Origin of the sequence: Burkholderia sp. Bp8963 (genome assembly GCF_003854275.1) — a bacterium.
Taxonomy (GTDB): Bacteria; Pseudomonadota; Gammaproteobacteria; order Burkholderiales; family Burkholderiaceae; genus Burkholderia.
Genome location: NZ_QTQP01000031.1, coordinates 1 through 56966 on the forward strand (window position 1 = coordinate 1; position 56966 = coordinate 56966).

At 63.9% G+C, this 56966-nt stretch carries 51 protein-coding genes (1 of these 51 running past the window's edge); 29 read left to right on the forward strand and 22 right to left on the reverse strand.

Features of this window, described 5'->3' with window-relative positions:
- The 5 genes from DID96_RS23820 to DID96_RS23840 all read left to right on the forward strand — a co-directional run.
- Positions 1 to 704: acyl-CoA dehydrogenase (locus tag DID96_RS23820; RefSeq protein WP_148094512.1), on the forward strand; the 704-nt coding region annotated here is incomplete at its 5' end.
- A gap of 30 nt (positions 705 to 734) precedes the next feature.
- On the forward strand, positions 735 to 2408 hold the full coding sequence (locus tag DID96_RS23825) for an electron transfer flavoprotein-ubiquinone oxidoreductase (RefSeq protein WP_124601716.1): 1674 nt from the start codon (positions 735 to 737) through the stop codon (positions 2406 to 2408).
- Between the two features lie 41 nt (positions 2409 to 2449).
- Positions 2450 to 3646 carry a beta-ketothiolase BktB gene (gene bktB / locus DID96_RS23830; RefSeq protein ID WP_124601717.1) on the forward strand — a complete coding sequence of 399 codons (1197 nt, stop codon included), beginning with the start codon at positions 2450 to 2452 and terminating at the stop codon, positions 3644 to 3646.
- A gap of 33 nt (positions 3647 to 3679) precedes the next feature.
- Positions 3680 to 4534 (forward strand): 3-hydroxybutyryl-CoA dehydrogenase, encoded by an 855-nt coding sequence (locus tag DID96_RS23835; RefSeq protein ID WP_124601718.1) that lies wholly within the window; start codon positions 3680 to 3682, stop codon positions 4532 to 4534.
- Between the two features lie 377 nt (positions 4535 to 4911).
- Complete coding sequence (locus DID96_RS23840) at positions 4912 to 6057, forward strand: branched-chain amino acid ABC transporter substrate-binding protein (RefSeq protein WP_124601719.1); 1146 nt, start codon at positions 4912 to 4914, stop codon at positions 6055 to 6057.
- 230 nt (positions 6058 to 6287) lie between these two features.
- Here DID96_RS23840 and DID96_RS23845 read toward each other — a convergent pair whose 3' ends face one another.
- The 3 genes from DID96_RS23845 to DID96_RS23855 all read right to left on the reverse strand — a co-directional run bounded on the left by DID96_RS23845 (position 6288) and on the right by DID96_RS23855 (position 9036).
- Positions 6288 to 7175: a VOC family protein gene (locus DID96_RS23845; protein WP_124601720.1), complete on the reverse strand. Its 888-nt coding sequence runs from the start codon at positions 7173 to 7175 to the stop codon at positions 6288 to 6290.
- 10 nt (positions 7176 to 7185) lie between these two features.
- Positions 7186 to 7959: a serine O-acetyltransferase EpsC gene (gene epsC, locus DID96_RS23850; RefSeq protein ID WP_124601787.1), complete on the reverse strand. Its 774-nt coding sequence runs from the start codon at positions 7957 to 7959 to the stop codon at positions 7186 to 7188.
- 165 nt (positions 7960 to 8124) lie between these two features.
- The gene (locus DID96_RS23855; protein ID WP_124601788.1) at positions 8125 to 9036 is read right to left on the reverse strand and encodes a LysR family transcriptional regulator; all 912 of its coding nucleotides are present in this window, start codon (positions 9034 to 9036) and stop codon (positions 8125 to 8127) included.
- A gap of 147 nt (positions 9037 to 9183) precedes the next feature.
- On the opposite strand from DID96_RS23855, the gene DID96_RS23860 reads away from it, so the two are divergent.
- The 5 genes from DID96_RS23860 to DID96_RS23880 all read left to right on the forward strand — a co-directional run bounded on the left by DID96_RS23860 (position 9184) and on the right by DID96_RS23880 (position 15061).
- A complete protein-coding gene (locus tag DID96_RS23860) occupies positions 9184 to 10053 on the forward strand; it encodes an NAD(P)-dependent oxidoreductase (protein WP_124601721.1) in 870 nt (289 codons plus the stop codon).
- A gap of 20 nt (positions 10054 to 10073) precedes the next feature.
- Entirely contained in the window at positions 10074 to 11585 is a 1512-nt protein-coding gene (locus DID96_RS23865) for an aldehyde dehydrogenase (RefSeq protein WP_124601722.1), read from the forward strand.
- Positions 11586 to 11638: 53 nt separating this feature from the next.
- A complete protein-coding gene (locus tag DID96_RS23870; RefSeq protein ID WP_124601723.1) occupies positions 11639 to 12982 on the forward strand; it encodes a DUF3100 domain-containing protein in 1344 nt (447 codons plus the stop codon).
- A gap of 184 nt (positions 12983 to 13166) precedes the next feature.
- Positions 13167 to 14459: a D-amino acid dehydrogenase gene (locus tag DID96_RS23875; protein WP_124601724.1), complete on the forward strand. Its 1293-nt coding sequence runs from the start codon at positions 13167 to 13169 to the stop codon at positions 14457 to 14459.
- Positions 14460 to 14575: 116 nt separating this feature from the next.
- Positions 14576 to 15061: a DUF1772 domain-containing protein gene (locus tag DID96_RS23880; protein WP_124601725.1), complete on the forward strand. Its 486-nt coding sequence runs from the start codon at positions 14576 to 14578 to the stop codon at positions 15059 to 15061.
- Between the two features lie 14 nt (positions 15062 to 15075).
- Here DID96_RS23880 and DID96_RS23885 read toward each other — a convergent pair whose 3' ends face one another.
- Positions 15076 to 16143: an AraC family transcriptional regulator gene (locus tag DID96_RS23885; protein ID WP_409333807.1), complete on the reverse strand. Its 1068-nt coding sequence runs from the start codon at positions 16141 to 16143 to the stop codon at positions 15076 to 15078.
- Between the two features lie 126 nt (positions 16144 to 16269).
- Here DID96_RS23885 and DID96_RS23890 point away from each other — a divergent pair, with 126 nt between their 5' ends.
- Genes DID96_RS23890 through DID96_RS23900 form a run of 3 tightly spaced genes read left to right on the forward strand, consistent with a single transcriptional unit; the run spans position 16270 to position 19929 of the window.
- Positions 16270 to 17937, forward strand: a complete 1668-nt coding sequence (locus tag DID96_RS23890; protein WP_124601726.1) for an acyl-CoA synthetase — start codon at positions 16270 to 16272, stop codon at positions 17935 to 17937.
- Positions 17938 to 17951: 14 nt separating this feature from the next.
- On the forward strand, positions 17952 to 18719 hold the full coding sequence (locus DID96_RS23895) for a 3-hydroxyacyl-CoA dehydrogenase (RefSeq protein WP_124601727.1): 768 nt from the start codon (positions 17952 to 17954) through the stop codon (positions 18717 to 18719).
- A gap of 19 nt (positions 18720 to 18738) precedes the next feature.
- Positions 18739 to 19929, forward strand: a complete 1191-nt coding sequence (locus DID96_RS23900; RefSeq protein WP_124601728.1) for an acetyl-CoA C-acyltransferase — start codon at positions 18739 to 18741, stop codon at positions 19927 to 19929.
- A 105-nt stretch (positions 19930 to 20034) separates the two neighbouring features.
- Here DID96_RS23900 and DID96_RS23905 read toward each other — a convergent pair whose 3' ends face one another.
- A complete protein-coding gene (locus tag DID96_RS23905; protein ID WP_185732343.1) occupies positions 20035 to 20595 on the reverse strand; it encodes a TetR/AcrR family transcriptional regulator in 561 nt (186 codons plus the stop codon).
- Between the two features lie 292 nt (positions 20596 to 20887).
- On the opposite strand from DID96_RS23905, the gene DID96_RS23910 reads away from it, so the two are divergent.
- Genes DID96_RS23910 through DID96_RS23930 form a run of 5 tightly spaced genes read left to right on the forward strand, consistent with a single transcriptional unit; the run spans position 20888 to position 26345 of the window.
- Entirely contained in the window at positions 20888 to 23104 is a 2217-nt protein-coding gene (locus DID96_RS23910) for a TerB family tellurite resistance protein (RefSeq protein ID WP_124601730.1), read from the forward strand.
- An 8-nt stretch (positions 23105 to 23112) separates the two neighbouring features.
- Positions 23113 to 24054, forward strand: coding sequence for a phosphate acetyltransferase (locus DID96_RS23915; protein ID WP_124601731.1), 942 nt, complete (start codon positions 23113 to 23115; stop codon positions 24052 to 24054).
- Between the two features lie 11 nt (positions 24055 to 24065).
- The gene (locus DID96_RS23920) at positions 24066 to 25244 is read left to right on the forward strand and encodes an acetate/propionate family kinase (RefSeq protein ID WP_124601732.1); all 1179 of its coding nucleotides are present in this window, start codon (positions 24066 to 24068) and stop codon (positions 25242 to 25244) included.
- A 12-nt stretch (positions 25245 to 25256) separates the two neighbouring features.
- Entirely contained in the window at positions 25257 to 26036 is a 780-nt protein-coding gene (gene fabI / locus DID96_RS23925) for an enoyl-ACP reductase FabI (protein ID WP_124601733.1), read from the forward strand.
- A gap of 60 nt (positions 26037 to 26096) precedes the next feature.
- Positions 26097 to 26345, forward strand: coding sequence for an RNA-binding protein (locus tag DID96_RS23930; RefSeq protein WP_185732344.1), 249 nt, complete (start codon positions 26097 to 26099; stop codon positions 26343 to 26345).
- 20 nt (positions 26346 to 26365) lie between these two features.
- Here DID96_RS23930 and DID96_RS23935 read toward each other — a convergent pair whose 3' ends face one another.
- Entirely contained in the window at positions 26366 to 27664 is a 1299-nt protein-coding gene (locus DID96_RS23935) for a citrate synthase family protein (protein WP_124601735.1), read from the reverse strand.
- A gap of 100 nt (positions 27665 to 27764) precedes the next feature.
- Here DID96_RS23935 and DID96_RS23940 point away from each other — a divergent pair, with 100 nt between their 5' ends.
- Both DID96_RS23940 and DID96_RS23945 read left to right on the forward strand, forming a co-directional pair.
- Positions 27765 to 29201 carry a CoA transferase gene (locus DID96_RS23940; RefSeq protein ID WP_124601736.1) on the forward strand — a complete coding sequence of 479 codons (1437 nt, stop codon included), beginning with the start codon at positions 27765 to 27767 and terminating at the stop codon, positions 29199 to 29201.
- Between the two features lies 1 nt (position 29202).
- A complete protein-coding gene (locus tag DID96_RS23945; protein ID WP_124601737.1) occupies positions 29203 to 29973 on the forward strand; it encodes an SDR family NAD(P)-dependent oxidoreductase in 771 nt (256 codons plus the stop codon).
- Positions 29974 to 30063: 90 nt separating this feature from the next.
- On the opposite strand, the gene DID96_RS23950 is transcribed toward DID96_RS23945, so the two are convergent.
- The 5 genes from DID96_RS23950 to DID96_RS23970 all read right to left on the reverse strand — a co-directional run bounded on the left by DID96_RS23950 (position 30064) and on the right by DID96_RS23970 (position 33801).
- Positions 30064 to 30456: a nuclear transport factor 2 family protein gene (locus DID96_RS23950; RefSeq protein ID WP_124601738.1), complete on the reverse strand. Its 393-nt coding sequence runs from the start codon at positions 30454 to 30456 to the stop codon at positions 30064 to 30066.
- 94 nt (positions 30457 to 30550) lie between these two features.
- Positions 30551 to 30877 carry an antibiotic biosynthesis monooxygenase gene (locus tag DID96_RS23955; RefSeq protein ID WP_124601739.1) on the reverse strand — a complete coding sequence of 109 codons (327 nt, stop codon included), beginning with the start codon at positions 30875 to 30877 and terminating at the stop codon, positions 30551 to 30553.
- Positions 30878 to 30930: 53 nt separating this feature from the next.
- Complete coding sequence (locus tag DID96_RS23960; protein ID WP_124601740.1) at positions 30931 to 32049, reverse strand: polyamine ABC transporter substrate-binding protein; 1119 nt, start codon at positions 32047 to 32049, stop codon at positions 30931 to 30933.
- 193 nt (positions 32050 to 32242) lie between these two features.
- The gene (locus DID96_RS39025) at positions 32243 to 32446 is read right to left on the reverse strand and encodes a hypothetical protein (protein WP_124601790.1); all 204 of its coding nucleotides are present in this window, start codon (positions 32444 to 32446) and stop codon (positions 32243 to 32245) included.
- A gap of 365 nt (positions 32447 to 32811) precedes the next feature.
- Positions 32812 to 33801, reverse strand: coding sequence for a LysR family transcriptional regulator (locus tag DID96_RS23970; RefSeq protein ID WP_409333808.1), 990 nt, complete (start codon positions 33799 to 33801; stop codon positions 32812 to 32814).
- Positions 33802 to 33825: 24 nt separating this feature from the next.
- On the opposite strand from DID96_RS23970, the gene DID96_RS23975 reads away from it, so the two are divergent.
- Together DID96_RS23975 and DID96_RS23980 are read left to right on the forward strand one after the other, a co-directional pair.
- Positions 33826 to 34272 (forward strand): DMT family transporter, encoded by a 447-nt coding sequence (locus DID96_RS23975; RefSeq protein ID WP_124601741.1) that lies wholly within the window; start codon positions 33826 to 33828, stop codon positions 34270 to 34272.
- Positions 34273 to 34311: 39 nt separating this feature from the next.
- Positions 34312 to 35172, forward strand: coding sequence for a D-amino-acid transaminase (locus DID96_RS23980; RefSeq protein WP_124601742.1), 861 nt, complete (start codon positions 34312 to 34314; stop codon positions 35170 to 35172).
- 178 nt (positions 35173 to 35350) lie between these two features.
- Here the strand turns inward: DID96_RS23980 and DID96_RS23985 are convergent, their stop codons facing one another.
- Positions 35351 to 35890 (reverse strand): hypothetical protein, encoded by a 540-nt coding sequence (locus DID96_RS23985; RefSeq protein ID WP_124601743.1) that lies wholly within the window; start codon positions 35888 to 35890, stop codon positions 35351 to 35353.
- Positions 35887 to 36222: a hypothetical protein gene (locus DID96_RS23990; RefSeq protein ID WP_124601744.1), complete on the reverse strand. Its 336-nt coding sequence runs from the start codon at positions 36220 to 36222 to the stop codon at positions 35887 to 35889. Before DID96_RS23990 ends, DID96_RS23985 begins: the two co-directional genes overlap by 4 nt.
- 331 nt (positions 36223 to 36553) lie before the next feature.
- Between DID96_RS23990 and DID96_RS23995 the strand changes: the two genes are divergently transcribed.
- A complete protein-coding gene (locus DID96_RS23995; protein ID WP_124601745.1) occupies positions 36554 to 37084 on the forward strand; it encodes a hypothetical protein in 531 nt (176 codons plus the stop codon).
- A 127-nt stretch (positions 37085 to 37211) separates the two neighbouring features.
- On the opposite strand, the gene DID96_RS24000 is transcribed toward DID96_RS23995, so the two are convergent.
- Both DID96_RS24000 and DID96_RS24005 read right to left on the reverse strand, forming a co-directional pair.
- Positions 37212 to 38372, reverse strand: coding sequence for a porin (locus DID96_RS24000; RefSeq protein ID WP_124601746.1), 1161 nt, complete (start codon positions 38370 to 38372; stop codon positions 37212 to 37214).
- A 569-nt stretch (positions 38373 to 38941) separates the two neighbouring features.
- Positions 38942 to 39895: a LysR family transcriptional regulator gene (locus tag DID96_RS24005; RefSeq protein ID WP_124601747.1), complete on the reverse strand. Its 954-nt coding sequence runs from the start codon at positions 39893 to 39895 to the stop codon at positions 38942 to 38944.
- 108 nt (positions 39896 to 40003) lie between these two features.
- Between DID96_RS24005 and DID96_RS24010 the strand changes: the two genes are divergently transcribed.
- The 4 genes from DID96_RS24010 to DID96_RS24025 all read left to right on the forward strand — a co-directional run bounded on the left by DID96_RS24010 (position 40004) and on the right by DID96_RS24025 (position 45754).
- Positions 40004 to 41515, forward strand: a complete 1512-nt coding sequence (locus DID96_RS24010; RefSeq protein ID WP_124601748.1) for a CoA-acylating methylmalonate-semialdehyde dehydrogenase — start codon at positions 40004 to 40006, stop codon at positions 41513 to 41515.
- A gap of 197 nt (positions 41516 to 41712) precedes the next feature.
- Positions 41713 to 42513 carry an NAD(P)-binding protein gene (locus DID96_RS24015; protein ID WP_124601749.1) on the forward strand — a complete coding sequence of 267 codons (801 nt, stop codon included), beginning with the start codon at positions 41713 to 41715 and terminating at the stop codon, positions 42511 to 42513.
- Positions 42510 to 44243 (forward strand): SulP family inorganic anion transporter, encoded by a 1734-nt coding sequence (locus DID96_RS24020; RefSeq protein ID WP_124601750.1) that lies wholly within the window; start codon positions 42510 to 42512, stop codon positions 44241 to 44243. Before DID96_RS24015 ends, DID96_RS24020 begins: the two co-directional genes overlap by 4 nt.
- A gap of 56 nt (positions 44244 to 44299) precedes the next feature.
- Complete coding sequence (locus tag DID96_RS24025; protein ID WP_124601751.1) at positions 44300 to 45754, forward strand: DUF2252 domain-containing protein; 1455 nt, start codon at positions 44300 to 44302, stop codon at positions 45752 to 45754.
- 119 nt (positions 45755 to 45873) lie between these two features.
- Here the strand turns inward: DID96_RS24025 and DID96_RS24030 are convergent, their stop codons facing one another.
- Positions 45874 to 46677: a hypothetical protein gene (locus DID96_RS24030; protein WP_124601752.1), complete on the reverse strand. Its 804-nt coding sequence runs from the start codon at positions 46675 to 46677 to the stop codon at positions 45874 to 45876.
- Between the two features lie 295 nt (positions 46678 to 46972).
- The gene (locus DID96_RS24035; RefSeq protein ID WP_124601753.1) at positions 46973 to 47581 is read right to left on the reverse strand and encodes an alpha/beta hydrolase; all 609 of its coding nucleotides are present in this window, start codon (positions 47579 to 47581) and stop codon (positions 46973 to 46975) included.
- A 459-nt stretch (positions 47582 to 48040) separates the two neighbouring features.
- On the opposite strand from DID96_RS24035, the gene DID96_RS24040 reads away from it, so the two are divergent.
- Positions 48041 to 49348 carry an MFS transporter gene (locus DID96_RS24040; RefSeq protein WP_124601754.1) on the forward strand — a complete coding sequence of 436 codons (1308 nt, stop codon included), beginning with the start codon at positions 48041 to 48043 and terminating at the stop codon, positions 49346 to 49348.
- Between the two features lie 28 nt (positions 49349 to 49376).
- Here DID96_RS24040 and DID96_RS24045 read toward each other — a convergent pair whose 3' ends face one another.
- The 5 genes from DID96_RS24045 to DID96_RS24065 all read right to left on the reverse strand — a co-directional run bounded on the left by DID96_RS24045 (position 49377) and on the right by DID96_RS24065 (position 55684).
- Positions 49377 to 50399: a helix-turn-helix domain-containing protein gene (locus tag DID96_RS24045; protein WP_124601755.1), complete on the reverse strand. Its 1023-nt coding sequence runs from the start codon at positions 50397 to 50399 to the stop codon at positions 49377 to 49379.
- Positions 50400 to 50658: 259 nt separating this feature from the next.
- Positions 50659 to 52197, reverse strand: coding sequence for an efflux transporter outer membrane subunit (locus tag DID96_RS24050; RefSeq protein ID WP_124601756.1), 1539 nt, complete (start codon positions 52195 to 52197; stop codon positions 50659 to 50661).
- Complete coding sequence (locus DID96_RS24055) at positions 52194 to 53270, reverse strand: HlyD family secretion protein (protein ID WP_124601757.1); 1077 nt, start codon at positions 53268 to 53270, stop codon at positions 52194 to 52196. The genes DID96_RS24050 and DID96_RS24055 overlap by 4 nt, the downstream gene beginning before the upstream one ends.
- Before the next feature lie 11 nt (positions 53271 to 53281).
- Positions 53282 to 54820: an MFS transporter gene (locus DID96_RS24060; RefSeq protein WP_409333809.1), complete on the reverse strand. Its 1539-nt coding sequence runs from the start codon at positions 54818 to 54820 to the stop codon at positions 53282 to 53284.
- Between the two features lie 189 nt (positions 54821 to 55009).
- A complete protein-coding gene (locus tag DID96_RS24065; protein ID WP_124601759.1) occupies positions 55010 to 55684 on the reverse strand; it encodes an antibiotic biosynthesis monooxygenase in 675 nt (224 codons plus the stop codon).
- A gap of 428 nt (positions 55685 to 56112) precedes the next feature.
- On the opposite strand from DID96_RS24065, the gene DID96_RS24070 reads away from it, so the two are divergent.
- On the forward strand, positions 56113 to 56966 hold the 5' portion of the coding sequence (locus tag DID96_RS24070; protein ID WP_124601760.1) for a LysR family transcriptional regulator. The gene runs 79 nt beyond the window's last position; only the first 854 of its 933 coding nucleotides appear in the window; it begins with the start codon at positions 56113 to 56115; its stop codon lies beyond the right edge, outside the window.

Genomic DNA, 56966 nt, shown 5'->3' on the forward strand with positions numbered 1-56966 from the left:
ATGTCGCGGCCGCGCACAGCGACATTGCCCACCGCCATTCGGACGAGGCGACGCGTGCGCATCATCAGGCAATCTACGAGTATCTGGTGCCGGTCGTGAAGGGCTGGAGCACCGAGATGGTGAACGACGTCGCGAGCCTCGGCGTGCAGGTGCACGGCGGGATGGGCTTCATCGAGGAGACGGGCGCCGCGCAGTACTACCGTGACGCGCGGATCCTGGCGATCTACGAAGGCACGACGGCGATCCAGGCGAACGACCTGGTCGGCCGCAAGACGGTGCGCGACGGCGGTGCGGTCGCGAAGGCGCTGATCGGCGAGATCGGGCAGACGGTCGACGCGCTGGGCAAGCTCGACGGCGCAGCGGCGGCGTCGATGAAGGCGCAGCTCGAGCAGGGCGCGCGTGCGCTGTCGGCGGTGGTCGATTACGTGGTCGCGAACACGAAGCAGGACCCGAACGCGGTGTTCGCGGGCAGCGTGCCGTACCTGAAGCTGGCGGGCGTGGTGCTGTGCGGGTGGCAGATGGCGCGCGCGCTGGTGGCGGCACACGCGAACCGCGCGAGCGATCCGGCGTTCTATGATGCGAAGATCGCGATCGCGCAGTTCTACGCGGAACACATCCTCGTGCAGGCGGGCGGGCTCGAAGCGTCGATCGTCAGCGCGAAGGGCGGCGCGGGCGTGCTCGCGTTGACCGAAGACCAGTTCTGATCTGGAACTGCAGCAGGAGGAGACCCAGCTTTGACTAAAGATGATCTGATCGCGCAATACGGTCCGCGCGAATCGATGGAATACGACGTCGTGATCGTCGGCGGCGGCCCTGCCGGGCTGTCCGCGGCGATCCGGCTCAAGCAGCTCGCCGCCGAGAAAGGCGCCGAGATCGGCGTGTGCGTGCTCGAGAAGGGTTCCGAGATCGGCGCGCACATCCTGTCGGGCGCGGTGATGGACCCGCGCGCGATCACCGAGCTGTTCCCCGACTGGAAGGAGCAAGGCGCACCGCTGACCGTCGAGGTGACGGAAGACCGCTTCCTGTTCCTGTCCGAGAAGAGCGCGGTCACGACGCCGAACTGGGCGCTGCCCGACAACTTCAAGAACCACGGCAACTACGTCATTTCGCTGGGCAACGTCACGCGCTGGCTCGGCCAGCAGGCCGAGGCGCTCGGCGTCGAGATCTTCCCGGGCTTCCCGGCCGCCGAGATCCTGTACAACGACGACGGCTCGGTGAAGGGCGTCGCGACCGGCAACATGGGCGTCGGCAAGGACAGCGAGCCGACCGAGAACTTCCAGCTCGGCATGGAGCTGCACGCGAAGTACACGCTGTTCGCCGAAGGCTGCCGCGGCCACCTGGGCCGCCAGCTGATCTCGAAGTTCAAGCTGGACGCGAACGCCGATCCGCAGGCCTACGGGATCGGCATCAAGGAGCTGTGGGAAATCGACCCGGCCAAGCACAAGCCGGGCCTCGTGATCCACACCGCCGGCTGGCCGCTGAAGTCGGACACCTACGGCGGCTCGTTCCTGTACCACATGGACAACAACCAGGTCGTGGTCGGCTTCGTGGTCGGCCTTGGCTACACGAACCCGTACCTGTCGCCGTTCGAGGAATTCCAGCGCTACAAGACGCACCCGTCGATCCGCGCATTCCTCGAAGGCGGCAAACGCGTGTCGTACGGTGCGCGCGCGATCACCGCGGGCGGGCTGCTGTCGCTGCCGAAGACGGTGTTCCCGGGCGGCGCGCTGATCGGCGACGATGCGGGCTTCCTGAACGCGTCGCGCATCAAGGGCAGCCACGCGGCGATCAAGACCGGCATGCTGGCGGCGGACGCCGCGTTCGACGCGGTGCAGGCCGGCCGCCAGAGCGACGAGCTCAACGCGTACCCGGATGCGTTCAAGCAATCGTGGCTGCACACGGAGTTGCACCGCGCGCGCAACTTCAAGCAGTGGATGGCGAAGGGGCTGTACCTCGGCACGCTGATGGTCGGGCTGGAGCAGAAAGTGATGGGCGGCAACGTGCCGTGGACGCTGCATCACAAGCACGCGGACCACGAGATGCTGAAGCCGGCGTCGCAATGCCAGCCGATCGAGTATCCGAAGCCGGACGGCAAGCTGACGTTCGACCGGCTGTCGTCGGTGTTCATCTCGAACACGAACCACGAGGAGAACCAGCCGGCGCACCTGACACTGAAGGATGCGAACGTGCCGGTGAACGTGAACCTGCGCACGTACGCGGGGCCCGAAGGCCGGTTCTGCCCGGCGGCCGTCTATGAATTCGTGAAGAACGACGACGGCAGCGATCGCCTGGTGATCAACGCGCAGAACTGCGTGCACTGCAAGACCTGCGACATCAAGGACCCGACGCAGAACATCGTGTGGGTCACGCCGGAAGGCGGTGGCGGGCCGAATTACCCGAACATGTAATGCGGACGCGCACTGACGCGCGGACGAACAGGAGCGAGACGATGAGCAATGCAGCGAAAGAAGTCGTGGTGGTGAGCGGTGTCCGTACCGCAATTGGCGATTTCGGCGGAAGCCTGAAGGATTTCGCGCCGACCGAACTGGGTGCGAAGGTCGTGCGCGAAGTGCTGGCGCGTGCGAACGTGCCCGGCGAAGCGGTCGGCCATGTCGTGTTCGGCCACGTTGTGAACACCGAACCGAAGGACATGTATCTGTCGCGCGTCGCGGCGATCGACGGCGGCGTCGCGCAGCACACGCCCGCGCTGAACGTGAACCGGCTGTGCGGCTCGGGCCTGCAGGCGATCGTGTCGGCCGCGCAGACGATCCTGCTCGGCGACGCCGACGTCGCGATCGGCGGCGGCGCGGAGAACATGAGCCGCGCGCCGTACACGGTGCCGGCCGCGCGCTTCGGCCAGCGGATGGGTGACGGCAAGCTCGTCGACATGATGCTCGGCGCGCTGCACGACCCGTTCCAGACGATCCACATGGGCGTGACCGCCGAAAACGTCGCGCGCAAGTACGGCATCACGCGCGACGAACAGGACGCACTCGCGCTCGAATCGCATCGTCGCGCGGCGCGCGCGATCGCGGAAGGGCGCTTCAAGGACCAGATCCTGCCGATCGCGATCCGCACGCGCAAGGGCGAAGTGCAGTTCGATACCGACGAGCACGTGCGCAACGACGCGAGCGCTGACGATTTCACGAAGCTCAAGCCGGTGTTCGCGAAGGAAAACGGCACGGTGACGGCCGGCAATGCGTCGGGCATCAACGACGCAGCGGCAGCCGTGCTGATGATGAGCGCAGACGCGGCACGCGCGCAGGGCGTGAAGCCGCTCGCGCGGCTCGTGGCGTATGCGCACGCGGGCGTCGATCCGGCGTACATGGGCATCGGCCCCGTGCCGGCCACACAGAAGGCGCTCGAGCGCGCGGGGCTGACGATCGCCGATCTCGACGTGATCGAGGCGAATGAAGCGTTTGCCGCGCAGGCGTGCGCGGTCACGAAGGAACTTGGTCTCGATCCGGCGAAGGTGAACCCGAACGGCTCGGGCATCTCGCTCGGCCACCCGATCGGCGCGACGGGCGCATTGATCACGGTCAAGGCGCTGTACGAGCTGAAGCGCATCGGCGGCCGCTACGCGCTCGTGACGATGTGTATCGGCGGCGGGCAGGGGATTGCGGCGATCTTCGAAAACCTTCAATAATCGACCGCTCAGCACCCGACCACAGGAATCGTCATGGCAATCGAAACCGTAGGCGTCGTAGGCGCCGGAACCATGGGCAACGGCATTGCGCAGACCGCCGCCGTTGCAGGACTCAACGTCGTGATGATCGACGTCAACGACGCGGCGCTCGCGAAGGGCGTCGCGACGCTGAAGGGCAGCCTCGACCGGCTCGTGTCGAAGGACAAGCTCGACGCTGCGACGCGCGACGCCGCGCTCGCGCGCATCGAGACGTCGACCGACTACGAGCGTCTCGCGACGGCCGACATCGTGATCGAAGCGGCGACCGAGAACGTCGAGCTGAAGGCACGCATCCTGAAGCAGATCGAAGCGGTCGTGCGCGCGGACGCGATCATCGCGACGAATACGTCGTCGATCTCGATCACCGCGCTCGCTGCGCCGCTCGCCGATCCGTCGCGCTTCGTCGGCATGCACTTCTTCAATCCGGTGCCGCTGATGCCGCTCGTCGAGATCATCCGCGGGCTGCAGACGAGCGACGCGGCGGCTACCGCGGTACGCGAGCTGACCGAGCGCTTCGGCAAGTCGCCGATCGGCGTGCGCAACTCGCCGGGCTTCGTCGTCAACCGCATCCTGGTGCCGATGATCAACGAGGCGTTCTTCCTGCTCGCCGAAGGCGTTGCGTCGGCCGAGGAGATTGACCAGGGGATGAAGCTGGGTGCGAACCATCCGATCGGGCCGCTCGCGCTCGCGGATCTGGTCGGGCTCGACGTGTGCGTCGCGGTGATGGACGTGTTCCTGAAGGACTTCGGGGATCCGAAGTACCGTGCGTGCCCGCTGCTGCGCGAGATGGTGTCGGCCGGGCGCCTTGGGCGCAAGACGGGCCGCGGCGTTTACGACTACAGCGCTTAACTTGCGGGAATGCGCGGGAACGCGGGCGCGTTCGGCGCGCCCGCGATTTCAGCGGAATGAGACGGCTGCCACTCGGCAGCCGTTTTTGCATTTCAGGTTCGTCACGAATATCGCTCGTCAGTTCTATGGCAGAGACGGCCTGCATTTGGAGCGTTCTCAAAAACAGAACACTCTCGACGAGTCGATGCTATTGGCGGGCAAATTTGGCGCGTGGACACTGAATTTGCGCGCCGGGATATGCGATCGGGATCTGCCGGGATCATATCCGTCGGGGGAGTAGATCAATTTCGACTGGACGCGCTCGGTCCGGAATCTTTTGAATATGGATTCCTCACTATAAAAACCTTCGCATTACACGTTTCGGTTGGAGAGAGGCAATGAATCTTTCGAAATCGGTTGCATTGATCGGCGGCGCCGTCCTTGCCTGCGCGTCCGGCGTCGCGAGCGCCCAGGAGGACACGGTGAAGCTCGGGTTTGCCGGCCCGCTGACTGGCCAGAATGCGAACCTCGGCAAGGATGTCGAACGTGGTGCGCGAATGGCCGTTGACGATCTGAACGCCAATCCGCCGGTGATCGGCGGCAGGAAGGTCAGGATCGAGCTTCAGGTGGAAGATGATGGCGGCGATCCGCGGCAGGCCACCCAGGTCGCGCAGCGGCTCGTCGACGCGAAGGTCAGGGGTGTGGTCGGGCACTTCAACTCCGGTGCGACGATTCCGGCTTCGAAGATCTACTTTGACGCGCATGTTCCGGAGATCTCGCAGTCGTCAACCAACCCGAAGTACACGCAGCAAGGCTTCGATACGGCCTTTCGGCTGGTCGCGAACGATGGCCAGCTCGGCTCGGTCCTGGGCAAGTACGCGGTGCAGAAATGGAACGCGAAATCCGTGGCGGTCATCGACGATCGGACAGCGTATGGACAAGGCATTGCCGACGAATTTCTGAAGGCGGCAACGGCCGCGGGCGCGAAACTGGTCTCACGGCAATACACGACCGACAAGGCAACCGATTTTCGTGGTGTGTTGACTGCGGTGAAAGGCGAAAATCCCGATATCGTCTTCTATGGCGGCATGGATGCGCAGGGCGGCCCGATGATCAAGCAGATGCAGCAGCTCGGCATGGCGTCGAAGTTCATGGGCGGCGACGGCATCTGTACCGGCGAGTTGCCGAACCTCGCCGGTGCGGCGCTCAACGGCCGGCAGGTCATATGTGCGGAAGCGGGCGGCATCACACAGGAGTATGAGCCGGGGATGGAGAACTTCAGGGCGCGCTTCAAGCAGAAATACGGTCAGGACGTGGTGATCTATGCGCCGTATGCGTACGACGCCATCATGATTCTGGTCGACGCGATGAAGCGCGCCGGTTCGTCCGATCCTGCGAAGTATCTGCCATATCTGAAGAAGACGGACTACAAGGGCGTGATCGGCGAGACGCGTTTCGATCCGAAGGGCGATCTGCAGAACGCAACGCTGACCCTGTATACGTTCAAGGACGGCAAGCGCGAAAGCCTCGGCGTTCAACACTGAGGACGGGGCGCGACGAGCATCGTGCTTGTCGCGCGCCGCCTCCTTTCATGCAATCAGTGCGCTTGCGTCCTCGCCTTCGCTATCAAGACAACGGCGAGGACGCATGTCTTTGAGCGTGTGCCTGATCGAAGCAGAAGCGGATCTCGCCCTTCGTGCCAGGCTCACGAACCGACGAACCGGATTGCGAAAGCGTCCGGCGTTCTGTCCTCAGCCGAACGTCTCGAACGCTACTACTGCACGAATTCGATGATCGTATTGCCTGCCGAATCAGGCGACACGGCAATGCCTTTCGACGTTCTTCCGAATTCGACCGCGTTCTCCGCCAGAACCTTCCCGGTGTGTTCGATATCCCGCACACGGAGCTGCAGCGCAATACCGTGAGGTTTATCGGTGTAGCTGATCGGCAGACCGACCGCGGCAAAGCGATCTTCAGCCTGCGCTGGCGTAAGCGCAACCACGCGCCCGCAGCCGGTATCGGCTTCGACGTGACCGTCTTTACGCGACGTACGGTCAGTACCGAAAAGTCTGGACCACCGTTCTTCGAGGAGACCGAGCTCAGGCGTCACGTACACCACCTCATCAACGGCAATCGCGCCATTCGCGTGGTTTTGCCAATCCTTCCGCCAGATGAACTCCGGGCGATGTTGCTGGCAGAGGAAGTTGGACGCGTCGCCCAGTTCCGTATCCATCACCATGCCGAGCGACACAACCGCTTCGTCCGGCTTGCCGTCCGGCGTCGTGATCTTGCGGCGAAACTCGACGCGTTGCTGAACCGGCAGCCCCGTTGCCTTGATCGCCGCAAAATCGGCATCGATATCCTTGCTGTGCAGCGCGAGCAGCCCGAGGCCTTCCGACCGGTCGAGGAATTCACCGAGCGTGCGGCCGTAGCAGAACCCGTTGACCTCGCCCGTGCCGAATTTCGACCGGTCGTCAATCCCGATCACCTCGATGAAGTTGTTCTCGAACATCATCAGCGTGAGAACCGAGCCCCACGGATGATAGGAAATCGGGCTCGGCGAAAAGCCGAGGCGCTTGTACTTTTCCACCGCCTGTGGGTGATTTCTCACCGAGACGACAGGGTGGTCGATGCCGAGGCGATGCTGGTTCGGAGGAAGCATCCACATACCTCTAGTTGTCTGACGGAGCAGCAATCGCAGCGTACGTGGCGGCGACCGGTTTGATGACCTTGGCCGGCACACCCGCGGCAACCATGTTCGCCGGAATCGATTGCCGTACGACGCTGCCGGCGGCGATGACCGCGTTCTCGCCGATTTCGATATTGCCGAGGATCAGCGCATGAGCGGCGAGCGTCGCGCCGCGCCGGACTTTCGGATGCCGGTCGCCCGATTCGCTGAACGTGCTGCCCAGCGTAACGCCGTGCCAGATGCTGACGTCGTCTTCGATCACGGCCGTCTCGCCGATCACGATGCCCATCGCGTGATCCACGAACAGGCCCTTGCCGATCCGCGCGGCCGGGTGGATGTCGACGTTGTAGATCCGGGCGCCCCAGTTCTGCAGCAGCACGGCGAACGTGCGCTCGCCATTGCCCCAGTACGCGTGCGCGATGCGATGGAGCTGGACGGCGAGGATGCCGCGGAAGGCCAGGAACGCGGACAGCGCATTCGGGCACGCGGGATTCGCACTTGCAATCTTGTGGATGTCCGCGGCCGCCTGTTCGCTGATCGCAGCCGACGCGATCGTCCGTTCGAACTCGGCCGAGAAGTCCGGAAGCGAACTGTCCATCGTCACGAGTTCGGATGCAAGCAACGTGGCCAACGCCTGACAAAGCGACTCGTGGCGGAGAACGGTTTTCCGGTAGTACGCGCGCATCGCCGGCCGGGCGGTTGCCTCCCGCTCGGCTTCGAGCAGGATCGTCCGCCAGACGGCGTCGTCATTGAACATGTCCAAAGTCGCTCTCCTTTAGCGCAAGTGTGGGCGTGTCAAAAACGATCGCAAATGCCGCGGATGCGCATCTTTGTTCTAAAAATCAGATCGCAGCGGCCTGCGGGATCGTCGTGTGCTGGTCGGCTCGGCTCGGCTCGGCGCGCATGCCGCCGGCGTGCCGCATTACCGGAACGCGCGCATTTGAGCGTTCATCAGCTGAAGCATCTTGTTCGACGCAACGGACAGCTTCCGCCCGACGCGCGTCACCAGATGCGCTTCGGCATTGGCCAGGATCGGATGATCGATCGGGATTGCAAACAGCTCACCGGCATCGATTTCGGTCGAAACGGCGAATGCGGGAAGGCAGACGATGCCCAGCCCGGATTTCACGAACTGCTTGAGGATCGTGATGGAGTTCGTCGTCACGACCGGATCGAAGCGGATTTTCTCGGCGAATTCGACCGCTTCCAGCATTTGCCGCGTGCCGTACGACGCGTGGGTCGCGGCAAGCGGATAGGACGCCAGCTCTGCGACCGTCATCGCTTTGCCCCGGCCTCGCAGCGGGAAATCCGGCCCGACGATGGCCATCATCGGCTGCAACTTCGACGCTCTCGACACGATCTTCGCATCGGGCGGCGGATTGTAGACGAGCCCGATTTCGCCTTCGTCCTCGGTGACCTTGCGCACCACTTCGTTGGTGCCCGCGAGATCGAGGTTGATATGGATTCCCGGATATTGCTTGCAGAAGGTCTGCATCGGGCCTGCGAGCATGTCCGACACGAAGCCTTCACCGAGGACGATATTGACGTGGCCGGTTCGCAGCCCCCTCAATTCCTGCAGCCGTGACAGCAGGTCGTCCTTGTGCGCCAACTGCTCGCGGAAGTACTCGATCACACACTGGCCGGCCTCGGTCGGCGTGACCCCTCGCGCGTGACGCTCGATCAGCACGGCGCCGAGTTCCCCTTCGAGCAGGCCGATCTGTCTGCTGACCGCGGACGGCGCGACGTTCAGCCAGTCGGCGGCGGCACGGATGGTGCCGCACCGCACGGCCTCGAAGAAGTACACGATCCTGCTGTCCGTCAGATTCTCGACCATATGTCCCCGTTCTAATTTTTGGAACACTTTTGATATTGGAGTGGATTGATTATAGGTCTCCAAAAGTCCAGTATGGAACCCCGAACAGTCACGGCGCGAGGCACTTCCCGGTGCGCGGGCTGCAAAACCAAATACGGAGCACAGCATATGAAGACGGTGGGTGTGATCGGTCTGGGCAACATGGGACGCGGCATGGCGTTGTCGCTCAAGCGTGGCGGGTACGACGTCCTCGGGTTCGATGCGTCACCGGGCGTGGTCGGTGCGCTGCAAGCCGAAGGCGTGAACGCATGCGAATCGATCGCCCACATCACGCGCCGCTCGGATGTCCTCATTCTGTCGCTGCCGACCTCCGACATCGTCGAAAAGGTCGTGCTGGGCGAAGGTGGCGTTGCCGCGAATGCACGGCCGGGCCTGATCGTCGTCGACACCACGACGGCCGATCCGGCCAGCACGCGGAAAGTGGCCGCAGCGCTCGCTGAGATGAAAGTCGGGCTGGTCGATGGCCCCGTCAGCGGCGGTCCTAAAGGCGCGGCGACCGCGACGATGACGATGGTGCTCGGCGGCTCGGATGCCGATGTCGCTGCGGTCGAACCGGTGCTTGCGGTGATGAGCGCGAAGCGCGTGCATGTCGGCCCCGTTGGCGCGGGGCATGTGACGAAGATCATCAACAACCTGCTGACCGGTGTGCATCTGCTCGCGACCAGCGAAGCCGTGCGCGCGGCCGAGGCCGCGGGCGTGAACCCGGAGAAGCTCGTCGACGCACTGAACGGCGGCTCGGGCCGCAACAGCGCGACGCTGACGAACTATCCGACATGGATCTTCAACGGCAAGTTCGACTCGGGGTTCACGATGAAGCTGATGCGCAAGGACGTGCGCCTCGCGATGGACCTGCTGCGCAACCTCGGCGTTGGCGCGCCGATGGCGGCCGAAGCCGGACGCCTGTGGGCCGCGAGCGTCGAATCGATCGGCGATCAGGAAGACTTCAACCGGATCGTGCAATTTACCGAGAAGCACTGACTGAATACAGGAGCATGGAAATGGACAACCAGGCAGCACACGAGCTTCTGGCAGCTTTCGCGCATTTTTTCCCGAATGCACGGACCATCGGTTCGTACGTCGGTGGCCAGCTGGTTGAAGGCGCCGGCGAACCGGTTCAGCTGTACGATGCGGCGACCGGCAAGCCGAGCCTCGCGTACAACGATGGCGGCGCGGCCGTCGTCGAGCTGGCCGCCCAGGCCGCCGCCATCGCGCAGAAGCAGTGGTGGTCGCTGACGCACGCGGCGCGCGGCCGCGTGATGTTCGACATCGCCCGCGAGTTGCGCAAGGAGGCCGAGCCCATTGCGCGCCTCGAATCGCTTGGCTCCGGCAAGCCGATTCGCGATTGCCGCGGCGAGGTGGCGAAGGTCGCCGAGATGTTCGAATACTACGGCGGCTGGGCCGACAAGTTCTACGGCGATGTCATTCCCGTGCCGACCTCGCATCTGAACTACACGCGTCGCGAGCCTGCGGGCACGGTCTTGCAGATCACGCCGTGGAATGCGCCGGTGTTCACCTGCGGATGGCAGGTCGCGCCGGCCATCGCGATGGGCAACGCGGTGTTGCTCAAACCGTCCGAGCTGACGCCGTTCACGTCGCTGGTCGTGGGCTTCATCGCCGAGCGAGCAGGCGCGCCGAAAGGCCTGATCAACGTGCTGTCGGGCTACGGGCATACCGTTGCGCAAGCGGCCATCGCGCATAAGGTCGTCAAGAAGGTGGTGTTCGTCGGCTCGCCGGCCACCGGTGCGAGGATCGCGGAATCGGCCGCGAAGCGTGTGCTGCCGTGTGTGCTCGAACTGGGCGGCAAGTCCGCGAACATCGTGTTCGGCGACTCGGACCTGAAGCGCGCGGCACTGACGGCGCAGGCGGCGATTTTTGCGGGCGCGGGTCAAAGCTGCGTCGCCGGTTCGCGTTTGCTCGTCCAGCGTTCGATCTATGAGGAGTTCGTGTCGATGGTCGCGACCGGTGCGAAGAAGATCAAGGTCGGCAACCCGCTCGACGACAGCACCGAGGTCGGCCCCATCAACAACCGCAAGCAGTACGAGCATGTGATGTCGATGATCGCACGTGGCGTCGAAGCCGGGGCGACGCTCGCCGCGGGATCGACCGACGTGTCGGACGGCGGTTACTTCGTTTCCCCGACCGTTCTCGCCAACGTCACCAACGAAATGGACGTCGCGCGGACCGAAATTTTCGGCCCGGTCGTGGCGGCCATTCCGTTCGATACGGAAGACGAAGCGATTGCGATCGCCAACGATACCGAGTTCGGTCTCGCCGGCGCCGTGTGGACGACCGATGTCGGCCGTGCGCACCGGGTGGCGGCGCAGGTGAACGCCGGTACGTTCTGGGTGAACGGATACAAGACGATCAGCGTCGCGTCTCCGTTCGGCGGGTACGGCCAGAGCGGCTATGGACGATCCAGTGGCGTCGAGGCGCTGTACGAGTACACGCAGACGAAGAGCGTATGGGTGGAAACGGCCAGCGAGCCGTCGACCGCATTCGGTTATCTGTAACGCGGAATCGGCTCCGTCCCGATCGGGCCGGAGACAGCGGGGAGGAAGGAGACATGGAAACGGTGTTCAATACGCGCGAACAACAGGGTACGGCGCAAATCGCGGTCAAGCTGTTCATTTACGCGGCGGTGATCGTGGTCATCGCCGAAGCGATCGGTTCGTTTGCGTTCAGGATCGGTCCCGGCAAGGTCGTTCTGTTGCCGATGATCTGGGCGCTGTTGATGGGAGCCGCACTTGGCCTGCTGAGTCAACGCTCGAGAAGCGGCGTCGCCCTCGATGTTCCGACGCAATTCCGTGCAGCCGCGATCCTGCAACCGGCGCTTCTGCTTTTCATTGCCAAGCTCGGCCTGATGATCGGGAGTGCGCTTCCGAAGCTCGCTTCGGCGGGCTGGGCGCTTGTGTTTCAGGAGTTCGGCCATTTTGTCGGCACGATTCTGCTCGGCCTGCCGCTGGCGCTGGTGCTCGGCATCAAGCGCGAGGCCATCGGCGCGACATTTTCGGTCGGGCGCGAGCCCAGCCTGGCGATCATCGGCGAGAAATACGGGATGGATTCGGCCGAGGGGCGCGGGGTGCTCGCCGAGTATCTGACCGGTACGATCTTCGGCGCGGTGTTCATTGCGATTTTCGCGGGTTTCATCGCGAGCCTGAACATCTTCGATCCGCTCGCGCTTGCGATGGGATCGGGTGTCGGCTCCGGCAGCATGATGGCCGCGGCGTCGGGCGCGATCGCCGCGCAGCAGTCGCCGGAGGTCGCGAAGTCGGTCCTGACGTTCGCTGCGGCGAGCAACCTGATCACGACGACGGTCGGAACCTACTTCACGCTGTTCATTTCGTTGCCGATGGCGGTCTGGGGATATCGTCTGTTCGAACCGGTGATCGGTCGGACGACTCGCGCTTCCAGCACGTCCGACGCGTCGACGGATGCGCGCCCGAAGCTTGGCGACGTGGAAACCGAAGCGCCGACGCTGCACTACGGCGGCAAGGCATTGGCATGGGGCGTCACTGCCGTGCTGTCGCTGGTCTGCGACTGGATCGCGCATGGCACGACGCCGGCCGAAGGCTTGCCCGGCATGGCACTGATGATCGTGGCGGTGGTGGCCGGCGACGCGTTGTGTACGCTGACCCGTCGCAAGATTCCCGCCGTGTGCTGGGTATCGTTCATCGCGATGTTCTTGACGTCGCCGTGGTGCCCGCTTGGCGCGCATTTCGCCGAGCTGAGCGCGAAGAACGATTTTCTCGGTGTGACCACGCCGATGCTGACGTTTGCCGGACTGTCGATTGCGAAAGACGTTCCCGCGTTCCGCCGCCTTGGCTGGCGCATCGTGCTCGTGTCGTTCGTCGCAAACGCCGGGACGTTCCTGGGCGCGACGCTGGTGGCGCAGCTCTTTCATATCTGACACGTCGTGCAGGATGCCTGACCCGAGTTCAGTTGACGCTGAATAAATTCAGCCGATAATCGACGGAAAACAATAAATAAAACTGCGGTGAGTTGATTAGTATCGGCGGTTGAACCGGAAGCTGCGGCACCACGCACAGCGCCGGCGCAGCGTGAATGTGCTTCTGGGCGCGAGGAGAAACAGCATGCGAGTCGTTGTGTTGGGAAGCGGCGTCGTTGGCGTGACTTGTGCCTACTATCTGGCACGCGCGGGTCACGAGGTGACCGTGATCGATCGCGAAACCGGTCCAGCGCTCGAAACCAGCTTTGCAAACGCGGGCCAGATTTCTCCCGGCTACGCTGCGCCATGGGCTGCACCCGGCGTGCCGCTCAAAGCGGTCAAATGGATGTTCCAGAAGCATGCGCCGCTTGCGATCCGGCCTGACGACGCGGACAAGCAGTTCCAGCTGCAGTGGATGTGGCAGATGCTGCAGAACTGCACGGCCGAACGCTACGCGGTGAACAAGGCCCGCATGGTGCGCCTCGCCGAGTACAGCCGCGACTGTTTGCAGGCGCTGCGCGCCGACACCGGGATCGAATACGAAGGCCGCACCGGCGGGACGCTGCAGTTGTTCCGCACGCAGCAGCAGCTCGAAGGCGCCGCGAAGGACATCGCGGTGCTGAAAGAAGCGAACGTCGCCTATGAGCTTTTGATGCCGGCGGATCTCGCGCGGGTCGAACCGGCGCTTGCCGCGACGTCGCACAAGCTGACCGGCGGGCTGCGCCTGCCGGGAGACGAAACCGGCGACTGCCAGCTGTTCACGACCCGTCTTGCCGCGCTGGCGGAACAGCTCGGCGTGACGTTCCGCTACAACACCGTGATCGATGGCCTGGTCGTCGAAGGCGGCCGTGTGATCGGCGCGCGGCATGGCGGCAAGCTCGTGCATGCCGATGCGTTCGTGGTTGCGTTCGGTTCGTACTCGACGAAATTCCTGGCGGATATCGTGAAGATTCCCGTGTACCCGCTCAAGGGCTACTCGATCACCGCGCCGATCGTGAACGAAGCGGCCGCGCCGGTGTCGACCGTGCTCGACGAGACGTACAAGATCGCGATCACGCGATTCGAGAAACGCATCCGTGTCGGCGGCATGGCCGAAATCGTCGGTTTCGACAAGAAGCTGCGCGAGGCCCGTCGCGAGACGCTCGAGATGTGCGTGAACGATCTGTTTCCCGGTGGTGGTGACACGTCGAAAGCGACGTTCTGGACGGGCCTGCGCCCGATGACGCCGGACGGCACGCCGATCGTCGGCCGGACAGCGATGCCGAACCTGTTCCTCAACACGGGCCACGGCACGCTCGGCTGGACGATGTCGTGCGGCTCGGGGCAACTGCTCGCCGATCTCGTGTCCGGCAAGCGGCCGGCCATCCAGCACGACGATCTCGATGTGTTCCGCTACGCGGACGAGCCTGCAGCGCCGGCCGACTTCGAACTCAGTTGAAGCCGTGCTCGACGGGCACCGCGTATGACGTCGACGAAGCGCTCGGCCGGCCCGCGCGCGATTTTACGGACCATGCGCGCGCGGCTGCCGCGGCCTGCGCGTGGGGAGGCTGAGCGATGCGACCACTCGTCATGGCGATCCTGCTGTGGTTTTCCGCAATCGGTTGCGGTGTGCTGGCCGGCGTCTACTTCGCGTTCTCGGCGTTCGTGATGACGTCGCTCGGCCGCATCGCACCGGCTGCCGGCGTCGCCGCAATGAACGCGATCAACGTCGATATCGTCCGGTCGCTGTTCATGCCGGCGTTCCTCGGCACGACGCTGACGTCGCTCGCGCTCGCGATCCTCGTGCTGTTTCATCGCGATGAACCGGGCGTGGTCTGGATCGTCGCGGCAGGCGCGATCTACGTGCTCGGCATGTTCGTCGTCACGATGATCTTCAACGTGCCGCTCAACGATGCGCTCGCTACGACCGATCCGGCGACGGCCGACGGGACGGCGTTCTGGACGCGCTACCTGCGCGACTGGACCGCCTGGAACCATGTGAGGACCGTGGCGTCTGCGTTGGCCTGTGTTTTCTTTGTCGTGGCGATTGCGGCGAGGTAGCGCCGCACGACACATCAATCATCGCCGCGCATCGGTCCATCGACGTCTTCGCCATCCTCACCAGACCCGCGGCGAAGCCCCGCCCGATCCGCGCGAAACCCGCCGGGCGACTCTCCCGTCCATTTCCGGAATGCGCGATGAAACGCGCTTGGTTCCGAGAAGCCCAGGTCGCCCGCAATATCGGCCACGCTGCGCGTGCCTTCGCGCAGCAGCGACTGGGCCATCACGCTGCGCAGTTCGTCCTTGATCGCGGCGAAGCTTTGTCCTTCGCTGCGCAGGCGCCGCCGCAGCGTCGCCGGCGGCATGTCGAGCTGAGCGGCCAGCGTGTCGAAGCACGGCCAGTCCGCCGCCGGCATCGCTTTCAGGTGCGTGCGGATTTTCGCGACCCAGCCCGTGTCGTGCCGATAACGCACGAGGATGTTCGCGGGCGCGCCACGCAGGAAGGTCTTCAGCGCCTGCTCGGAGCGGATCGTCGGCAGGCTCAGATACGCGGCGTCGAACGTCAGCCGGCTGTCGGGCTGGCCGAAATGCACAGGCGCGCCGAAGAACTGGCTGTAATCGGCGCGATGCTCGGGGCTCGGGCACGAGAAATCGATGCGCCGCAGCGGAATGCGCCGCCCGACGAGCCAGCACGCGAGCCCGAGCAGGACCAGCCAGAAGGTCCGGTACGCAAACGCGGGGCGCGGCTCCCCGACGTCGGCGAGCACGATCCGCGCGTCGCCGCCCGCCATCTGCAGCCGGCCGTGCGGATGGTCGAGCACCACGCGCAGAAACCTCAGCGAGCGCCGCAGCGCCTGCTCGAGCGTGTTCGTGTGCAGCACCGCATGGCAGAGCAGTGCAAAGCTGCCGACCCGCATCGGGCGGGCGGCCAAGCCGAAGAACTCGTCGTCGAGCGCGTCCGCCATCGCGAGCCACAGCCGCCCGTATTGCTGCGCCGTGACCGGCGCGTCGACCTCGGCCGGCAGGCCGGCCGCGCGCAGGATCGGCGCGACGTCGACGCCCTGCCGGCGCAGGCTCGCCAGCGCATCTTCGACAAACGCCGGCGCAATCATCTGCCGCTCCACCGCAGCTCCTCCCGACATGGTATTTCCGATCAAGATCCTAGACCTGATTTGTCATTGTTTGCAATGTCGGTGATTACTACCATCAGGTACGGATCTGCCGTGCCATCCAACGAGGCGGCAGCCATACAACGGGAGGAGACACCCATGTCAGACCAATCCGTCGCCCCAGCGACGCCCGCTTACGCCGACGCGGTGGCCCGATTCAGCATCGAGGCGGCCGCCGCACAACTGCACGGCGACCTCGCGCACGGGCTGAACGCGTGCGTCGAATGCTGCGACCGGCACGTGGCGGCCGGCGGGACGGCGCTCGACTGGATCGACGCGAGCGGCCGGCACCACAGCTTCAGCTTTGCGCAGATGCAGGCGCTGTCCGCGCGGGTCGCGCATCTCCTCGTCGCGCAAGGCGTGCGGCCCGGCGACGTGGTCGCCGGCCTGTTGCCGCGCACGCCCGAACTGCTCGCGACGGTGCTCGGCACCTGGCGCGCGGGCGCGGTCTACCAGCCGCTGTTTACCGCGTTCGGGCCGAAGGCGATCGAGCACCGGCTGCGGATGAGCGAAGCGAAGCTCGTCGTGACCAACGTCGCGAACCGCGCCAAGCTCGACGACGTCGCGGATTGCCCGCCGGTGGCGACCGTGCGCGAACCGGGCGCGTCGCTGCCGGACGGCGACATCGATTTCCTCGCCGCGCTCGACGCGCAGCCCGACACCTTCGACCCGGTGCTGCGCACGGGGACGGACCTGCTGATGATGATGTCGACGTCCGGCACGACCGGGCTGCCGAAAGGCGTGCCCGTGCCGTTGCACGCGCTGCTCGCGTTCGGCGCGTACATGCGCGACGCGGTGGACCTGCGTCCGGACGACCGCTTCTGGAACATCGCCGATCCGGGCTGGGCGTACGGCCTCTATTACGCGATCACCGGCCCGCTGCTGCTCGGCCATGCGACGACGCTGTGCGAGAGCAGCTTCACGGTCGATGGCGTCTACGACGTGATCGAGCGGCTCGGCATTACGAGTCTCGCGGGTTCGCCGACTGCCTACCGGCTGCTGATGGCGGCCGGCTCCGGGCCGGCCAGCCGCATCAAGGGCCAACTGCGCGTCGTGAGCAGCGCGGGCGAGCCGCTGAATCCGGAAGTGATCCGCTGGTTCGAGGCCGAGCTCGGCGCGCCGATCCACGATCACTACGGGCAAACCGAGCTCGGCATGGTCGTGAACAACCATCACGGGCTCGCGCATCCGGTTCATCCGGGCTCGGCCGGCCTCGCGATGCCCGGTTATCGGGTCGCGGTGCTCGACGACGCGGGCCGCGAACTCGCGCCGAACCAGCCGGGCGTGCTCGCGATCGACCTCGCGCGCTCGCCGCTGTTGTGGTTCAGCGGCTACTGGCGCCAGGAAACGCCCGCGATCGCCGGCGGCTATTACCGCACCGGCGACAGCGTCGAGCTCGAGCCGGACGGCAGCATCAGCTTCATCGGCCGCGCCGACGACGTGATCACGTCGGCCGGCTACCGGATCGGTCCGTTCGACGTCGAAAGCGCGCTCATCGAGCATCCGGCCGTGATGGAGGCTGCCGTGATCGGCGTGCCCGATCCGGAGCGGACGGAGATCGTCAAGGCGTACGTCGTGCTGTCGGCGGGCCATGCGCCGTCGCCGGCGCTCGCCGACGAACTGAGCCTGCACGTGAAGAAACGCCTGTCCGCGCATGCGTATCCGCGCGCGGTCGAATTCGTCGATGCGCTGCCGAAGACGCCGAGCGGCAAGATCCAGCGCTTCGTGCTGCGCAAGATGGCAGTCGAAGCCAGTACCCCTTCCTGAACGGAGCAACACAAATGAACATCGATAACCGGGTATTTGTCGTCACGGGGGCGGGCTCGGGCCTCGGCGCCGCGGTGGCGCGCATGGTCGTCGCGCAGGGCGGCCGCGCGATGCTGCTCGACATCAACGCGGATGCCGTCGCCGGCGTCGCGCGCGAACTCGGCGCGGCGGCGCGCAGTGCGGCGGCCGACGTGACGAGCGAGGCGGACGGACAGGCCGCGATCGCGGCCACGCTCGACGCATTCGGGCGGATCGACGGCCTCGTGAACTGCGCGGGCGTCGCGCCGGGCGAGAAGGTCGTCGGACGCGACGGCCCGCACCGGCTCGACAGCTTCGCGCGCGCAGTGTCCATCAACCTCGTCGGTACGTTCAACATGATGCGGCTCGCGGCTGACGCAATGTCGAAGCAGGACGCCGACGCGAACGGCGAGCGCGGCGTGATCGTCAACACCGCGTCGGTCGCGGCGTTCGACGGGCAGATCGGCCAGGCCGCGTATGCGGCGTCGAAGGCCGGCGTGGTCGGGATGACGCTGCCGGTCGCGCGCGAGCTCGCGCGCTTCGGCATCCGTGTCGTGACGATCGCGCCGGGCATCTTCGAGACGCCGATGCTGACCGGGATGCCGCAGGAAGTGCAGGACTCGCTGGGCAAGAGCGTGCCGTTCCCGTCGCGTCTCGGGCGGCCCGACGAATTCGCGGCGCTGGTGCGCCATATCGCCGAAAACCCGATGCTGAACGGCGAGGTGATTCGGCTCGATGGCGCGTTGCGCATGGCGCCGCGCTGATACTGAAGGAGAGGGAACCATGACGACACAGGATCCGATCGTTATCGTCGGTGCGGCACGCACCCCGATGGGCGGTTTTCAGGGCGAGCTGGCCGCGGCCGGCGCGAGCGACCTCGGCGCGGTGGCGATTCGCGCCGCGCTCGAGCGTGCGGGCCTGCCGGCCGAACAGATCGACGAGATCGTGTTCGGCTGCGTGCTGCCTGCCGGGCAAGGGCAGGCGCCGGCGCGGCAGGCGGCGCTGAAGGCGGGGCTGCCGCTGGCGGCGGGCGCGACCACGGTCAACAAGATGTGCGGCTCCGGGATGAAGGCCGCGATGTTCGCCCACGACCTGCTGGTCGCGGGCAGTGCGAGCGCGATGGTCGCGGGCGGGATGGAGAGCATGAGCAATGCGCCGTACCTGCTGCCGAAGGCGCGCGGCGGCTATCGGATGGGGCACGGGCAGGTGCTCGACCACATGTTCCTCGACGGCCTCGAGGATGCGTACGACAAGGGCCGCCTGATGGGCACCTTCGCCGAGGATTGTGCGGAATCCTACGGTTTCACGCGCGAAGCGCAGGATGCATTCGCGATCGCGTCGCTCACGCGCGCGCAGAAGGCGATCGCGGCAGGCCACTTCGCTGCCGAAGTCGCGCCGGTGCGCGTGAGCGCGGGCAAGACGGAAACCGTGGTGAGCATCGACGAACAGCCGGGCAAGGCGAAGCTCGACAAGATCCCGACGCTGAAGCCGGCGTTCCGCGCGGGCGGCACGGTGACGGCCGCGAACTCGTCGTCGATCTCGGACGGCGCCGCGGCGCTCGTGATGATGCCCCGCTCGGAAGCGGAGCGGCGCGGCCTCACGCCGAAGGCCGTGATCGTCGGGCATGCGACGTACGCGGACAAGCCGAGCCTGTTCCCGACGGCGCCGGTCGGCGCGCTGCGCAAGCTGTCGGAGAAGACCGGCTGGCAGCTGCGCGACGTCGACCTGTTCGAAATCAACGAGGCATTCGCGGTGGTCGCGATGGCGGCGATGCGCGATCTCGACCTGTCGCACGACAAGGTCAACGTGCATGGCGGCGCATGCGCGCTCGGTCACCCGATCGGCGCGTCGGGCGCACGTGTGATGGTCACGTTGCTCGCGGCGCTCGAGACGTATGGCCTCTCGCGCGGCGTGGCGTCGCTGTGCATCGGCGGCGGCGAGGCGACGGCGATCGCGATCGAACGGATCGTCTGACGAAGTCGCGCGGATCCGGTGACGTCCGGGTCCGCGATGAGATCAAAGGCGGCGCGCTCGCATCTGACGGGCTCGCTGCACCTGCACGATCCGCCCGAGCGCGGATCATTCGTGAGCATTCGGCCGACTGCTCAATCGTTCCTCGAGATAGCTTCCCAGCGCCCGCTGCATTTCCCGACGCAGCGATGCGCGTTCGCGCGCGTCGACCAGCCGGATGCCCTGAGCCGCGGCACGAATCATCAGCGACGCGGTGATCGACACCCTCGACAGTTCGCGTTCCTTCATCGAACGCGCATACGACGCCATCATGCCGCCGAGAACCGCGGACAAGCGATCGAGCGCATATTGATGCGGCATCAGCGCGGGCACGTCGGACAAAATCGCCCATACCGGACGCTGTGCCACAAAGTCGAGAATGATCGAAATCAAACGATGCGCAAATTCTTTTGGCGTATCCGGTAAATCTTTTTCGAATTCATCGAGCTGCCCGGACAACTCGTCCATATACCGGAGCAGCAACGCCAGGCCGATGTTCTCCTTGCTCGGAAAGAACTGATAGAGCGAGCCGACGGACGCGCCGGCCCGGTTCGCGATGCCGCTCATCGTCGTCCCGTCGTATCCGTCCGTTTCGAAGAAATATTCGGCTGATTGCAGAAGGTCGGCCACGCGACGTTCGCCGCGCTCTTGCGTCGGGGATTTCGACGCTCTTGACAAAATGTGACGCTCATTCATATGATGATTTTAAAATATGAGGCATATTCATATTTTAATTGCCTGAGATCAAATCGTAATCATCGCGTTTTCCCGATTGCGTGCCGGTCTTGCGTATTGTCTGTCTGCCGGCATCCGTGTTCGACGGTTTCGCCATCCTGCGTGCGACGCCACGGGGCAGTCTTGCCTGCTGATCTTGCGAAGCGTCGTTTGCGCTGTCCGAAGTTCCTCTAACAGGAGTTCCAGCATGTCCGATGTCGATCACGCCATTCCGTCCCTGGTTCGATGCGCACAAGACGCCGTCGAATACGGGATCGATGCATGGCAACGCAGCGTACTGTTTCTCGACGTGCTGCGCGAGCGCGGAAACGTCTATCTCGATCACGCGCAGTCCGGCAAGCCGCCGGTGCTCGCTTTCGAATACGAAGTCGTCGCTGATGGCCGGGAGCTGCCGGAGCCGGCGAACTATGCGCTCGCGCGCATCGTGCCGCCGGCGGGGTCTCCCGAAACCGATCCGGCGAAGCGGCCGTTCGTCGTCATCGATCCGCGCGCCGGCCACGGGCCGGGGATCGGCGGTTTCAAGATGGATAGCGAAATCGGCATCGCGCTGAAGCAGGGGCATCCGTGCTATTTCGTGTTCTTCTATCCGCAGCCGGAGCCGGGCCAGACGATCGAATCGGTGACGCGCGCGGAGATCGCCTTTCTCGAACGCGTCGCGGCATTGCACCCCGATGCGCAAGACAAGCCGTTCCTGATCGGCAATTGCCAGGGCGGATGGGCGGCGTTGATCCTCGCGGCCGCCGTTCCCGAGAAGGCCGGCCCGCTGCTGCTCGCGGGCTCGCCGGTGTCGTACTGGGCCGGCGTCGCAGGCAAAAATCCGATGCGCTACTCGGGCGGCTTGCTTGGCGGCACATGGCTGGCGTCGTTCGCGGGCGATTGCGGGAACGGCACCTTCGATGGCGCCTATCTGGTCAACAACTTCGAGCAGATGAACCCCGCGAACACGTACTGGACGAAGCTCTACAACGTCTATGCGAACGTCGACACGGAGCGGGCCCGCTTCCTGGAATTCGAGCGCTGGTGGGGCGGCCATTTCCTGATGAACAAGAAGGAAATGGAATGGATCACGCAAAACCTCTTCGTCGGCAATCGCCTGTCCGCCGGCGAGGTGGTGTCGGCCGACGGCAACGCGCGCATCGATCTGCGCAACATCCGTTCACCGATCGTCGTGTTCGCGTCGTGGGGCGACAACATCACGCCGCCGCAACAGGCGCTCTACTGGATTCCCGATCTCTACGACAGCGTCGACGCGATTCGCTACAACGAGCAGACGATCGTTTATTGCCTGAACGACAAGATCGGGCATCTGGGAATCTTCGTGTCGGCCGGCGTCGCGAAGAAGGAGCACACGGAGCTCATCAGCGCGCTCGACCTGATCGATGTGCTGCCGCCCGGCTTGTACGAAGCGGTGATCGAGGATACGCAGCCCGACCTGCCGGGCCGCGAGTTTGTCGCGGGGCGTTATCTGATCCGTTTCGAGGCCCGTGAGATCGCCGACATCCTCGCGCTCGGGGACGGGCGCGATGGGGAGCGCGCGTTCGAAGTCGTCAAGCGCGTCGCCGAAGTCAACCAGGGCGCCTACGACACCTTCGTTGCGCCGTGGGTGAGGGCGGCATCGAATCCGTGGACGGCGGCCTGGGCTCGGCTGATGAACCCCGCGCGCGTCGAGCGGTGGGCGATGTCGAACCTGAATCCGGCGGCATGGGCCATCGGGCTGGCGGCGGACATGGTGCGGGCGGCACGGCAACCCGCGTCGTCCGGGAACGCGCTGCACGCAGGCGAGGCGCAGGTGTCGCAGGCGATCGTGTGCGGTCTCGACAGCTATCAGGCATGGCGCGACGGCGCCGTCGAAATCCTGTTCAGGACGATCTACGAGTCGCCATGGCTCGCATCGCTGGTCGGCCTGAAGGAGGGCTCCGTGCAGCGTCGCACGCATGAAACGGAGAGCTGGTTCGAAGAGGAGTTCAAGCGGCTCAAGCGGCGCGAACTGGAAGCCGCGTTCGACAGCGGAACGCTGCTGGATGGCGCGATGCGCCTGATCATCTATTGCGGCCGCGAGCTCCAGGTGGTCGACGAGCGCCCGTTCAATGCGATGCGCGAGCTGATGCGCGAATCCGGGCTCGACGCGCAGATCAGCATCGCCGACCTCAAGCAAGTGGTGAAGCGTCAGGCCTTCCTCGTGCTGCTCGACGAAGAACGCTCGCTCGCGGGGCTGCCGCGCTTGCTGCCGGGCGAACCCGAGCGCCGACGCGCGCTCGAGGTGGCGCGCATGCTGGCAGCCACGCGCGGCGAAATCACTCAGGCGGAGCAGGCGCGATTCGCGCGGGTTGCCGAGGTGTTGGGCGTGGCGTCGCGCGAGCGCCGCGCGAAATCGACGGAATCGAAATCGACGGAATCTGCGTGAGGGATACGATGGAACACAAACGCGAAAAATACGAGCGCCTGATCGCGTTCGCGAAGACGTTGCCGGCCACGCCGACTGCCGTCGCGCATCCGTGCGATCTCAACGCGCTCGGCGCCGCGGTCGAGGCGGCGCAGCTCGGCCTGATCGCACCGATTCTGGTCGGGCCGCAGGCGAAGATCGGCGCGATCGCGGACGAAGGCGGGCTCGACATCTCGAACCTGCCGCTCGTCGACGCGCCGCACAGCCATGCGGCCGCCGACGCCGCGGTGCGCCTCGTGCACGAGGGGCGGGCGCAGGCGCTGATGAAAGGTTCGCTGCATACCGACGAACTGATGGGCGCCGTCGTCGCGCGCGACACCGGCTTGCGCACCGCGCGCCGCGTCAGCCACTGCTTCGTGATGGACGTGCCGGGCCACGACGATCCGCTGATCATCACGGACGCCGCGGTGAATATCGCACCCACGCTCGAAGAAAAGGTCGACATCGTGCAGAACGCGATCGATCTCGCGCACGCGTTGCGCTTTCCCGCTGCGCGGGTCGCGATCCTGTCCGCGATGGAAACGGTCAACCCGAAAGTGCCGTCGACGCTCGACGCGGCGGCGTTGTGCAAGATGGCGGACCGCCGCCAGATCGAAGGCGGCGCGCTCGACGGTCCGCTCGCGCTCGACAATGCGATCGACGTCGCTGCCGCAGGGCTCAAGCATATCGACTCGCCCGTCGCGGGGCGCGCGAACGTGCTCGTCGTGCCGAATCTCGAGGCCGGCAACATGCTCGCGAAAAGCCTGACGTTTCTCGCGGGCGCGGATGCGGCCGGCATCGTGCTCGGCGCGCGCGTGCCGGTCATCCTCACGAGCCGTGCCGATTCGGTGGTCGCCCGGCTCGCGTCGTGCGCGGTCGCCGCGATGGTCGCGCTTTGGCGGCGCACGCCGTCGCGCGTCATCGCCAACTGAGCGGGTGGACCATGGACGTCATTCTGGTCATCAACGCAGGTTCGTCGAGCGTCAAATTCTCAGTCTTCGCGGTGGCCGACCACGCGCTCGAACCGGTTTGCCACGGCAACTTCGAGGAGATCAATACGGAGCCGCGCCTGCACGTCAGCGACGCGCACCGCGAGACGCTCGACGAGAAGCGCTGGCCCCGCGATACGCGGCTCGGCCATGAAGGCGCGATCGGTTTCATGTTCGACTGGCTGCGCAGCCATTCCGCCGGCTATACGCCGATCGGCGTCGGCCATCGCATCGTGCACGGCGGGAGCCTGTATGCGAATCCGGTTCGCGTCGACGACGAAGTCATTGCGAACCTCGACACGCTGGTGCCGCTGGCGCCCTTGCACCAGCCGCACAACCTGGCCGCACTGAAGCTTGTCGCCGAGCGGCAGGCGGGTCTTCCGCAGATCGCCTGTTTCGACACGGCGTTTCACCATGGGCAACCTGCGGTCGCGACGCAATTTGCGCTGCCGCGCGAGATCACGCGGCAAGGGGTGCGGCGCTACGGCTTTCATGGCTTGTCGTACGAGTACATCGCTTCGGTATTGGAGCGTTACGACGAACGGGCGGCGCGCGGCAAGACGGTGGTCATGCACCTCGGAAACGGCGCGAGCATGGCGGCGCTGGCGAACGGCAGGAGCGTCGCGAGCACGATGGGATTCACGGCCGTCGAGGGATTGCCGATGGGCACACGCTCGGGAACCGTCGATCCGGGCGTGCTCGTGTGGCTGATGGATCATCACCATATGGGCGCCCGCGACATCGAGGCGCTGCTGTATCGGCAGTCCGGGTTGCTCGGCGTGTCCGGCATTTCCAGCGACATGCGCACGCTGCTCGACAGCGACGATCCGGCGGCGGTGGAGGCGGTGGAGCTGTTCTGCTACCGGGTTTCGCGCGAGCTCGGGTCGCTCGCGGCCGCGCTTGGCGGCCTGGACAGCATCGTGTTCACGGCGGGCATCGGCGAGCACGCGGCGGCGATACGCGAACGCGTCTGTCGCGCGGCCGCATGGCTCGGCGTATCGATCGATCCGGACGCGAACGCACACCACGGGCCGCGCATCAGCTCGCCCGGCAGCGCGGTGTCGGCCTGGGTCATTCCGACCGACGAAGAGTTGATGATCGCGTCGCACACGCTTGATCTGCTTGAGACCTGACTCGAGGTTTGAATGGACGACAACCGGAATACGCCGCTAGCGGGCCGCAAGGTGCTGATCGCCGGAATCGCGAACGAACATTCGATCGCATATGGATGCGCGCGCGCGTTCCGCGAGCTGGGCGCGGAACTGGCAATTACCTACGTGAACGAGAAATCGAAACCATACGTCGAGCCGCTCGCGCGGGAGCTCGGCGCCGCGCTTCTGATGCCGCTCGACGTGTCGAAGCCGGACGAGTTGCAGGCACTGTTCGACGGAATCCGCGCGACCTGGGGCCGGCTCGACGTCGCCGTGCATTCGATCGCGTTCGCTCCGAAGGCGGATCTGCAGGGCGGATTGATCAACAGCTCGGCAGAAGGCTTCGCCATGGCCATGGACGTGTCGTGCCACTCGTTCATCCGGATGGCACGGCTGGCCGTGCCGTTGATGGATCGTGGCGGGACGCTGTTCGCGATGAGTTATCTGGGCGCGACCAGGGTCGTGCCGAACTACGATCTGATGGGGCCGGTCAAGGCGGCCCTCGAGGCGACGTGCCGCTATCTGGCGCACGAACTCGGTCCGCGTGGCATTCGCGTCCATCCGATCTCGCCGGGGCCGCTCAAGACGCGTGCGGCATCGGGGCTGAAGGATTTCGATCTGCTGCTCAACGAGGCGGTCGAGCGTGCGCCGCTCGGCGAGCTGGTCGACATCATGGATGTCGGGTTCGCGTGCGCGTATCTGGCAACGCCGTATGCGCGGCGCATTACCGGCAACACGATGTTCGTCGACGGTGGCGTCAGCATCATGGGATAGGTGTCGGACCAAACCATGCCCGGCGTGCCGGGCATGGTTTCAATTGGAAGGAATACTGCAATGAGACTCATGATCGGCAATTTGCCGCCCGATACGAGCGATGAAGATCTGCGCGAATTCGTGAACAAGTACATGCCGGTCGAATTCGCCAGCATCACGCATATCGACGTCGAGGGCGAACATCCGAGCGTGCTGCTCGAAGTCTGCGGCGCGGAACATGTGCTGCTGGCCGAGATGCAGCGCCGTTTTCATCACCTGTACTGGAAAGGGTGCGAGCTTACCGCGCACGTGATGCTTTTTTCCGAATGAGGCTGTTGTGGAGGGCCGTGCTAACGCGCCTTGAACAGCGCGGCTAGCACGTCTTCCTTGGGAATCCCGCGTTGCGACGACGGGCGTTTCCGTCGCGACCGGTTCGTTCCCGAACCGGTGGTGGTATCCGGATCGGTTTCGGCCGGCCTCGCGCCCGTATAGATCGCGCGCGGCCGGATCAGCCCCGGATGCTGACGTTGCTCGAGCCCGTGTGCGATCCAGCCGACGGTGCGGCCGAGCGCGAACAGCCCGAACGCGGCGCCCACCGGAAGCCGCAGATGCCGGCGCACGGCCACGAGCGCGAAATCCACGGACGGTTTCTGCCCGACGAGCGACGTCCCCAGATCGACGAGGGTCCGCCATTTCGGATGACTCGGCAGCACGCGCGACAGTAGCGCGACGGCCCGCACGTCGCCATCGGGATAGAGCGGGTGGCCGAACCCCGGCAAATCGTCGCCGCGCGACAGGCGCTCGCGCATCCTGCGCTCGATGTCGTCGTCGCCGAGCTCGTCCCACATCGCTTCACCGCGCGCCGTGGTCGCGCCATGTCGCCCGCCCGTCAATCCCGCGAGCCCGCCGATGACGGCCGCGCGCAGGCTCGCGTCCGTCGACGCGATGCAGCGGGCCGTGAAGCTCGATGCGTTCAGTTCGTGGTCCGCGCAGAGCACGAGCGCCATCCGGATCAATTCGGCACCGCGCCGGTCGACGCCCCATGCACGTGCGCATTGCAGGTGTATCGGCGCCGTGTCGGGCCGGGTGCCGAGCAGGCACGCGGCCATGATGCGCACGAGGTCCGCGCAGCCCTGCGCCTGCCGTTGCGCGGATTGCTGCCAGATGGCCGTCGGTGCGTCTTCGCTAGCGACGGTGAACAGCGGAAGCAAGGATTCCTCAGCACGTCGGCCTGCATAGCGCTTCAGCAACGCAGGCAGCGCAGCGGACGACGGTGGCGCGCAATCGCCGAAAGCGGTCGCTTCATCGCATTGCCACAGCAGCGCGGCGACCGCTTCGAAGCTCGCGGACGCGGCGAGGCTCAGTGCATCAACGCCGCGATAGGACAGCCGGCCGCCTTCGATCAGCGTGATCGACGATTCGAGCACGGGCGTGCCCCAGTCGAGCGCCGCCCGCGCGACTTCCTTCGGCTTGCGGCCGCGCGCACGCTGCCCGGCGAGACGTTCGACGTCGCTCGCGAGATACCGGCTCTCGCGCTGGTTACCGCTGCCTTCGGCGCGTAGCAGGCCGCGACTGACGTACGCATAGAGCGTCTGACGCGACACGCCGAGGCGGGCCGCTGCTTCGGTCGAGTTCAGGTAATCCGGCATGGTGCGCACCGATCGAGCGACGGGTTGATCAGGATAATCAACGTTGACAACTAAAGCGAGCAAAACGATCTTTGACGTACTCAACCGACCCGAGGGCATCATGTACGCCGAAGAACAGACTCCAACGATTCTTGCCGATGGCGGCGATGCGGTATTCCGTATCCTGTCGGAATTCTGGCATGCCGTGGACGGTGACCCGCAATACCTGCGGGCGATCGAACTGACCGGTTCCGGTGATCTCGTTTCCGCGTTTCGCGTGACTGACCTCGCGACCGCCGCGATCAGTGTCGCGGGCGTTGCGGCCGCCGAGTTGCTGTCTACGCGAACGGGGCGCGTGCCCGCGGTGCGTGTCGATCGACGCATGGCGTCGCTCTGGTTCGGCACGTCGCTGCGCCCGGATGGATGGACACTTCCGCCGCAATGGGATCCGATCGCGGGAAACTATCGCGCGCGGGATCGCTGGATCCGGCTGCACACCAACGCGCCACACCATCGTGACGCTGCGTTGAGCGTGCTCGGCTGTCGCGCGGACGCGCAGTCGGTCGCGGCCGCGATTACGCACTGGGATGCCGGCGCGCTCGAAACGGCGATCGTCGAGCACGGCGGTTGCGCGGCCGCGATGCATACGATGGACGAATGGTTCGCGCATCCGCAAGGGCAGGCCGTCGCCTCCGAGCCGCTGCTGTATCGAACGGTGCGCACGGACGTCGTCGACAGCGGCTGGCAGCCGGACGCGGATCGGCCGCTCGCCGGCATTCGCGTGCTCGACCTGACGCGCATACTCGCGGGGCCCGTCGCGACCCGCTTCCTGGCCGGCCTCGGCGCCGACGTGTTGCGGATCGATCCGTATGGCTGGGAAGAGCCGAACCTCATACCGGAAGTCGTGCTCGGCAAACGCTGCGCGCGGCTCGACCTGAAGGACGACGCGGGGCGCGCGACGCTGGAGCACTTGCTGCGCGACGCGGATGTCGTCGTTCACGGCTATCGTTCCGACGCGCTGGCGCGTCTCGGTTTCGACGCGGAGACGAGAAGACGGTTGAATCCGGCGATCGTGGACGTGTCGCTCGATGCGTACGGCTGGCAGGGCCCTTGGGCCGGGCGGCGCGGGTTCGACAGCATCGTCCAGATGAGCGCGGGCATTGCGGAATTCGGGATGCGCGCGATGGGCACCGATCAACCGGTGCAGTTGCCGGTGCAGGCCGTTGACCACGCAACGGGCTACCTGATGGCCGCGGCAGTCATCCGCGGGTTGACCGAGCGCCTGCGGTACGGCGTCGGATCGGTGGCTCGCGCGTCGCTCGCGCGGACGGCGCGCTTGCTCGCTGCGTACCCGGCAACGGCGTGCGCTCCGCTCGTGCCGGACGGGCCCGCCGACCTTGCCGCGCACGTCGAACACACTTCATGGGGGCCGGCGCACCGGCTCGTGCCGCCGGTGCAGATCGACGGCGCGCCGGTGTGGTGGCAACGCCCGGCGAGCGCGCTTGGATCGTCGGCCGCGCAGTGGCAGGTTTCTTCACGCAATCGATCGGGAGAGTGAAATGGAGCAAGTCGTCGTCGTGAGCGGCGGCGGGACGGGCATCGGTCTCGCCACTGCAAAGCATTTCGCCGCGCAGCGTGCGCAGGTGGTCGTGATCGGGCGGCGTGCGAGCGTGCTCGCACAGGCCGTGGACGCGATTGGACGCGCATATCCGGATGCACTGGCAGCGCTCGCGCTATCGGCGGATCTGAGCGCGCCCGACCAGGTCGAGCGCGTGCGTGCGTCGCTGGTCGAACGGTTCGACGCGATCGACGTGGTCGTCAATGCGGCCGGCGGGAACGTGCAGCGGCTGTTTCCGGAAGCGCACAACGCGGACGGGCTCGCCGGCGTCGCACGCAGATGGTCCGACAATTTCGGCCTCAATACTCTGTCGGCCGTGCTGCTGACCGAGGCGCTGGTCGATCGGCTGCGCGCGCCGGGCGGCCGCATCGTGTTCATCAGCTCGATTGCCGCGTATCGCGGGTCGGGGCACGGATGCTACGGCGCGTCGAAGGCGGCGCTTCATCCGTATTGCTACGATCTCGCGAAGCGCCTTGGGCCGCGTGGCATCACGGTCAACGCGGTCGCGCCCGGCTATGTCGAGGACACCGAGTTCTTCGGCACGGCGCTGTCGCCGGATCAGCGGGCCGGCAAGGTCGCGGAGGCGATGAACCGCCGCGCGGGCACGCCTGACGATATCGCGGGCACGATCGGCTGGCTCGCGTCGCCCGCCGCCGCGCATGTGACCGCGCAGATCCTGCAGGTCAACGGCGGGGCCGAGCGCGGGCGGTAGCGCGTCGGGTGCGGCGAGCGGATCGGCTGGCGGCGTGCCGTGACCGGTGTTGCAGCTCGCGTGTGGTTCGCGTGCGGCGAGTTGCGTCGATCAGTCCAGCCGTTCGACGAACTGCGAGCGGTCGAACGGCGCGTCGTACGGTTCGGGCCAGAATTCGACGATCTTCGTGATCGTCCGGTTTTCAACGGTAAAGAACGTGATGGCCCGAGCCTGGACGACGCCGTCCGTGACCGAGACGTCCGACGTGGCATCCCGTTCGCCGGCGACGATCCGGTTGATCGTGAACGACCACGGCCCGTCGGCCGGATACGCGGCGTTCAGTCGCGCAAAATTGTCGCCGCCGCGGATGCGCTCGTTCGACTGCGGCCATTCGAGCACGAAGTCTTCGGCAAGCACGGCCTTCACCGCGTGGAAATCGTTCGTTGCCATCAGGCGCCAGAATTCCCGAACCACGGTGGCCGTGTCGTCGGTCGTTTTTGTCATCGGGTTCTCGAGTGTTGAATCGGGTGACGGCAATCCGCATGCGATTGCGCTTCGTCCGATGTCGTCCAATTGCCGGTCGTGTTTGCCGTTCCGATCAGGCGGGCTCGCCCGGATTCTGCCGGGCCAGCCCGCCGTCGCCGTATTCCCGAATCACCTTCGCGATGACGACCCGGTAGCCGTCCAGCCAGCGGGCCTGCTTCGATTTCGCGTCGAGGTGCGACGGATGCCGGATCAGTTGCGTCAGCGCTTCCTCGGATTCCCAGTAGTAGATGTTCTGGATCAATCCGCTGCCGGCGTTCTCCCAGGTTTCCTCGCCGAGATACCCGGGAATCGCGCGTGCCGCTTCGGCGATCTGCTGGTCGAGACGATGGAATTCGTCGTCGTATTGACCGGCCTTGAAGATGAAGGTGGACGAGTACACGGGGCTTTCCTTGGAGCGATCGGGAGAACGCGCAGTGTAAGGCATGCTGCCGCTCAACGCCCCGTCTTCAGTTGCGCCCACAAGCGGTTCTGCAGGCGGCGAATCTCGGGCGACACGGGTTTCAGCAGAGTCATCCTGCTCAGCACATCGTCGGACGGATACACGGCCGGGTCGCGTGCAATCGCCGGTTTCACATACTGGCGCGCAGCCTTGTTCGCGGTCGGATAGAACACCGAGTTCGTGATCGCCGCATTGACCTTCGGATCCTGGCTGTAGTTGATCCACTTCAGCGCGGCGTCCTGATTCGGCGCATCCTTCGGGATCACCATCATGTCGAACCACAGCAGGCCGCCTTCCTTCGGATTCGCGAACCGGACCTCGTACGGGCGTTTCGCTTCAGCAGCACGGCGGTGCGCGATGCCGACGTCGCCCGAGTAACCGAACGCGACACAAAGGTCGTTGTTGGCGAGATCGTTGATGTAGCCCGACGAGTTGAACTGCGTGATGTACGGACGCACCTTCTTGAGCACGTCGTACGCGGCGCGATAGTCGGCCGGGTTCGTGCTGTTCGGGTCCTTGCCCATGTATTGCAGCGTCGCGGCGAACACGTCGACGGCCTGATCGAGGAACGACACGCCGCAGCTCTTCAGCTTCGCCATGTTGGCCGGATCGAAGACCAGCGACCAGCTGTCGACGGGCGCCTTGTCGCCGAGCGCCTTCTTCACGGCCTGCACGTTGTAGCCGATGCCGTCGGTGCCGTATGCCCACGGCACGCCGTACTGGTTGCCCGGATCGGCGTCGGCAACCATCTTCATCAGCAGCGGATCGAGGTTCGACAGATTCGACAGCTTCGTCTTGTCCAGCTTCCGGAATACGTCGGCCTGGATCTGCTTGGCCATGTAGTTCGACGTCGGCACGACGATGTCGTAGCCCGAATTGCCCGACATCAGTTTCGCCTGCAGCGTGTCGTCGCTGTCGTAGTTGTCGTAGCGGACGTGGATGCCGGTTTGCTTCTGGAAGTTCGGGATCGTGTCCGGCGCGATGTAGTCGGACCAGTTGTAGATGTTCAGCTCGCCGGCCGCGTGGGCCGGCATGCAGGAGAGGGATGCGGCGCCGGAGAATGACACGAATGCGGCGGTTGAGATGGCGCGGCGAAGCGTTCGAATACGCATGATGGGAATTTCCGTATTGGATGCGGGTGGCGGCATGGTTTCGATGTGCCGCCACGCGCCCGTGATTTGGCGCAGTGCGCGGCAATGCACGCGCGAACGCAATCCGTCACCGGTCACCGGTCAAACGGTGCGCGGCAGACGTGATGCGGCTAAATGGATGCCGTAAAGGGACGCCGTAAAGAGAAACGAGGCGCTACGGCAGCAGCGAAGCCACGTCGTCGGTATGGATCGCGACGAACGCGCGCGCTGAGACGGCGTTGTGACGTCGAACGGAACGACGGGACAGGATGGTGTAGATCGACAGATGCAGGCGAGGACGATGCCGGCCGTAACTGCCGTCGGAAGGGGATGCCGCGCTGCGCAGGCTTCGCGCATCGCCACGATCCCACCTCACCATAGGGCCACGGACTTTCACGATTACACTCGACTGGATTGTTGAAAGTATTGAACACCCGTTGATACGAACAGGACACGCATTTCGATCTTCGACATGACGGCTGCATCCGGCAAATGCATATTGCTGCGCAGCAATAAAGGCGTCGTCACGCGAATTGAAAGATTTACGTTAGCCTGAAACGTCAGGATATACAGGTTTTTGACATCATCAAAAAAATTATTGTAAGGATGAGTCGGTATTTTCCCTAGTGAGCGAATCGCGTCGGCACTCGATTGGTCACGCAGTCGAATGCGAATGGGTGATGCCGGGCAAAGGTTTCCATCTGATCAATGCGCCCGGAAAGTGATGAGAATATTCAACGCGATTTACGCGCTGTCCGCGCCGGAATCGAACGATGACATGACATCATCGCGCTCGGCTTTCAGAAGGTCGATGAAGCGTTCCGTGAGGCTATCGGGCGGCATGCCGCCCGGTCGGATCAGCACCGTCTCGATGGGCAGTCGAGGCCGGAAGGGCCGCAGCACGACGGGCAAACCGTTCAGTTCGCGAGCGGCAAGCGGGTCGACGATCGCGACGCCCAACCCTTCCGCCACCAGGCCGCACCGCGCTGCCGTGTACTGCGCCATCAGGGAAAAGCGTGGCTCGATACCGGCGCTTGCAAATGACGCGTCGACCGCCTGCTGAAAAGCCCCGGGGGCACCCGCGATCAAAGGGACGTCCGCAAGATCGGATACGCTGATCGTCCGTTTGCGAGCCAATGCGTGCCGACGCGGAAGCGCGCAAACCGCATCGACCGTGAGGAATGCTTCGCACGCGACGCCCGCGTAGCCGGAGCGCGGCCGGACGAGGCCAAGGTCGCATTGTCCGGTCGAAACCAGTGACCAGATCGTGTCGGGGTTGGGCACGTGAAGCGAGACGCGCACGCCGGGATGTGCGCAACCCAATTGCCGGATGGCGCGTGGCACGAGCCTGGAGGCCAACGATGGCTGGCATGCCACACGTAACGAGCCGGTTCCTATTTCACGTATCTGGCGCGCAGCGTGCCGAAGCTGATCGAGCCCGGCATAGGTCCGGTCGACTTCGCGCGAGAAAGCAATGCCCTCTTTTGTCGGCAATGCGGCTCCATGCCGACGTATGAACAGTGGAAAGCCAAGATCCGCTTCGAGCTGCGCAATCGCTCGACTGACATGGGGCTGGCCCATGCCGAGCGCTTCCGCTGCCCTCGTCATTCCACCGTGGCGCATGACGGCACGAAACAGGTCGATATGGGCTGGATTCATGATGCCTGATTTGCATGGATAACGTGATTTACGGCATTTGACGACATGGATAGCCGTGTCGTCAAATCTCCGCATTGATTCTGGAAACCGAAAACGTCAATGCAAAGCGCGCTCTTCTTTCTGATTCTTGCCGTTCTGGCCGGGGCCAGCGTCACCGTCCAGCAGGTGTTGAATGCCAACCTCCGTGCGGCACTGAGTTCGGCCGCATGGTCGGGCTTCGTCAGCTATATCGTCGGCGTGGCCTGCATGGCGCTGCTGGCGCTGGCCTTGCGCAATCCCGTTCCTTCGATGGCTGTAGCGGGACGTATTCCACTGTGGGCATACAGCGGCGGGATGTTTGGCGCGATTTTCATCGCGCTTGCCATCTATCTTGTTCCACAGCTCGGGGCTGCGACGTTCATGGTCCTGCTCGTGACCGGCCAGATGCTTACGTCGGTGGCGATCGACCATTTCGGATTGTTGGGGATCCCCGCACGACCGATCGATCTTTCTCGGCTCATCGGGGCAGCGCTTCTGATCGGAGGATGCGTTCTCATCCGCCGATAAACATTTAAATTTAATGGCAGCAGAAAAGGAGAAATGCAAGTGACCGGAATCGCCTATGTAAATGGCTCGTTTCTTCCATACGCGGAAGCCCAGGTATCAATTTTTGATCGAGGCTTTCTGTTTGCGGATGGCAGTTACGAAGTTTGCGCCGTGCTCGATGGCAAGATCATCGATAGCGAGATCCATCTGGCTCGTCTGCAACGCTCGACACGTGAAATCGAGCTGGAGTTGCCGGAGACGCCAGAGTGCATTGCCGCGCTGATGAAGGAAGCGATCTCTCGTAATGCATTGGTCGAGGGTTCAGTTTATCTGCAGGTCACTCGCGGGGTCGCGCCTGAGCGTAACTTTGCCTATCCCGAAGGCATACAGGCGTCGCTGATCATTTTCACGACGGCGAAGAAACTGATCGATACGCGGGAGGCGAGAACGGGGATCGCAGCGAAGACAGTGCGCGATATCCGCTGGTTGCGCCGTGACATCAAGAGCATCTCGCTTCTCGCCCAAGTGCTTGTCAGGCAGGAGGCCGCCAAGGCCGGCTGTCAGGAAGCGATCATGGTGGACGATGATGGCTATATCACCGAGGGTGCGTCGTCATCGGTATTTATTTTGAATACCGAAGGTGTTTTGGTCACGCGACCAAATTTCAGCGCGATCTTGCAGGGCTGCACGCGCAAGGCAGTCGTTCAACTTGCCGCCGAGCGGGACATTCGTATCGAAGAACGCCTGTTCAGCGTAGCCGAGGCACTTGAGGCAAAAGAAGTATTCGTTACCAGCGCGGGGGTGCTGGTGCAGTCTGTCGTTACGATTGATGGCAACGCAATTGGCGATGGCCGGGTAGGGCCGGTGGCTCGACGCTTGCGGGAGATTTATATCGACGTTTCCCGTGCGAGGGCGAGCTAGGGTCTGTTTACATGCGGAACGCACATGCGAATGCCCGAAATCGCTCGTAGGTCAAGAAGCGAGGGCGCCGTTTGGCCGAGCCAAACAAATGTCGTCATACAGCGCCTGGACGCGGCCTCAGGGTCCTGCGCGAGCAGGAATGCCTCAAGAGTTTGCAGGCGTGCGCCAGAGGCCCTGGCTAGGGTGCCGTGGCCGGCTGGCGTTGTGAAAGGAGCCGGTTGACGCGGATAATGAAGCGCCAGTGCAGCGCCCAGAGGAGCAGCGCGACCAGGGTTGCCAGTTCGCCAAGCCAGTTGGGCACGAAGGCGACCAGTTGGGCCGCGCACCAGCCGTGCCCGGAGCGCATGCCGAAATTCTCCAGGCCTCGCAGGCGCGGGTTGTACCGGGCCTCCGCACGCAGGGAGTTCGAGACATTGGCGACGATGAAGAAATCTTCGATGAAGTTGTAGGGGATGAGGAACATCAGCCACACCGAACCCGGTTCGGCGGTGCGGGACTGCGCCTGGAGCAGGCTCAGGCAGCGTTGCAGGCTCCGACAGTAAAGCGCCACCGCCAAGAGAAAGCCTGCGACCAGCAGTGACAGCAACGGCAAGCCTCGGGCTAGCAACTGCGCGAACAGGCCCTCGCGCAGTTCGGGATCGAGCAGCGGGTAGATCGCTCCGGCGCAGATCGCGCCGGTAGCCAGCAGCTTGAACAAGAGCAAGCGCATGTCGTTCATTCGTGACGCCGGGAAAGGGCATCCAGTATAGACGAGGCGGCATGGCTGGCGATGGGGCGGATTGTCGAGACCGCTTCCGGGCTGCCTCTGCTTTCGAATCGCGCAGCTGTGGTCTCGCGCGCAAGCTCGATGAATGGTTTCGGCCGGTTGCCTGTTCTTTGAGCAAGGCGATCGGACCCTTGTGCGGCAAGGAACGCGGCGGGTTTTCCACACGGTTGTCCAGTGAAATTGTGGATAGTGTGGCGGGCGGCGATTCCGGATATCGCCGAGCTCGCATGCCGCAGCACAAGCTCGGGAAAGCGAGGATAGGCGGTGAGTCCGACGATGGACATGCAGCGTCACTGCAGGACGACGCAACACGAATTCTGTCTTCATTCAAATCGATCGTCATCCGCCGACGACCGATACGACAGCCTGATTGCAGTTCGATGGCAGACACGTTTCCGGCGTTCGCATCGCTCATGTGAGCGCCGGATGCAAGGCGTCAACTGTTAAACAAGGTGAGTCATTCGTCAGCATTTGCAACGAGCGTAACAGTCCTCAAGAATCGCGGATTTCCGGTGCGAGGCCCGCTACAGTGGCTCCACCTGCCGCACGGTGCGGCGAGGAACGCGACAGGCCGCCGATGCGGCCGGTACCAACAATGTCTTTGGGGAGAAAACCATGAACAAGATTCGTACGATGCTGCTCGGTGCCGCGCTGACGGCGTTTGCTACGTCGGCTGCTTTTGCGCAGACGGCCCAGACGGGTGCGCAGGGTTCGGCCGGTCTCAACGTCCAGACGCCGGTTCTCGGCGTCAGCACGCAGGCAGGTGCCGGCGCGAACGCCGCGGGTACGGGCACGGGCGCAGGCAATCTCGTCGGCGGCGCGGTGAACGGCGTCGGCAAGGCGGTCGGTGGTGTCGGCGCAGCGGCCGGCAACGTGGTCGGCGGCGCGACGAACGCGGTGGGTTCGGCCGCGGAATCCGCGAAGGACACGACGAAGTCGGCCGTCCATTCGGCGAAGCAGCACGTGAAGCACGTCGCGGGCGCGGCGAAGAACCACGCGGAAGGCGCGATGTCGACGGCAGGCGATGTGGTCGGCGGCGCGAAGGCGAAGGCCGGCGAAGCGCTCGACGGCACCGCTGCGGCAGTTCAGGGCGGCGCGTCGGTCGGCGTGAAGGGCTCGGCTTCGGCTCAAAGCGGCGCGATGTAAGCAGCGGCGATTTTGCCGGCGCGGCGTTCGACTCGATCGAGCCGCCGCGCAGGCACTTGCCGGACGACGGCCCGGTTCGCTTCGATGCGAACCGGGCCGTCTTGCCTGTGAGGCCGGCAGAAGACGATCAGAACCGGTGGCGCAGGCCCAGATTCACCATGGTCTGGGACTTCGTGCCGTTGTAACCGTACGAACCGATCGATGCCTGTGCCGGCGCCTTGCCGCCTTCGCCGTCGGCAGTGTCCCCGCTCGCGTGCTGATACGTGGCCGTCATGTAGACGTCGGTGCGCTTCGAGAGGTTATAGTCGGCGCCGAGCGACACCTGGTGGTAGTCCGCAGCGCTATCCCCGCCCGACTTCGTGTAGCTGTAGCCGACACCCACCAGCAGCGCCTGTGATGCCTGGTAGTTCAAAAAGCCTTGCGCGGTGTTGTAGTGCTCGTTCTTCGCAAACACCGAAGCGCCATCGCGGCGGTATTGCGCATTGCTGTAGCCGGCACCTACAGTGAATGCGCCGAACACATACTGACCCGCGGCGCGCGCGATACCGATCGAATGCGCGGTCTGGTAGCCCGTGTTGATCGCGCCGTTGAACGTGCCGTCAGACGTGCTCGACCACGTCGTGCGGTCACCGGCCGTCGGGTTCGCGTTCGCTGCGTAGAAGTAGCCGCCTGCGAGGCTCAGCGGGCCGTTGTTGTACGCCACCGCCGCCGAATACGACTGCTTCGAGCCGGTGCTGCCCGCCACGCCGCCAAGCGAGTACATGGCGGCGAACTGCAGGCCGGCAAACACGGGCGATGTGTACTTGACCGCGTTGTCGACGCGGAAGCTGTTGTCGTAGTTGTCGACATCACCGGCGGTCGCGAACGCACTGCCGAAGTAGTTGTCGGCGGTGATCGGCTGCACGAGGTCGATCAGCGGATCGTACTGACGCCCCAGCGTAACCGTACCGTACTGGTTGCTGGCGAGGCCGACGAAGGCTTGCCGCCCGAACATGCGGTTACCCTGGCCGAGGGCGCCGGTGCTCGGATTGAAGCCGTTCTCCAACTGGAAGATTGCTTGCAGGCCGCCGCCGAGATCCTCGGCGCCCTTGATGCCCCAGCGGCTGCCGGACAGGTTGCCCGCGCTGCTGTTGCCGAGTGCCCACAGGTTCTTCGCGCCGTCGGCGTGATTCACGTACGTGAGCGAGGTATCGATCGTGCCGTACAGCGTCACGCTCGTCTGGGCGTGCGCGATACCCGCCACCGCGAACGACGCGAGCGAGAGGATCGATAGAGTCGTGCGTTTCATGTCATCTCCTTTTTTACACAGTTGCATGTGGTTGCGCGAACTGAGGGAGATTACCTAGACACATTTCCATTGCAAAAAGCGGAAATCTGTTTTGTGTCGAAAAGGACACAGCCTTCCGCACAAAAGGGTGCACGAGGATGGTGCGCATCGTCACGTGGATGGTGCACATTGTCTTTTTCAATATGACAATCCCCATTGAAAATAGACTAATTACGAGTTTTGAAGGATGGCACGAGAAAATCGTGAATACGCTCAGGCCTATTCCGCCACATTTCTTTGTCTTTTCTGCCACCCGTTGCGATTATTCCGATATCCAAAAATAATTGTTGATGGATTGAGTTTTGGAGATGGAGCGTGGAACTGTTATGGTTTGCGCGTGCGTCTCGCACATTATGTGTTGGCAGATGTACCCACGCTTGAGCGGCTTCGGCCGCTCTTTTTTCTTTGTTGTGCGGTCCTTTACCGGCGTCGTCAAATCCGTCCTGAACCCGTGAACGGTGCGCAGGCGACGATCAGGCCCATCACGGCCCTCACGCCGTCCAACGAGCGTGGTCTTGCTGACTCGCAGGCTAAAGCGGAAACCCTTGCGCGAAGCACTCGCGCAGATGGCTCACGAACAGGCCGACCGCGCGTGGCACATGCGTTGCGTAAGGCCTCAGCACATAGAGCTGCTCGGCAAACGTGCCGGTGATGCGCCAGTCCGGCAACAGCTGCACAAGCTTGCCGGCCTGCACCGCGGCTTGCGCGGTGAAGTCGGGCAGCAGCGCGATGCCGAGGCTGTCGAGCGCCGCGTCGCGTAGCGCTTCGCTGTTGTTCGCGGAAAACGGACCGTTCACCGGCAGCACGACGCGCTCCTGCGCCGCGCCGGATGGGGTCTTGCGCGCCGCCTTGCGCTCGAACGACCACGCCGCTGCGCCGGCCGAGCGCGGATAGGACAGGCAATCGTGGCCGGCGAGATCCTCCGGTCTGGCCGGCGTGCCGCGCCGGCGCAGGTACGCGCGCGTCGCGACGATCACCGAACGCGTTTCGCACAGCTTCCACGCGACGCATGTGTCGGGCGCCTCCGCGCTGTGGCGGATCGCGAGATCGAAGCCCTCGGCCGCGAGCGACACGAGCCGGTCGGACACCTCGAGCTGCACGCGCACGGCCGGATGGGCCTTCAGGAACGCGGGCAGTTTCGGCACGAGCTGCTGCCGCGCGAACGCGACGGGTGCCGTGACGCGCAGTTGCCCGCGCACGACGCCCGCGAGCTCGCGAACGTTCGCGAAGCTGGCCGCGATCTGCGCGTAATGGCTGCGCGTATCCTCGACGAGCTGCTGCCCGGCCTCCGTCAGCCGGACGCTGCGCGTCGTGCGCTGCACGAGGGAAATGCCGGCGGCGCGCTCCAGTTCCGCGATCCGCTGGCTCACGGCCGCCTTGCTGACGCCGAGCCGCGCGGCCGTCGCGGTGTAGCTGCCCTGTTCGGCGAGCATCGTGAGCCAGTGCAGATGCGTCCACAGGTTTTCGGCGTTCTGGATATCCATAGACTGATTGTTCACGTTTGAAAACAATGAATTCAACGATAGCATCTTTGCAGGCCGTCGCGCGCTGCCTACACTGCCTCCATCGCAAACCATCAACAGGAGGACGACATGCAGGCTTACCAGGACAGCGCGAACGTCGGTCATTTCATTCACGGTGAACGCACGGACGGCACGGGTACGCGTACCCAGCCGATCTTCAATCCGGCGACGGGCGCAGCGACGCGCACGCTGCTGCTCGGCGAGGTGGCGGACGTCGACGCGGCCGTCGCGAGCGCGAAGGCGGCGTTCCCGGCCTGGAGCAACACGCCGCCGATTCGCCGCGCACGCGTGATGCTGCGCTTTCTCGAACTGATGAACCGGCATTGCAACGAGCTCGCTGCGATCATCACCGCGGAGCACGGCAAGGTTTTCTCCGATGCGCAGGGCGAGGTGGCACGCGGCATCGACGTGATCGAGTTCGCGTGCGGCATTCCGCAACTGCTGAAGGGCGACTATACGGAGCAGGTGTCGACGGGCATGGACAACTGGACGACGCGTCAGCCGCTCGGCGTGGTCGCGGGCATCACGCCGTTCAATTTCCCGTGCATGGTGCCGTGCTGGATGTTCCCGGTCGCGATTGCCGCGGGCAATACGTTCGTGCTGAAGCCGAGCGAGCGCGATCCGTCGGCGGCGCTATTCATCGCGGATCTGCTGAAGCAGGCCGGCCTGCCCAATGGCGTGTTCAACGTCGTGCAGGGCGACAAGACCGTCGTGGATGTGCTGATCACCCATCGCGACGTGAAGGCGGTGAGCTTCGTCGGCTCGACGCCGATCGCGAGCTACATCTACGAGACGGGCGCGCGGCACGGCAAGCGCGTGCAGGCGCTCGGCGGCGCGAAGAACCATCTGGTCGTGATGCCGGACGCGGACCTCGACCAGGCCGTGGACGCGTTGATCGGCGCCGCGTACGGATCGGCCGGCGAGCGCTGCATGGCGATCTCGGTTGCGGTGCTGGTCGGCGACGTCGCCGACCGGATCGTTCCGATCCTCGCCGAGCGTGCCCGCGCACTGCGCGTGAAGGACGGCATGGAAGCCGATGCGGAAATGGGGCCCGTCGTGACGCGCCAGGCGCTGGAGCGCATCGAAGGCTACATCGCGACCGGCGTGGAAGAGGGCGCGCAACTCGTGGTGGACGGCCGTGGCCTGAAGGTGCCGGGACGCGAGGAAGGCTTCTTCACGGGCGGCACGCTGTTCGATCACGTCACGCCCGACATGCGCATCTATAAGGAAGAGATCTTCGGCCCGGTGCTCGCATGCGTGCGCGTGAAGGACTTCGCCGACGCGGTCGAGCTGATCAATGCGCATGAATTCGGCAACGGCGTTGCATGCTTCACGCGCGACGGCCACGTGGCGCGCGAATTCGGCCGCCTGATCGACGTGGGGATGGTCGGCATCAACGTGCCGATTCCGGTGCCGATGGCATGGCACGGCTTCGGCGGCTGGAAGCGCAGCCTGTTCGGCGACATGCACGCGTACGGCGAGGAAGGCGTGCGTTTCTATACGAAGCAGAAGTCGATCATGCAGCGCTGGCCCGAGAGCATCGAGAAGGGCGCCGAGTTCGCGATGCCGACGGCGAAGTGATGGAAAAGACGTGTTGCCGGGGACGGGGCACGGTTTTCATGTAACGGGATTGCCGCCGGTTCGCCGGCGGTTTTCTTATGGTTCTTCAACATCCCTTCGGGCTCTTGACTATTGACTACGGGCGCGAAAGGGGGGACCGTATCGGCTTCGCATTGGGTTCGCTGTTGTCTCGATCAGACTAACAATCCGAGGTAACCATGTGGATCTTCCGTGTCGATGAGCCTCGTCTCGGGGTCATCCGTGTTCGAGAATGGCGCCGCCGCGCGCGCCACACGATCGGCCTTCTCGTCCTGCTGCTGGGCTGCGCCGTCACCGGGCTGATCAGCCTCGACCAGTCCAAAACATCTGTCCCCAACAAAATGTTTACGGCCCTCTGGGATGGGGTCAACCTCGTCACGACAATCGGTGCCTTCAGCGAGTTCAATCAGCCTCAGAAGGTCTTCATGCTTGTGGCCATGGTCGCGACACTGCTGATCGGCGGATTCGCGGTGTCGAAGCTCACCGGCATGCTATCGGGCGACGACGTGATGGCTTATCGGGAGAACCGGCTCATGGAACGCAAGCTCGAACAACTCGTCAACCATGTCGTGGTGGTCGGATTCCATTCGCTCGGAGAACTGGTTGCGAACCGCCTGCAAGGTGCGGGAGAGACGGTGCTCGTCCTCGTGGGCGATCAGGAACAGGCCGACCGGGCCGCGGATAGCGGCCACATGGTCGTGCTCGGCTCGCCTGGCGCGTTCGACGACGTGCTCAAGCATGCGCGGCTGGACAGCGCCAAGGCCATGGTCGTGACGACACCCGACAGCAACAATAATCTGGCGATCACGCTGGTGGCCCATACGCTGAACGATTCGCTCGCGATTTCAGTACCCGGCGAAAACCCGTTGAGAAAAGGGCTCTTCACGAGCGCAGGCGCATCCAACGTGGTCATAGCCGATGACCTCATCGCCAATGCACTGATCAGCTCACTCACGACAGCAGTGGAGGCAGCGAAATGAAACCCGCAGCGCCGACGCCTTCTCATCTGCATCATTTGCCGTTCCTGCAGGGGCTGTTGCCCTTCAATCCTGCCCAGCTGCCGCACGACATCATCGCCGGGATCACGCTGGCGGCACTCGGTATTCCCGAGGTGATGGGGTACACGAAGATTGCCGGCACGCCGACAGTCACGGGGCTTTATACGATCCTGCTGCCGCTCGTGGCGTTCGGGGTCTTTGGTGCGTCGCGTCAACTGGTCGTCGCTGCGGACTCCGCGACCGCCGCCATTCTCGCGGGTACGCTGACGGCCGTCGCCGCGTTGGGCAGCAAGGAATATATCGGCCTGACGAGTACCGTTGCGTTGACCGTTGCCGTGATGCTGGTGATTGCGCGCATCTTTCGTCTGGGGTTTCTGGCCGACTTTCTTTCTCGCAGCGCATTGATCGGATTTCTGACCGGCGTGGGCGTCCAGGTCGCGGCGGGCGAGCTTGCCGGGCTGATCGGACTCGAGAAGCAGGGGCATGGCCCATTGATGCAGATCGCATCCGTGGTGCAGCGCGTCGCCGCGGCGAACTATCCGACAACGGTGCTTTCGATTGCCGTCCTCGTCGTGATCATCGGTGGCAAGCGTATTGCGCCACGCGCTCCGGGTGCGCTGATTGCGGTGATCGGTTCGATCGTGGCAAGTGGCGTGTTCAATTTCGCCGGACATGGCATCGCGGTAACGGGTGAAGTGCCTGGCGGGCTCCCGTCGCTGTTCCTGCCGCCGTTGCACATGGCTGCGATCGACCAGGTGCTGGTGACGGCCGCCTCGTGCTTCATCGTCATCATCGCCCAGAGCGCTGCGACGGCGCGCGCGTATGCAAACCGCTACAACGAGAAGGGCGACGACAATGCCGACATCATCGGGCTTGCTGCCGCAAACGCAGCAGCGGCGTTCACAGGCACCTTCGTCGTGAACGGCAGTCCGACCAAGACCGAGATGGTCGACGATGCGGGAGGACGCACCCAGGTCGCGCATCTGACGACGGCGGTTATCGTGCTGCTGGTGCTGCTGTTTCTCACAAAGCCGCTGAGTCTTCTGCCTGCCCCCGTATTGTCGGCCATCGTCTTCATGATCGGCGTGAAGCTGATCGACGTGAAGGGCATGAGGGAGCTGTTTCGCATGCAGAAGGACGAGTTCGTCGTCGCGTTGCTGACGGCATGCGTGGTCGTATTCGTCGATGTGATGCATGGCATTCTCGCTGCCGTCGTGCTGTCGCTGATCGCGCATGCGCGGCATAGCTACCGCCTGCGCACGCGCGTGTTGACGCGCAGCCCCGCCGGCCACTGGTTTCCGCATCGTGTCGAGCCGAATCTGCTCGCGGCGCCCGGCATCGTCGTCTACCGGTTCGAGGCGGACCTGTTCTATGCGAACACGGGGCGCTTCACGGAGGAGGTGCTGAAACTCGTCAACGAGGCGAGCGTGCCGTTGCGCTGGCTGGTGATCGACGCATCGGAGATCAACAACATCGACTACACGGCGGGCAAGAAGTTGACCGAACTGGGTGCGGAGCTTGACAGGCGTGGCGTGGGCATCGCGGCGGTTGCGCTTCCGACGGGCGTGCGGCATGAGATCGAACGGTATAAGGCATTGCGTGTGGGCGGCACGCATCGCGAAATCTTTGAGACAGTCGATGCCGCGATTGAAGCGCTACGCGATCGTTCGCCACCTGCGTCCGCACCTTCGCCGGGCACCAGGCCGGAATGAAGCAACGCGAAATGATGGAAGTCCGCTTCGACCATGAATCGAGAAAGGAGTGATGCGTGCCTGATTCCACTGCCGCAAAGCGCGCCGAAACCGCCACGGACCGCGCAGATCCCCAGACTCTGGCGGCGCAGGAAGATCCGTCGATGCTGTTTGCGGGGCGTGGCTCGTTGGCGGCGCGCGTCAAGCAGGGCAAGGCGGCGCGCAGTAACGTGCCGCGCGAGACCCTGGCGGACTGCAAGATTGCAGATCGCGATCCCATCGCACTGCTCGACGCTTCCAATGTGGGCCGGGTGAAGGAACTGATACCGATCCGCTATGGGCGGATGGTTGCGGGGCCGTTCGCGTTCTATCGCGGTGCTGCGCCGTTGATGGCGCACGATCTGTCGAAGCTGCCGCATTCGAACGTGATCGTGCAATTGGGGGGCGATGCGCATCTCGCCAATTTCGGCCTGTTCGCCAGCCCGGAGCGGCGCATACTCTTCGGTCCCAATGATTTCGACGAAACGCTGCCTGGTCCGTTCGACTGGGATGTGCGCAGGCTTGCCACATCATTCGTGATCGCTGCGCGCGAACGCGGATTCGCGCTGCGTGACCAGCGCGGCGTGGTGCGTCGGCTATGCGAGACCTTTCGGCAACGGATCGCCGAGTTCAGCAGCATGGACACGCTGGACGTCTGGTACTGCCAGTTCAAGGCGGCGAGCATGCTGGCCATTGCCGATTCGATCGAGGAAAGGAGGAAAGAACTGGCCGTGATCGAAAAGGCGAGACAACAGTCGTCACGTTCCGTGATGACTCATGCAACCGAACTGGTCAACGGCAAGCTGCGCATCAAGGACGCACCGCCTCTCGTGTACCACATCCCGCTGGAGAGCCCGCACGATCATAAGCAATACGATGCGCTGGTGCGGCGCTTCTTCGCCGACTACCGGCTAACGCTTCCCGATGACAGGCGCGCACTGTTCGATCGCTACGAACTGGTGGACGTCGCCATTCGCGTCGTGGGCATCGGGTCGGTGGGAACGCGTTGTTACGAGGCGCTATTCATGGCCGACGGACAGTGCCCACTGTTCCTTCAACTCAAGGAGGCGCGGGCATCCGTGCTCGAGGGTTACCTGCCGCCGAGTCGCTACCCCAATCACGGCCAGCGTGTCGTGAACGGGCAGCGTCTGCTGCAATCGGCCAGCGACATTTTTCTCGGATGGTCGAAGATGCGCCACACGGGCAACGACTTCTATGTTCGGCAGTTGCGCGACATGAAGGGCGCGTTCGACTTTACGACCTTCGACGTTGAAGATCTCGGCGAGTATGCGGTTTCGTGCGCTCATGCGCTGGCTCATTCGATGGCGAAAGCGGGCGATCCCGCATTGCTCAGCGGATATGTCGGCAAGTCGGACGCATTCGACGAAGCGATCGTCCGATTCGCACTCGCTTACGCAGAACAAAATGAGGCGGACTGGTCGGTTTTGAAAGCAGCGGTCAAAGCGGGACGTATCGAGGTCATTCGTGAGTGAGATTCGAGCTGGGCGGGCCGTGATCGTTCTTCTGCCGTCGGTCATCACCGATCGCGCGTTCGCGCGAATCGACGGTCGCTCAAGCGACCGTTTCACTTGTCCGTCGATGGCGGCTTCGGTCAGGGCTTCATATTCCCTTGCCTGGAGCCCACGGACGCAGCAATGCGGCTTTGTGCAGCGACGAGTTGGTCATCTGTGGTCGCCACCAGCCACAGGCGTGCCTGCTCCTCGATCTGGCGGTTGTGGTCCTTCAACGGACCCATCGCGGCAGCAGCCTTCCAGACCACCGGGCCGATTCGGCTTTTCCTGCCCGACGGCGCGCCTACGAGCAGGCAGTATGGTCCCAACGGGAGCGATACAAACGGAAGTGCCGGACTGGCGCGCGTGCGCCAGTCGATGAAGGGCGTGTCGCCGATGAGCAGCGGCGCGGGCAAGCCGTGGAGCACACTAAAATCGTACAGCGCCAGTTGCTCCCGCATGCCGGCGTAGATACGCCGGATGTCGTCGACAACCGCCGCGCGGATCTCGTCGTCGAACATGGGCTCCTGAGCATATCGGGCAAACGCCTTTCGAGCCTCCCATTGGTATGCGCTGAACAGGCCGATCTCCACACAGTCGTGCACTGCGCGCTGAACATCCGCTACAGAACCGGCGTCCTCTGGCGTACCCAGCTGCGCAGCCCGCAAGAACCGGGCAAGTCCGGCCTCCTGGATCGCAGGCCCATCCGCAGAGGCATCATCTTCCGTGTCCTTGCCAAGGGGCACGTAGATATATTTCTCGGCTGCGAAATGCGACTTCTTGCCTTCGTCGAACTTGATTTCGCCATCAACGCGGTCCAGATAGCGAGTCCCGATTCGACCATGCTCCCAAACCCAGTTTTTCAGGAGCGGACGTAGTGGATGCGGTCTGTCTTGATCGGTCATGGAAACCTCCAGATTGCCCAGTATAGTTCCAAGTTATCGATTGTTTCGTGGAGTAAACGGAGGCATACGATGGCACGAGTTCGCGTTGACGGCTTCACCATCTCGCATCCGTAGCGTCGGAGAAGGCCACGCATGTGGTCCTGTGGCGCCAGGGGCACAAGGACGCCTAACTACACGATGAAGGCCGACGTCCCTGACGGGCCGTGGCCTCCAACGATGCGTCGCGACTGTAGCCGTCGGTCCGGGTTCGGTGTGTCCTTGACGGAAGCAAACACTCACCGGGATACCCCAGCGGTTAAGCCGGTGCCTTGTGCGCAAGAAGCTTCGCAATAGCCGTATATGCTTCGGGAAATTGCTCGAAACCCTCGTGTTCCAGAAAATGTCCGCCGCCACTAACGACTTCTTGCTCGGCGTTGAGGTTTCGGGAAAGTTCGATTGATGCGGCCGGCTCGACAATGGAATCGTTGTCGGAGAATAGCGAGATGATTTTCTGTGCGCGACGGCAAATTTCCGCGTGGTCTAGCGGCGCATCTGTGAAGGAGCGCAGCTCTGGCAACGTAGACACCGTCCGATCGAAGCCGGAGACCAGCAATACTCCGCGTGCCTGAGTGTGTGCGGGTAACGACAGCAAATGCCGTAGAACAGCGATGCATCCGAGGCTATGCCCGACGAGGATCGTGTCTGTGTCTGCTGCCGGGAGCGATTGCTGCAATGTCGATGCCCACTTCACCGGATCAGGATTGAGCGAGTCAGGCATGGCCGGGATGCTGACTCGCGCGCCTTCCGCCCGTAGCACCTCCGCCAACCAAGGGAACCAGTTCGCGTCAGGCGACGCGGTGTAGCCATGCACAATCACAATGTGCTTGCCCGTATAGCGGTTCGATGCGCGCTCGACTGTATTCATATTGGGTATCGTAAATCAACGGATCGGTCGGCCCCGGATTGAGACGTTCAGCAGCTGCAATTTGCGGAGGACATGAATCGATAAATTCAAAACGGGTTCCGGGCACCACCACCAGCTTCGGCGGCACCGGCAATCCAGATGCCACTGCGAGCACGTTCCAGGTCGCATCGAGATAGGCATCGCTGATTGACCGCTTACAGTGTTTCACCGAAGGACGGCTCGCCCTCGTAAGGGATTTTCCGACTGGCAGTCTGGCGAATCTCCCGCACGTTTTCCGAGATCCCCTCGACTGATGAGGCGGGGCCATTCCATGTTTCCGGAACGGCCGCCGGGCGCGCAAACCCTCTTTGCACAGTCGATCGACGAAGGGGCACACGTGGTATCGTGCAACGCATCAAGTAGCGAGAATGCACTTTCAACGTGACACTCATGCGCCAATACTGACAACGTTACAACAGAATGTTCAGGCCTAACATCGCGACGTGCGACCAGCCAACCGGCAATCAGGAACATCCCCGTGAACTTTCGAAAGCCGTCGTCGCAGCATCACTTGTGACGGGCCTCGAAATGTTCGATTTCACCGTTTTCGGATTTTTCGCGGCGGTGATCGGAGACCGGTTCTTCCCGGCGAACGATCCGATGACGTCGTTGCTGTGGGCCGTCGGTACATTTGGCATCGGTTTTTTCATGCGGCCTGTTGGTGCAATGGTCATCGGCACTTATGCGGACCGCGTGGGACGCCGCGCAGCGATGGCGACGACGACCTGGATGATGGCGCTGGGAACCGCCTCGCTCGCCCTGTGTCCGTCGTTTGCCAGCATAGGCGTGATTGCGCCGCTCGTTGTCATCGCCGGTCGATCGTTGCAGGGCTTTGCTGTCGGCGGCGACATTGGCGTTGGCGCTGCCTTCGTCATGGAGGCAGGGCCCGTGTCGCGCCGGGGCTATCTGGTCAGCTGGCAGCTCGCTAGTCAGGGCGCGGCCGCGTTGCTGGGGGCGACCCTCGGCGTGCTGATCACCAGCACGGTGTCGCCGGCGGCGCTTGCCTTATGGGGCTGGCGAATCCCGTTCCTGATCGGTCTGTTGATCGCGCCAGTCGGCCTCTACGTTCGCCACCGGCTTCGCGATGACGCGATTCTCACCAACGCCGCCGGACGCGCGCGCGCACCCCTGACCGAACTGTTCCACCAACATGGGACGACGATCGTGCTGGCGGTGCTGCTGATGATGGGGCAAACCACACCGGTCTACGCGATCGTCTACTTCATGCCGAGCTATGCGACTCGCGTGATGCACATGCCCGCGGTCACCGGATTCCAGGCTTCCGCGTTGTCCGCGCTGCTGCTGGTCGTCATTCCCCCGCTGGCCGGCCGTCTCATAGACAGTCTGCCGCGCCGCAAGCCATTGGCCCTTGTGGCCTCGGGATGCTCGGCGCTGCTGGTCTATCCGGTTTTTCTGATGATCGCCCGTGCGACGAGCGTGCTGCCGATCCTGTGCGGCGTCGCGGTCTGCAGCATCATGGTGGCGTTCAGCGCCGTCGCGGTCGCCCTGCTCGTGCTCGAAGCGCTGCCCGCGCGGGTGCGCGCGAGCGGCATGGCCGTTTCGCATGCGTTGAACGTCGCGTTGTTCGGCGGCACCGCTCAATTCATCGTGACCGGTTTGATCAAAGGGACCGGCGATCCGCTGTCCGCCGCCTGGTATGTCGCGCCCGCATGTGGAGTGAGCTTCTGCGCGCTGATGTTTTTCAAGGAACGGCGCGCCGAAGGTTGAGCTCGCCACGCACGCATTGACGCCTCGCTCACGGCGTTCGAACCATTTTGCTGCTCACCAGTGCCCGAAAATCCTGCGGCGCCATGTCGTGGGCTCGCCGGAACGCGCGCGTGAAATCAGACGCGCTTTTGAAGCCGAATCCGTAAGCAATCTCCGACACCGCGACGTGCGGATAACGGATCAGTTCGTCGGCCGCATGGCGCAGCCTCAGATGGCGGATATACGCGTCAACGCCGCCCTCGTGCTGAAACAGGCGATAAAGCGTCGGGCGGGGAAATTGAAACGCAGCCACCACGCTTTCGGGGGAGAGGTCGTCCTCAGTCAAGTGCGCCCGAATATAGCGCCGAATCTGACCGAACATGGCCGCCCGCGCTGCCGCGCGCGTGTCGCCGATCAGGCGTGCCTGCCGTCCGAACGCGGCAACCAGGAGCCTGCCCGCCGCGCGGATTGCGTTGTCCGCCTCAGGGGCTTCCATGCAGGCAATTGTCTGACTAAGCGCCGTGACGTGTTCGACGATCAGTCGTTCGAGTGGCATCGTCCCGTCGAGCACACGACCGTGGATCGCCTCCGGATCAGGAAAGACTTCCTGCACCAACGTGCCCGGCACGAAAAACGTGATTACCCTGCATGCGTGGCGTTGCATGCGATAGGGCTGATTCATATCCAGTGCGAGGATGCGTGCAGGAGCGGGCGTGGGACTGCGACGAGAGGTGCGTACGGCGACGTTGTCGACGCCGCCCTCCAAAAACACATGAAAGAGGAAGTCGCGTACCCGGTCTGTCGAGATCCGGGCCAGCGAGCGATCGAGAACCATCAGGTCGGACCGGCAATCCGTCAACACCAGCTCGCCAACCTGAAAGCGGTCAATTGAAGCCTGAAACGGCCTCTCGAGGTCAGACCGCGAGGGCAGCACGTCGACCAGATGACCGACCCGATCGCGCCAGGCCAGCAGGCGAAGTCGTGGCGGTTCGTCCCGCACGCTGAAATGACTATGCGCAATGCCGTGTTCAAGCGGACGGCCGACATCAACTGTGGGTGCGCGGGAGCTCATGCGAGGAAGCGCTTGACTGAAATGTGCCAGAAAGTCTTGTGGAGTATACGCGTTGGGAATCTAACCGAAAACGTGTCCGGAGCGGATTTTTCGAAAAACGGGCGTGGAATTTCTCGTGAGCTGACATGCAGGAGACATTCGGCCGTAGCCGAACGCATTTGGGTCACTCGTTCAAGAGTGGCGAACGACCACTCCTGGCCGGTTCCGCGCGAACAGGGCCGTGCCAGAAAGCAGCCGCACGAACTCAAATGCCGCTTCGTTAACGAGCAACATATTGGTCCGAGTACGCCGATTCCCACCCACCTCCGAGTGCCTTACAAAGCGTGACGAGATTCGTATCGGCGGCCGCCTTGCTTCGCTCGAGATTGCTCTGCGCTTCGAGCAGTTGTTTCTGCACAATCAGCACGTCGAGATAATCGACCGCTCCAGCCTTGTACCGTTGCTGCGCGATCGCGAGCGCGCGCTGGTTCAGGGACACCACCGCTATGAGCCGATCGCGCCGGCGCTGTTCGGCATCGTAGACGACGAGCGCATCGTCAACCTCCCGCCACGCCTCGAGTACGGTATGTTGGTAGTTGATCGCGGCTTCCTGTTGTTGCGCCTCGCGCAGATGGAGCATGCCCTTGAGACGTCCCCCCTCGAAAATCGGAAGCGTGATCGACGGTCCCACGACAAACTGGCCGGATGCCCAGTTGGCGAGGCTCGAGAGCTGAAGACTCTGGAACCCCGCGCTGCCATTCAACGAAATGCGCGGATAAAAGTCGGCCTTCGCCATGCCGATCGACGCCGTGGCAGCGTGCAACTGCGCCTCCGCTCTTCTGATGTCCGGTCTGCGCTGCACGAGTTCAGACGGAAAGCCGACCGGCACCTGTCCAGGAAGTTGCGGAACGTCACGTGGCGCGCCGAGCGCCTGCCGCAGCGCACCTGGTTCCTTCGCGAGCAACACGCCAATCGCGTTGATTGCCGTCTCGCGCTTCGACTCGAGCGTCGGAATCAGACTTTCAATCGACTCGACCTGTGCAGAGGCATTGGCGACGTCCAGGTCCGTCGTCACGCCCTCGCGTACGCGAACCTGCGTAAGCTTCACCGCGTCACGAGCAATCTCGAGGTTCTGTCTTGCGATCTGAAGCTGCGACTGCGTGTCGCGTAACTCGATATAGTCGCGCGCGAGCTCGGCACGGGAAGACAGCAAAATCGCACTGCGATCCTCATATGACGCGTTCGTCAAGGCGGTTGCAGCTTCCACACCGCGTCGAACCCGGCCCCAGATGTCGATCTCCCACGATGCGTCGAAACCGAACTGGTACAGGTTGTATGCCGGCGAACCCTTGGATCCCGGCATGGATGCCACACCGAGCGGCGTGCTGCCCGCAGCCGACTGCGGCTGTGTCTGCGTCGGCGTCACCCCAAGGAGCGACAGGATGCCGTTCTCGCTTCCACGCTCGCGGTTATACGACGCGGCGCCATCGAGCGTCGGATACTCCGCGGCGCCCGCTACGCGCTGTTCGGCCCGACTCTGCCGTAAGCGCGCCGAGGCTGCGGCTACGTCGAGGTTCGCATCGGCGAGCTGCTTTTCCAGCGTGTTCAACATCGGATCGTCGAACAGGGTCCACCAGTCGGAGCTGAATGGCGATTCGACGGGCCTGCTCGATGCTTGCGCCGTTTCCGTGCGCTTGAATACGTCGGGTGTGGACGTCTTCGGACGTTCGAAATCCGGGCCCAAGGTACAACCCGTCATCGCAAGACATGCCAGTATCGCCAGCACCGCCTCACGGAAAGAGATTTCGCTCGCGTTCATTTCCTGTTCCCTTCCTGTGCGGATGCATCGCGATACTCGCCGACAGCCACTTCCGCTTCGACCGAAAGCCCCACGCTCAATGCAGATGCTGCCTGCTGCCCGCGGTCGATCGTGATCTTGACGGGCACACGCTGCACGACCTTCGTGAAGTTGCCCGTTGCGTTGTCAGGTGCGATAGGCGCAAAGCTCACGCCGGTGGCCGGCGCAAGACCATCGACATGGCCGCGAATCACGACGCCCGGAAAACTGTCGACCTTGATGCGTACACCTGCGCCTCGCCGCATGCTGGTGATCTGGTTTTCCTGGAAGTTGGCAACGACATAGGCGTCCGACAGCGGGACAATCGCGAGAATCGCTGCGCCGGGCGTCACGAAGGCACCGATCCGCGCCGAACGTCGCCCGACCTTGCCGTCGACCGGCGCGCGTATCTCGGTGTAAGACAGGTTGAGCGTGGCCTGCTCGAGCGCCGCCTCGGCACGTGCCAGTGCGCCTGCCGCCTTGTCACGCTGGGCGCGCAGGACGTCGAGGTTCTGCTCGGTCGCCGTCAACGCGGCCCGATCGTGGGCCTGCTGCGCGAGTTGCTCGGCGAGGGTGCTCGAAGCGTGTTGCTGCTCCTGCGCCGTTCCCGCGCCGGCTTCCGAAAGACTCTGGTAACGCGACGCGTTTGCTCGCGCAAACGCGATACTGGCTTCGTCGGAGCGAAGCGTCGCACGCGCCTGTTCGACGAGCGAGGGCTGCCGCGCAATCTCGGCGTCGTAATTGGCAACGGCCGCCCTGGCTGATGCCACATCCGCCTGCGCACTCAGCAGTGCAGCACGGAAGTCGCGATCATCGATGCGCACCAGCAACTGGCCGGCCTTCACCGACTCGTTATCGCCCACCAGAACGTCCGAAATCTGCCCGGCGACGCGCGGCGCCACAAGCGTGAAGTCCGCCTGTACATAAGCATCGTTCGTGGATTCGGTATCCGGTGTGGAGAAATGCTGTGTGCAGCCCCATACGGCCATGCCGACCGCGACGATCGATGCGGCAACGTAAGCGGTCTTGAACGGAAAGCGGGTGACGGTTGACATGGTATCGTCCCTCAATGGGAAGGAGGCGGCGTAATGGTCCACGGCGGATAAATTCGCATGGGCAACACCGGAACAAGGAAAAGAAGCGCAACGGCGACGCCCGCCATGACGCGATAGAGATCCGCGGACGTCAGTACCAGCGCCTGCTCGTGGATCCGCTGCGCGAGCTCGCCCAGGCCGTGAGCGGCGTCGATACTCTGGCTTGTCACCAGTGCGTTGTTGCCCAGATGGTCCACCAGCACGTTCGAATGAAAGCGCTCACGGTCCGTACCGAATCCTTCGATCAGGCTCGTCGCAGCGGCCGCGAAGAACGTCTTCAGCGAGTTGAACATCGCCGATGCGAAGGGGCCTTCCGTTGGCGGCAAGCCGGTCGTGACCCCCATCAGGATCGACAGGATCACCATCGGTTGTGCCGCGATTTGCAACGACTGAAGCAAGTAGAAGTTGTCGCGAATCCACTCGGAGGTCATGAAGCTCCCCATCACGCATGTCGCTACCATGAGAGAAAGCCCGATACCCAGCACCCATCGGCGGTCGACTTGCCGAAGGTTCAGCGCGGCCGCCGTCAAAGGAAGCGTAACCAGGAGCGGGAGCGCGACCAGCAACGACAGCGGTGCCGTCTGCAGGGCCCGGTAGGTGTGAACCCGCGCGAGATACTGGCCCGGTATGGCAGCAACGCCGACCAGCAGCACCACGGCGCCCGCGAGGGTCAGGAGGCCGTGCGCAAAGTTCCGGCGGCCAAGCATCTGGAGCTTGAAAAAGGGAAGCGGGTGAAACCACTCGTTGACGAGGAACACCACGAACAACAGTGTTCCCCCGGAAAACATCGCGCAGATGAATCCGGAATTCAGCCAGTCGAGACGATCGCCTTGCAAAAGCCCGATCACAAGCATGGCAATTGCCGGAAATCCGGTGAGGAATCCGATCCAGTTGAATGAGCCAAGCCGTTCGAGTTTGAGCGGATCCGACGGAAGCCCGAGCTGGATCGCAATACAGCTCGCCACGCCGAGCGGCACGATCTGAAGAAAGGCCATGCGCCAGCTGACATACTCGGTCCACAACGCCGCGAGCGGGGTACCGAGCGCCGGCCCGACGGTTGCGGTGAGTGCGTATCCGGCGAGCCCGTACAGCTTGACCTTGGGCGGCAGATAGCGCAGCGCCACGATGATCAGCATCGGCGGCAGGCATCCGCCAGCGATCCCCTGCAGAACACGCAGCACATAAAGGGCAAGCAGGTTCGGTGCGAATGGGCAAAGAACCCCGAGCAGCAGCGTGGCAAGCACGGCGCCGATCGTGAATCGCTTCAGCGTGAAGGTCATCCCGAACCATGGAGCAAACACCATCGTGGCGACGTTGGTCGCTTCGAACAGTGCGGTCAGCCACGTCCCGTCGTCATGTCCGATCGACAGTGCGCCCTGAATATCGGCCATCGCGGACGCGGTGACCTGTTCGTTGAGTATCGCCAGCAAGGACGCAAACAGCATCCCGATCAGGCCGACAGCGACGCGTAGCGACAGTGCGGCCTGTTTGGGGCCTGGCTGTCCCGGCATCTCTGTCTCCTGCAACGGAACGGGCGCCGGAGCTCGTGCGAGCGTTGGCTCGCCTGTTCCGGTTGTCAAAGGGTTGGCGGTGCTCATAAGGGGCCACTGGCTACTCGGGTTCGAGAAGGGGATTGCATTTGCAAGCTGATTCAATCAATCACGAACGACGGATCGAATCGGCATCGAGATACGGCTGCCTCACGCGTTGGAACGCACGTCCTCAAAATATTGAGGGGCTTCCCGACGATCGAACATGCCGTACTCCCGGACAATGCGGATATGCCGAAGGCGTGTACCCTGTGGCAAGTTCGCGTTGCGTTCGAACGATTCGGCCGCAGCCTGGTCGCGCCACGTCGCCACCACGATCACGTCTCCGGGCGTCATCAGCGCGTCGAACGCGTCCCATGCGACGAGGCCGGGTGCTTCCCTGTCGAGTCCCAGCAATCCGGCGACTGCTTCCGCGCCTGCCTGCCTGGGCCAGTCCGACGCGCACTTCGTATCGAGCAGCGTTACCGCCGTGCCTGCACCCACCTCCGTGACGTCCAGACGCTGTTCCTGCAGGACCTGTCCTGCGGGCACGCACGTATCCGTGACGACCTGCCCGATGCGCAGGTGGTAGTCGGCAAATACCCGATCGCGCGCGGCTTGTTGTATGGTGTGGTGCTTTGTCGACGTGCGCCACCGCACCAGCGACTTCTCATCGCGCCAGCTCGACAGCGACAGAAGCCATCCATCGCGCGTCAGGCTTGCATAGCGGGTGTTGTCGACGAACCCGTCGATCTTTTCGAGTTCAGGCCGAAGCATCTTCGCCATGCCGAGGTAGGCATCGAATTGTTCGGGTATCGGCTTCACTTCAAGCATTGCGGAAAACATGGCGGGCTCTCTCGTTCGGTTAGCTGTACGACGTGATGTGGAAAATGCGCGACGCCAGCGGCACGGATCTGTATTCCTGTGTGTCGCGGCCACGTGGTGACGGAATTCATTGTCGGAGATGGACCGGCTTTCCCAAAGCGTGAGCGAGTCAGGTTTTGGGCCAATGAGTGAGCGAAATTTGCCACGGCAACTGCTGTTACTTTCACAACCGTCGTGATCTGAAAGAGTCTTTTTCCGTTAGGCCGATCCGGCGCGAATCTCGCCAACGACGAGCGGCACAAATGGCCGCGTCATGCCGACTCGAAATAGATCGATAGCGGCCAACCTGCGGCACTTTTGGGCCACTCGAAGATACGAATGATCATCGGGCCGGACGCCACACATACAATCGTGGCGTAGGGATTCAGTCGATCAGGTTGGGAGCCGGAATGGACAAGTTGCGCGAGATGGAAGTCTTTGTAGCCGTCGTCGATCGAGGCAGCTTTACTGCCGCGTCAGAGAAGCTTGGATTGTCGACCGCCGCGGTCTCGCGGGCGGTCCATTCGCTGGAAGCCCGCATTGGCACGCAGTTGCTTGCACGCACCACGCGCTCCGTCCGGGCGACGGATGCTGGCACGGCATACGCGGATGCCTGCCGTAAGGTGCTCGACGTGATCACGGACGCCGAGGTGAATATTGCCGCAGATCACCAAAACCCCGTGGGTACGTTGACTGTTTCGGCCCCGGTGCTGTTCGGCCAGCGATTCATTGCGCCGCTCGTGAATGCATTTGTACTGCGCTACCCGGATGTCAGCGTCAATGCCGTGTATATCGACCGCACCACACGACTGCTCGAGGAGGGTGTCGACATCGCCATCCGGATCGGCCACCTCGGAGACTCTTCGATATTCGCCCTTCCGTTGGGCGTCGTGCAGCGGCGAACGTACGCGGCGCCCGCCTATCTCGCCGCACACGGAGAACCGGTTCATCCTCGAGACCTGATCCATCACGACTGCGTGTCATGCACGGGTGTCTCGCTTCCGCTCGAGTGGGTGTTCAACGACAACGGTTCGAGGGTGCCTGTCCGACTTCGGCCGCGGATGATCGTCGATTTGGTTCCTGCTGCCGTTCTGGCTGCCGTCGACTGCGTGGGGATAACCCAGCTGTTGTCATATCAGGCGGCTCCCGAGGTGCTCGACGGCAGACTTCAGCCTGTGCTGACGGCATTCGAGCCCGAGCCAATTCCGGTGAACCTGCTTCATGTCGAGCGGCGAGGCGCCAGCGGCAAGGTTCGGGCCTTCGT

Bases quoted from the DNA above. Each gene is read 5' to 3' on its own strand.
- bktB (WP_124601717.1), top strand. From the start codon at position 2,450: ATGAGCAATGCAGCGAAAGAAGTCGTGGTGGTGAGCGGTGTCCGTACC.
- DID96_RS23835 (WP_124601718.1), top strand. From the start codon at position 3,680: ATGGCAATCGAAACCGTAGGCGTCGTAGGCGCCGGAACCATGGGCAAC.
- DID96_RS23840 (WP_124601719.1), top strand. From the start codon at position 4,912: ATGAATCTTTCGAAATCGGTTGCATTGATCGGCGGCGCCGTCCTTGCC.
- DID96_RS23845 (WP_124601720.1), bottom strand. From the start codon at position 7,175: ATGCTTCCTCCGAACCAGCATCGCCTCGGCATCGACCACCCTGTCGTC.
- epsC (WP_124601787.1), bottom strand. From the start codon at position 7,959: ATGTTCAATGACGACGCCGTCTGGCGGACGATCCTGCTCGAAGCCGAG.
- DID96_RS23855 (WP_124601788.1), bottom strand. From the start codon at position 9,036: ATGGTCGAGAATCTGACGGACAGCAGGATCGTGTACTTCTTCGAGGCC.
- DID96_RS23860 (WP_124601721.1), top strand. From the start codon at position 9,184: ATGAAGACGGTGGGTGTGATCGGTCTGGGCAACATGGGACGCGGCATG.
- DID96_RS23865 (WP_124601722.1), top strand. From the start codon at position 10,074: ATGGACAACCAGGCAGCACACGAGCTTCTGGCAGCTTTCGCGCATTTT.
- DID96_RS23870 (WP_124601723.1), top strand. From the start codon at position 11,639: ATGGAAACGGTGTTCAATACGCGCGAACAACAGGGTACGGCGCAAATC.
- DID96_RS23875 (WP_124601724.1), top strand. From the start codon at position 13,167: ATGCGAGTCGTTGTGTTGGGAAGCGGCGTCGTTGGCGTGACTTGTGCC.
- DID96_RS23880 (WP_124601725.1), top strand. From the start codon at position 14,576: ATGCGACCACTCGTCATGGCGATCCTGCTGTGGTTTTCCGCAATCGGT.
- DID96_RS23885 (WP_409333807.1), bottom strand. From the start codon at position 16,143: ATGTCGGGAGGAGCTGCGGTGGAGCGGCAGATGATTGCGCCGGCGTTT.
- DID96_RS23890 (WP_124601726.1), top strand. From the start codon at position 16,270: ATGTCAGACCAATCCGTCGCCCCAGCGACGCCCGCTTACGCCGACGCG.
- DID96_RS23895 (WP_124601727.1), top strand. From the start codon at position 17,952: ATGAACATCGATAACCGGGTATTTGTCGTCACGGGGGCGGGCTCGGGC.
- DID96_RS23900 (WP_124601728.1), top strand. From the start codon at position 18,739: ATGACGACACAGGATCCGATCGTTATCGTCGGTGCGGCACGCACCCCG.
- DID96_RS23910 (WP_124601730.1), top strand. From the start codon at position 20,888: ATGTCCGATGTCGATCACGCCATTCCGTCCCTGGTTCGATGCGCACAA.
- DID96_RS23915 (WP_124601731.1), top strand. From the start codon at position 23,113: ATGGAACACAAACGCGAAAAATACGAGCGCCTGATCGCGTTCGCGAAG.
- DID96_RS23920 (WP_124601732.1), top strand. From the start codon at position 24,066: ATGGACGTCATTCTGGTCATCAACGCAGGTTCGTCGAGCGTCAAATTC.
- fabI (WP_124601733.1), top strand. From the start codon at position 25,257: ATGGACGACAACCGGAATACGCCGCTAGCGGGCCGCAAGGTGCTGATC.
- DID96_RS23930 (WP_185732344.1), top strand. From the start codon at position 26,097: ATGAGACTCATGATCGGCAATTTGCCGCCCGATACGAGCGATGAAGAT.
- DID96_RS23935 (WP_124601735.1), bottom strand. From the start codon at position 27,664: ATGCCGGATTACCTGAACTCGACCGAAGCAGCGGCCCGCCTCGGCGTG.
- DID96_RS23940 (WP_124601736.1), top strand. From the start codon at position 27,765: ATGTACGCCGAAGAACAGACTCCAACGATTCTTGCCGATGGCGGCGAT.
- DID96_RS23945 (WP_124601737.1), top strand. From the start codon at position 29,203: ATGGAGCAAGTCGTCGTCGTGAGCGGCGGCGGGACGGGCATCGGTCTC.
- DID96_RS23950 (WP_124601738.1), bottom strand. From the start codon at position 30,456: ATGACAAAAACGACCGACGACACGGCCACCGTGGTTCGGGAATTCTGG.
- DID96_RS23960 (WP_124601740.1), bottom strand. From the start codon at position 32,049: ATGCGTATTCGAACGCTTCGCCGCGCCATCTCAACCGCCGCATTCGTG.
- DID96_RS39025 (WP_124601790.1), bottom strand. From the start codon at position 32,446: ATGGTGAGGTGGGATCGTGGCGATGCGCGAAGCCTGCGCAGCGCGGCA.
- DID96_RS23970 (WP_409333808.1), bottom strand. From the start codon at position 33,801: ATGCGGAGATTTGACGACACGGCTATCCATGTCGTCAAATGCCGTAAA.
- DID96_RS23975 (WP_124601741.1), top strand. From the start codon at position 33,826: ATGCAAAGCGCGCTCTTCTTTCTGATTCTTGCCGTTCTGGCCGGGGCC.
- DID96_RS23985 (WP_124601743.1), bottom strand. From the start codon at position 35,890: ATGAACGACATGCGCTTGCTCTTGTTCAAGCTGCTGGCTACCGGCGCG.
- DID96_RS23990 (WP_124601744.1), bottom strand. From the start codon at position 36,222: ATGTCCATCGTCGGACTCACCGCCTATCCTCGCTTTCCCGAGCTTGTG.
- DID96_RS23995 (WP_124601745.1), top strand. From the start codon at position 36,554: ATGAACAAGATTCGTACGATGCTGCTCGGTGCCGCGCTGACGGCGTTT.
- DID96_RS24000 (WP_124601746.1), bottom strand. From the start codon at position 38,372: ATGAAACGCACGACTCTATCGATCCTCTCGCTCGCGTCGTTCGCGGTG.
- DID96_RS24005 (WP_124601747.1), bottom strand. From the start codon at position 39,895: ATGGATATCCAGAACGCCGAAAACCTGTGGACGCATCTGCACTGGCTC.
- DID96_RS24010 (WP_124601748.1), top strand. From the start codon at position 40,004: ATGCAGGCTTACCAGGACAGCGCGAACGTCGGTCATTTCATTCACGGT.
- DID96_RS24015 (WP_124601749.1), top strand. From the start codon at position 41,713: ATGTGGATCTTCCGTGTCGATGAGCCTCGTCTCGGGGTCATCCGTGTT.
- DID96_RS24020 (WP_124601750.1), top strand. From the start codon at position 42,510: ATGAAACCCGCAGCGCCGACGCCTTCTCATCTGCATCATTTGCCGTTC.
- DID96_RS24030 (WP_124601752.1), bottom strand. From the start codon at position 46,677: ATGACCGATCAAGACAGACCGCATCCACTACGTCCGCTCCTGAAAAAC.
- DID96_RS24035 (WP_124601753.1), bottom strand. From the start codon at position 47,581: ATGAATACAGTCGAGCGCGCATCGAACCGCTATACGGGCAAGCACATT.
- DID96_RS24040 (WP_124601754.1), top strand. From the start codon at position 48,041: ATGTTCAGGCCTAACATCGCGACGTGCGACCAGCCAACCGGCAATCAG.
- DID96_RS24045 (WP_124601755.1), bottom strand. From the start codon at position 50,399: ATGAGCTCCCGCGCACCCACAGTTGATGTCGGCCGTCCGCTTGAACAC.
- DID96_RS24050 (WP_124601756.1), bottom strand. From the start codon at position 52,197: ATGAACGCGAGCGAAATCTCTTTCCGTGAGGCGGTGCTGGCGATACTG.
- DID96_RS24055 (WP_124601757.1), bottom strand. From the start codon at position 53,270: ATGTCAACCGTCACCCGCTTTCCGTTCAAGACCGCTTACGTTGCCGCA.
- DID96_RS24060 (WP_409333809.1), bottom strand. From the start codon at position 54,820: ATGCCGGGACAGCCAGGCCCCAAACAGGCCGCACTGTCGCTACGCGTC.
- DID96_RS24065 (WP_124601759.1), bottom strand. From the start codon at position 55,684: ATGTTTTCCGCAATGCTTGAAGTGAAGCCGATACCCGAACAATTCGAT.